The organism is Sinomonas sp. G460-2, from assembly GCF_047759905.1.
GTDB lineage: Bacteria > Actinomycetota > Actinomycetes > Actinomycetales > Micrococcaceae > Sinomonas.
Genome location: NZ_JBKZWT010000003.1, coordinates 1 through 56,526, shown reverse-complemented (window position 1 = coordinate 56,526; position 56,526 = coordinate 1). Strand labels below are relative to the sequence as shown.

Annotated in this window: 51 protein-coding genes (1 of these 51 only partly in view); 22 read left to right on the top strand and 29 right to left on the bottom strand. The window is 67.4% G+C overall.

Annotated features, from left to right (window positions below; all coding sequences use genetic code 11):
* Together ACLN58_RS00940 and ACLN58_RS00935 are read left to right on the top strand one after the other, a co-directional pair.
* Positions 1-1,715, top strand: the 3' portion of a protein-coding gene (locus tag ACLN58_RS00940; RefSeq protein ID WP_415853399.1) for a malate synthase G. It extends 472 nt beyond the left edge of the window; the window shows 1,715 of its 2,187 coding nt (coding positions 473-2,187); the start codon falls outside the window, past its left edge; the stop codon is at positions 1,713-1,715.
* A complete protein-coding gene (locus ACLN58_RS00935; RefSeq protein ID WP_415853398.1) occupies positions 1,712-2,140 on the top strand; it encodes a GlcG/HbpS family heme-binding protein in 429 nt (142 codons plus the stop codon). The genes ACLN58_RS00940 and ACLN58_RS00935 overlap by 4 nt, the downstream gene beginning before the upstream one ends.
* A gap of 73 nt (positions 2,141-2,213) precedes the next feature.
* Here the strand turns inward: ACLN58_RS00935 and ACLN58_RS00930 are convergent, their stop codons facing one another.
* Together ACLN58_RS00930 and ACLN58_RS00925 are read right to left on the bottom strand one after the other, a co-directional pair.
* Complete coding sequence (locus ACLN58_RS00930; RefSeq protein WP_415853397.1) at positions 2,214-2,918, bottom strand: FadR/GntR family transcriptional regulator; 705 nt, start codon at positions 2,916-2,918, stop codon at positions 2,214-2,216.
* Between the two features lie 438 nt (positions 2,919-3,356).
* Positions 3,357-3,560 carry a hypothetical protein gene (locus ACLN58_RS00925; protein WP_415853396.1) on the bottom strand — a complete coding sequence of 68 codons (204 nt, stop codon included), beginning with the start codon at positions 3,558-3,560 and terminating at the stop codon, positions 3,357-3,359.
* On the opposite strand from ACLN58_RS00925, the gene ACLN58_RS00920 reads away from it, so the two are divergent.
* The gene (locus ACLN58_RS00920) at positions 3,544-5,028 is read left to right on the top strand and encodes a hypothetical protein (RefSeq protein ID WP_415853395.1); all 1,485 of its coding nucleotides are present in this window, start codon (positions 3,544-3,546) and stop codon (positions 5,026-5,028) included. The two genes, ACLN58_RS00925 and ACLN58_RS00920, sit on opposite strands and share 17 nt — an antisense overlap.
* Positions 5,029-5,836: 808 nt before the next feature.
* Here ACLN58_RS00920 and ACLN58_RS00915 read toward each other — a convergent pair.
* The 16 genes from ACLN58_RS00915 to ACLN58_RS00840 form a co-directional block, all read right to left on the bottom strand.
* The gene (locus ACLN58_RS00915) at positions 5,837-6,838 is read right to left on the bottom strand and encodes a sugar phosphate isomerase/epimerase family protein (RefSeq protein ID WP_415853394.1); all 1,002 of its coding nucleotides are present in this window, start codon (positions 6,836-6,838) and stop codon (positions 5,837-5,839) included.
* Between the two features lie 27 nt (positions 6,839-6,865).
* Entirely contained in the window at positions 6,866-7,132 is a 267-nt protein-coding gene (locus ACLN58_RS00910) for a putative quinol monooxygenase (protein WP_415853393.1), read from the bottom strand.
* A 104-nt stretch (positions 7,133-7,236) separates the two neighbouring features.
* Positions 7,237-8,412, bottom strand: coding sequence for a Gfo/Idh/MocA family protein (locus tag ACLN58_RS00905; RefSeq protein ID WP_415853392.1), 1,176 nt, complete (start codon positions 8,410-8,412; stop codon positions 7,237-7,239).
* A gap of 34 nt (positions 8,413-8,446) precedes the next feature.
* A complete protein-coding gene (locus tag ACLN58_RS00900; RefSeq protein ID WP_415853391.1) occupies positions 8,447-9,265 on the bottom strand; it encodes a sugar phosphate isomerase/epimerase family protein in 819 nt (272 codons plus the stop codon).
* A 14-nt stretch (positions 9,266-9,279) separates the two neighbouring features.
* Positions 9,280-10,401: a Gfo/Idh/MocA family protein gene (locus ACLN58_RS00895; protein ID WP_415853390.1), complete on the bottom strand. Its 1,122-nt coding sequence runs from the start codon at positions 10,399-10,401 to the stop codon at positions 9,280-9,282.
* A 2-nt stretch (positions 10,402-10,403) separates the two neighbouring features.
* The gene (locus ACLN58_RS00890; RefSeq protein ID WP_415853389.1) at positions 10,404-11,390 is read right to left on the bottom strand and encodes an ABC transporter permease; all 987 of its coding nucleotides are present in this window, start codon (positions 11,388-11,390) and stop codon (positions 10,404-10,406) included.
* Position 11,391: 1 nt separating this feature from the next.
* Positions 11,392-12,897 (bottom strand): sugar ABC transporter ATP-binding protein, encoded by a 1,506-nt coding sequence (locus ACLN58_RS00885; protein WP_415853388.1) that lies wholly within the window; start codon positions 12,895-12,897, stop codon positions 11,392-11,394.
* A gap of 62 nt (positions 12,898-12,959) precedes the next feature.
* Positions 12,960-14,114, bottom strand: coding sequence for a substrate-binding domain-containing protein (locus tag ACLN58_RS00880; protein ID WP_415853387.1), 1,155 nt, complete (start codon positions 14,112-14,114; stop codon positions 12,960-12,962).
* 101 nt (positions 14,115-14,215) lie between these two features.
* Entirely contained in the window at positions 14,216-14,698 is a 483-nt protein-coding gene (locus ACLN58_RS00875; RefSeq protein WP_415853386.1) for a hypothetical protein, read from the bottom strand.
* 128 nt (positions 14,699-14,826) lie between these two features.
* Positions 14,827-15,849, bottom strand: a complete 1,023-nt coding sequence (locus ACLN58_RS00870; RefSeq protein WP_415853385.1) for a LacI family DNA-binding transcriptional regulator — start codon at positions 15,847-15,849, stop codon at positions 14,827-14,829.
* Between the two features lie 229 nt (positions 15,850-16,078).
* Positions 16,079-16,804 (bottom strand): FadR/GntR family transcriptional regulator, encoded by a 726-nt coding sequence (locus tag ACLN58_RS00865; protein ID WP_415853384.1) that lies wholly within the window; start codon positions 16,802-16,804, stop codon positions 16,079-16,081.
* 183 nt (positions 16,805-16,987) lie between these two features.
* The gene (locus ACLN58_RS00860; protein WP_415853383.1) at positions 16,988-18,142 is read right to left on the bottom strand and encodes a sugar ABC transporter substrate-binding protein; all 1,155 of its coding nucleotides are present in this window, start codon (positions 18,140-18,142) and stop codon (positions 16,988-16,990) included.
* A 63-nt stretch (positions 18,143-18,205) separates the two neighbouring features.
* Positions 18,206-19,270, bottom strand: coding sequence for an ABC transporter permease (locus tag ACLN58_RS00855; protein WP_415853382.1), 1,065 nt, complete (start codon positions 19,268-19,270; stop codon positions 18,206-18,208).
* A gap of 1 nt (position 19,271) precedes the next feature.
* A complete protein-coding gene (locus ACLN58_RS00850) occupies positions 19,272-20,285 on the bottom strand; it encodes an ABC transporter permease (protein WP_415853381.1) in 1,014 nt (337 codons plus the stop codon).
* Positions 20,282-21,892 carry a sugar ABC transporter ATP-binding protein gene (locus ACLN58_RS00845; RefSeq protein ID WP_415853380.1) on the bottom strand — a complete coding sequence of 537 codons (1,611 nt, stop codon included), beginning with the start codon at positions 21,890-21,892 and terminating at the stop codon, positions 20,282-20,284. The genes ACLN58_RS00850 and ACLN58_RS00845 overlap by 4 nt, the downstream gene beginning before the upstream one ends.
* A 199-nt stretch (positions 21,893-22,091) precedes the next feature.
* Complete coding sequence (locus ACLN58_RS00840; RefSeq protein WP_415853379.1) at positions 22,092-22,796, bottom strand: cysteine hydrolase family protein; 705 nt, start codon at positions 22,794-22,796, stop codon at positions 22,092-22,094.
* A gap of 372 nt (positions 22,797-23,168) precedes the next feature.
* Between ACLN58_RS00840 and ACLN58_RS00835 the strand changes: the two genes are divergently transcribed.
* From ACLN58_RS00835 to mobF, 8 genes are all read left to right on the top strand, one after another.
* Positions 23,169-24,170, top strand: coding sequence for a dihydroxyacetone kinase subunit DhaK (locus ACLN58_RS00835; protein ID WP_415853378.1), 1,002 nt, complete (start codon positions 23,169-23,171; stop codon positions 24,168-24,170).
* An 8-nt stretch (positions 24,171-24,178) separates the two neighbouring features.
* Positions 24,179-24,829 (top strand): dihydroxyacetone kinase subunit DhaL, encoded by a 651-nt coding sequence (gene dhaL, locus ACLN58_RS00830; protein ID WP_415853377.1) that lies wholly within the window; start codon positions 24,179-24,181, stop codon positions 24,827-24,829.
* Between the two features lie 175 nt (positions 24,830-25,004).
* Positions 25,005-25,622 (top strand): type 1 glutamine amidotransferase domain-containing protein, encoded by a 618-nt coding sequence (locus ACLN58_RS00825; protein ID WP_415853376.1) that lies wholly within the window; start codon positions 25,005-25,007, stop codon positions 25,620-25,622.
* Positions 25,623-25,687: 65 nt separating this feature from the next.
* A complete protein-coding gene (locus ACLN58_RS00820; protein WP_415853375.1) occupies positions 25,688-27,358 on the top strand; it encodes a GMC family oxidoreductase in 1,671 nt (556 codons plus the stop codon).
* Between the two features lie 18 nt (positions 27,359-27,376).
* Positions 27,377-28,090, top strand: coding sequence for a gluconate 2-dehydrogenase subunit 3 family protein (locus ACLN58_RS00815; protein ID WP_415853374.1), 714 nt, complete (start codon positions 27,377-27,379; stop codon positions 28,088-28,090).
* 87 nt (positions 28,091-28,177) lie between these two features.
* Positions 28,178-29,323 (top strand): mandelate racemase/muconate lactonizing enzyme family protein, encoded by a 1,146-nt coding sequence (locus tag ACLN58_RS00810; protein ID WP_415853373.1) that lies wholly within the window; start codon positions 28,178-28,180, stop codon positions 29,321-29,323.
* A complete protein-coding gene (locus tag ACLN58_RS00805) occupies positions 29,320-30,303 on the top strand; it encodes an SMP-30/gluconolactonase/LRE family protein (RefSeq protein WP_415853372.1) in 984 nt (327 codons plus the stop codon). The genes ACLN58_RS00810 and ACLN58_RS00805 overlap by 4 nt, the downstream gene beginning before the upstream one ends.
* Before the next feature lie 510 nt (positions 30,304-30,813).
* Positions 30,814-34,353, top strand: a complete 3,540-nt coding sequence (mobF, locus tag ACLN58_RS00800; protein ID WP_415853405.1) for a MobF family relaxase — start codon at positions 30,814-30,816, stop codon at positions 34,351-34,353.
* Between the two features lie 258 nt (positions 34,354-34,611).
* Here mobF and ACLN58_RS00795 read toward each other — a convergent pair whose 3' ends face one another.
* From ACLN58_RS00795 to ACLN58_RS00780, 4 genes are all read right to left on the bottom strand, one after another.
* Positions 34,612-35,472, bottom strand: coding sequence for a nucleotidyl transferase AbiEii/AbiGii toxin family protein (locus tag ACLN58_RS00795; protein ID WP_415853371.1), 861 nt, complete (start codon positions 35,470-35,472; stop codon positions 34,612-34,614).
* Positions 35,469-36,029, bottom strand: coding sequence for a type IV toxin-antitoxin system AbiEi family antitoxin domain-containing protein (locus ACLN58_RS00790; protein ID WP_415853370.1), 561 nt, complete (start codon positions 36,027-36,029; stop codon positions 35,469-35,471). Before ACLN58_RS00790 ends, ACLN58_RS00795 begins: the two co-directional genes overlap by 4 nt.
* Before the next feature lie 557 nt (positions 36,030-36,586).
* Positions 36,587-37,504 carry an NADP-dependent oxidoreductase gene (locus ACLN58_RS00785; protein ID WP_415853369.1) on the bottom strand — a complete coding sequence of 306 codons (918 nt, stop codon included), beginning with the start codon at positions 37,502-37,504 and terminating at the stop codon, positions 36,587-36,589.
* Positions 37,505-37,612: 108 nt separating this feature from the next.
* On the bottom strand, positions 37,613-38,011 hold the full coding sequence (locus ACLN58_RS00780; RefSeq protein WP_415853368.1) for a hypothetical protein: 399 nt from the start codon (positions 38,009-38,011) through the stop codon (positions 37,613-37,615).
* 314 nt (positions 38,012-38,325) lie between these two features.
* On the opposite strand from ACLN58_RS00780, the gene ACLN58_RS00775 reads away from it, so the two are divergent.
* The 3 genes from ACLN58_RS00775 (at position 38,326) to ACLN58_RS00765 (ending at position 41,314) form a co-directional block, all read left to right on the top strand.
* Entirely contained in the window at positions 38,326-38,979 is a 654-nt protein-coding gene (locus ACLN58_RS00775) for a TetR/AcrR family transcriptional regulator (RefSeq protein WP_415853367.1), read from the top strand.
* Positions 38,980-39,555: 576 nt separating this feature from the next.
* The gene (locus ACLN58_RS00770) at positions 39,556-40,992 is read left to right on the top strand and encodes a short-chain fatty acid transporter (RefSeq protein WP_415853366.1); all 1,437 of its coding nucleotides are present in this window, start codon (positions 39,556-39,558) and stop codon (positions 40,990-40,992) included.
* Between the two features lie 25 nt (positions 40,993-41,017).
* Complete coding sequence (locus tag ACLN58_RS00765) at positions 41,018-41,314, top strand: hypothetical protein (RefSeq protein ID WP_415853365.1); 297 nt, start codon at positions 41,018-41,020, stop codon at positions 41,312-41,314.
* Here ACLN58_RS00765 and ACLN58_RS00760 read toward each other — a convergent pair.
* The 4 genes from ACLN58_RS00760 to ACLN58_RS00745 form a co-directional block, all read right to left on the bottom strand.
* Positions 41,311-42,198, bottom strand: coding sequence for a pyrroline-5-carboxylate reductase family protein (locus tag ACLN58_RS00760; protein WP_415853364.1), 888 nt, complete (start codon positions 42,196-42,198; stop codon positions 41,311-41,313). The two genes, ACLN58_RS00765 and ACLN58_RS00760, sit on opposite strands and share 4 nt — an antisense overlap.
* Before the next feature lie 78 nt (positions 42,199-42,276).
* Positions 42,277-43,782, bottom strand: a complete 1,506-nt coding sequence (locus tag ACLN58_RS00755) for an aldehyde dehydrogenase family protein (protein ID WP_415853363.1) — start codon at positions 43,780-43,782, stop codon at positions 42,277-42,279.
* Positions 43,783-43,819: 37 nt separating this feature from the next.
* The gene (gene dapA / locus ACLN58_RS00750; protein WP_415853362.1) at positions 43,820-44,749 is read right to left on the bottom strand and encodes a 4-hydroxy-tetrahydrodipicolinate synthase; all 930 of its coding nucleotides are present in this window, start codon (positions 44,747-44,749) and stop codon (positions 43,820-43,822) included.
* An 82-nt stretch (positions 44,750-44,831) separates the two neighbouring features.
* The gene (locus tag ACLN58_RS00745; protein ID WP_415853361.1) at positions 44,832-46,220 is read right to left on the bottom strand and encodes a protoporphyrinogen/coproporphyrinogen oxidase; all 1,389 of its coding nucleotides are present in this window, start codon (positions 46,218-46,220) and stop codon (positions 44,832-44,834) included.
* 267 nt (positions 46,221-46,487) lie between these two features.
* Here ACLN58_RS00745 and ACLN58_RS00740 point away from each other — a divergent pair, with 267 nt between their 5' ends.
* The 7 genes from ACLN58_RS00740 to ACLN58_RS00710 all read left to right on the top strand — a co-directional run bounded on the left by ACLN58_RS00740 (position 46,488) and on the right by ACLN58_RS00710 (position 54,256).
* The gene (locus ACLN58_RS00740; protein ID WP_415853360.1) at positions 46,488-47,171 is read left to right on the top strand and encodes a GntR family transcriptional regulator; all 684 of its coding nucleotides are present in this window, start codon (positions 46,488-46,490) and stop codon (positions 47,169-47,171) included.
* Positions 47,172-47,495: 324 nt separating this feature from the next.
* Positions 47,496-48,452 (top strand): amino acid ABC transporter permease, encoded by a 957-nt coding sequence (locus tag ACLN58_RS00735; RefSeq protein WP_415853359.1) that lies wholly within the window; start codon positions 47,496-47,498, stop codon positions 48,450-48,452.
* Positions 48,452-49,258 (top strand): amino acid ABC transporter ATP-binding protein, encoded by an 807-nt coding sequence (locus ACLN58_RS00730; RefSeq protein ID WP_415853358.1) that lies wholly within the window; start codon positions 48,452-48,454, stop codon positions 49,256-49,258. Before ACLN58_RS00735 ends, ACLN58_RS00730 begins: the two co-directional genes overlap by 1 nt.
* Positions 49,259-49,332: 74 nt before the next feature.
* Positions 49,333-50,307: an ABC transporter substrate-binding protein gene (locus ACLN58_RS00725; RefSeq protein WP_415853357.1), complete on the top strand. Its 975-nt coding sequence runs from the start codon at positions 49,333-49,335 to the stop codon at positions 50,305-50,307.
* 185 nt (positions 50,308-50,492) lie between these two features.
* Entirely contained in the window at positions 50,493-51,851 is a 1,359-nt protein-coding gene (locus ACLN58_RS00720) for an MFS transporter (protein ID WP_415853356.1), read from the top strand.
* A 271-nt stretch (positions 51,852-52,122) separates the two neighbouring features.
* Entirely contained in the window at positions 52,123-52,458 is a 336-nt protein-coding gene (locus ACLN58_RS00715) for an STAS domain-containing protein (RefSeq protein WP_415853355.1), read from the top strand.
* A 142-nt stretch (positions 52,459-52,600) separates the two neighbouring features.
* Positions 52,601-54,256 (top strand): sensor histidine kinase, encoded by a 1,656-nt coding sequence (locus ACLN58_RS00710; protein WP_415853354.1) that lies wholly within the window; start codon positions 52,601-52,603, stop codon positions 54,254-54,256.
* Here ACLN58_RS00710 and ACLN58_RS00705 read toward each other — a convergent pair.
* Entirely contained in the window at positions 54,253-54,711 is a 459-nt protein-coding gene (locus ACLN58_RS00705) for a hypothetical protein (protein WP_415853353.1), read from the bottom strand. The genes ACLN58_RS00710 and ACLN58_RS00705 overlap by 4 nt on opposite strands.
* A gap of 139 nt (positions 54,712-54,850) precedes the next feature.
* Between ACLN58_RS00705 and ACLN58_RS00700 the strand changes: the two genes are divergently transcribed.
* Positions 54,851-55,618, top strand: coding sequence for a response regulator transcription factor (locus ACLN58_RS00700; protein ID WP_415853352.1), 768 nt, complete (start codon positions 54,851-54,853; stop codon positions 55,616-55,618).
* A 13-nt stretch (positions 55,619-55,631) separates the two neighbouring features.
* Here the strand turns inward: ACLN58_RS00700 and ACLN58_RS00695 are convergent, their stop codons facing one another.
* The gene (locus ACLN58_RS00695; protein WP_415853351.1) at positions 55,632-55,994 is read right to left on the bottom strand and encodes a hypothetical protein; all 363 of its coding nucleotides are present in this window, start codon (positions 55,992-55,994) and stop codon (positions 55,632-55,634) included.
* Positions 55,984-56,526, bottom strand: a 543-nt coding sequence (locus ACLN58_RS00690) for a signal peptidase I (protein ID WP_415853350.1), incomplete at its 5' end; no start/stop codon positions are given. The genes ACLN58_RS00690 and ACLN58_RS00695, both read right to left, overlap by 11 nt.

Here is a 56,526-nt window from a genome sequence, read left to right as displayed (position 1 = left end):
GCGCCTACAACCCCGTCCGGGGCGCTGCCGTCGTGGCCCGCGGACGGCAGTTCCTCGACGAGCACACGCCTCTCGCCAGCGGCTCCCACACGGACGTCACCGCCTACCACATTGCCGACGGCACACTCGTCGCCGAAACGCCGTCCGGGCCCGTCGGGCTCGCCGAGCCCGACCTCTTCGCGGGCTACCGCGGGTCGCCCGCGGAGCCCGAGGCCGTGTTGCTCGTGCACCACGGCCTCCACGTCGAGATCCAGATCGACCGCAGCCACCCGATCGGGTCCGGCGACGCGGCCGGCGTGAAGGACATCGTGCTCGAATCCGCTGTTACGACGATCATGGACCTCGAGGACTCGGTCGCGGCCGTCGACGCCGAGGACAAGGTGCTGGGCTACCGCAACTGGCTCCAGCTCATGCAGGGCACCTTGACTGCCGAGATCGAGAAGGGCGGACGCACCCACACCCGCCGGCTGAACCCCGACCGCCTCTACACAGCCCCCGACGGCTCCGAGCTGACCCTGCAGGGCCGCTCGCTGCTGCTCGTCCGCCAGGTGGGTCACCTCATGACCAGCGACGCAATCCTCGACGTCGCCGGGAACCCCGTGCCGGAGGAGATCCTCGACGCCCTGCTCACCGGCCTCGGCTCCGTGCACGACCTGCGCGGCCCCCACGCCGGACGCAACTCGCGGACCGGTTCGGTGTACATCGTCAAGCCAAAGATGCACGGCCCCCGCGAGGTCGCCGTGGCCTGCTCGCTGCTCGCCGGCGCCGAGTCCGTGCTCGGCCTGGACCCGCTCACCCTCAAGATCGGGATCATGGACGAGGAACGCCGCACCTCGGCGAACCTCAAGGCGTGCATCTGGGAGGCAGGCGATCGGGTGGTCTTCATCAACACCGGCTTCCTGGACCGGACGGGCGACGAGATCCACACCTCGATGCTCGCAGGCCCCATGGTGCGCAAGGCGGACATGCGCTCCACCAGCTGGATCAAGGCCTACGAGGACGCCAACGTCGACATCGGGCTCGAGTGCGGGTTCCGCGGCCGGGCCCAGATCGGCAAGGGCATGTGGGCCGCCCCGGACAATCTCGCGGAGATGCTCGCCCAGAAGATCGCCCACCCGCTCGCCGGCGCCAACTGCGCCTGGGTCCCCTCGCCCACCGCAGCGACCCTGCACGCCATCCACTACCACCGGGTTGACGTGGACGCCCAGCAGGCAGAGCTCGGCCAAGCACGGCGCTCCACCCTGCGGCAGCTGCTCACCATCCCGGTCGGCGACCCCTCCGCATGGGACGCCGAAGCCCGGCGCAACGAGCTGGACAACAACATCCAGAGCACCCTGGGCTATGTGGTGCGCTGGGTCAACGCCGGGATCGGCTGCTCCAAGGTCCCCGACATCCACGGCACCGCGCTGATGGAGGACCGTGCCACCTGCCGGATCAGCTCCCAGCACGTCTCCAATTGGCTCCTCCACGGCGTCATCACCCAGGATCAGATGGAGGACTCGCTGCGGCGCATGGCCGCCGTCGTCGACGGGCAGAACGCCTCCGACCCGGACTACCTGCCGATGTCTCCGGCGTTCGACACTGAGGCCTTCCTAGCCGCCCGGGAGCTCGTGCTCGAGGGGGCCCGCCAGCCCTCCGGCTACACCGAGCCCATCCTGCACCGGCGCCGTGAAGCCCAGAAGCACAGCGACGACCTTGCAAGGAGCGCATCATGAGCATCGACCTCGCCACGGCCCAGTCCATCATCTCCGAGGCCCTGGCAGCAGGCCAGCAGCACGGCTTCAAGCCCCTGGCCGCCGTCGTGCTCGATGCGGGAGGCCACGTCGTCGCCGCCGCACGGCAGGACGGCGCCTCGAACAACCGCTTCGAGATCGCGCACGGCAAGGCCTACGGGGCACTCGCCCTCGGGATGGGCTCACGAGCCCTGATGGAGCGCGCCGAGCAGCAGGCCTACTTCATCACCGCAGCGGCCGCCGCCCTGGGCGGCCGCCTCATCCCAGTCCCCGGTGGGGTGCTCGTCCGCGGCGAGGACGGCACGGTCCAAGGCGCCGTCGGCATCAGCGGCGACAGCTCGGACAACGACGAGACCGCCGCGTCCAAGGCCATACAGGCCGCAGGTCTCACAGCCCAGATCGCCTAGCCCACTGAAGAAACGCCCCTGCACTGCCCCAGCGCTTGAAGGCCACACCTTCGAGGGCTGGGGGCGGGTGCATTCACATGGCCTGACCGTAGAACCATTCGATGTGCTCGCGGACAAGAAGGGCTGCCTTGGCCCCGTCGCGCGCCTCGACGGCCTCGAAGATGCCATGGTGGTGCGCGCGGAGCACATGCACCATGTCGTCCCAGGTGCCGCGCCGGGTCACCGCGTCGCTGATGTAATCGCGGATTGCCTCGCGCATCGACTCCATCATGGTGCTCACGACGACGTTGCCAGCCAAGGTGCTGAGCGCAACATGGAACTGGGCGTCGAGGAGGGTGAAGATCTGCGAGGGCATGGCGTCGTCGTCCATCGCCTGGAGCAGCCGGCGTGCGTCATCGAGCTGCTCGGCCGTCCACGGCGCGGCCGCAGCATGTTCGAGCGCCCACGTCTCTGTCATGATCCGGGCTTCGACGATGTCCTTGAGGGGGAGCTGGTGGCTTGCGACGTGCATGCGCAGCGCTACGCCAAGGGCCGAGGACGGGTCAGAGACGACGATGGTGCCCGAATGCGGCCCGGACCCCGTCGCTGCACGCACCACGCCCATCACCTCGAGAGATCGGATGGCGTTCCGCACGGACGCCCTGGAGATTCCGAACTGCTCGGCCAGGGCCCGTTCGCCCGGCAGCCTGTCACCCAGCTTGATGGCACCAGAGCGCAGACTGTCCTCGATGTGGCGCAGCACCGCGTCGTGCGCCCGGCCCTCGGTCAGTTCACCCATGCATCCATCTTGCCCCACGCGAACCCGAACACGGCTCCCACGCCCTCGGCCTCAGCGCCCGAATCCTGCCTCGAACTCGGTCCCTGGGGCAGGATCGGCGGCGCCAAGGAGGACCGCAGCAGGCGCAGGGCGGCCAAGGCTGGAAGCCTGTTCCCGGTACCCTGCCTGACGCCCAAAGGCCACAGGGTAGTCTGCCCGCCCCGGGGCCCCTCGATCAGGATGCCCCGCAGTCCGCCCTCGAGCCGGCTGTAGGCAGCCGGTCCGGGTCTTCGTCGCATTCTCCTGGTCCTCGCGGTCCTGCTTGGGCTCCTGTACTTCCTCGTCTTTAACTCCTGGTACCACCGAACGCTTTGACGGGCCGCGCCGGGACCACGCTGGAAGGCCCTGCCCCGGGGCCCGGAGTGACCCGTCACCAAAATGAGCGTTGGCCCTCTTGAGTCACCGCCGGGCCGTCCAATAGACGTCGTGGACGACGGAGACGACGTAGTCGGGGAAGTCGACGTAGAGTCCCAGCCCGTAGTAGCCGTCGATGGCGTCGCTGGCCGCCGCGTCGAAGATCTCGAAATAGTGGATCTCCCCGCTGAAGTGGGTGGCGTCGACGGCGGCGAGCGTTGGGTACCCCCGAATGGGAATCTTCGGCAATTCCGCGTCCCCAGCATCCGACAAGCGCGACCCGGCGGTTCCGCCGACGATCGTCGGCCGCCAGGACGTCACTTGGGAGGTCGACAAGACCCTGAAGATCCTCGGCCCGTACCCGATAGGTCCCGAAGCGCACCGGCAGAGGATCCGGCTGTGGGAGAAGATCTTCGGCTACGGGTCATGGCACGAACCTGTGGACCTCGATGACGTCTACCTGCCCGGGACGCCCAAGCCACCACCCGCCCCAACTCGGGCGGCTGGCCGCGAGCCGGAACAGCGGATGGTCTTCAACCCGCCGCCGGGCTGGCCGAAGATGCCGCCTGGCTGGATGCCGTCGAACGGGTGGACGCCGGATCCGTCGTGGCCGGCCCTGCCGCCTGGCTGGAAGCTCTCCGTCTCGGCGGGCCTGCTCATGGTGCCCCTGGACCTCAGCGAGAACGTCAGCTTCGGTCCACCCGCAAGCGTCACCGCTTCCCGGATCGGGGACGCGGTCAGGGGAGCGGCAGACGCCTTGGCGTGGAACGTGTGCCGGGTCGCGTCCGAGCGAAAGGAAGCCGTCCCGGGCGTGCTCCTAGCGATGTCCGATCATCTCGAGCAGGCCGTCGACATCTCTCTGCTCGAAGTCGGGCGCCGCGAGCCCACGACCGGGATCATCGCCGAGCTTGCCGGGCGCCTCGGGCTCGCACCCCAGACGCTCGAGGCGTGGAACCGGACAGCCACCCCCGAGGTGGCTGCGTACGTCCACGCGGGCCTTGCCGCACGGCAGGCCTGGGACCTGCGCGACGACCCCGAGTCCGCCCGGCAGGCGGCCGCGGCGGCACGGTACGCCCACGCCGCGGGCAAGCCGGCTGTGTGGTGGGAGATGGCCTACCTGCGAGCCGAGAGCCTGCTGAGGCAAGGCGACCTTTCACAGGCCGCCACCATCGCCCAGGACATCCTCGCACACCCCCTCACCGATGCCTCGGACGCCCTCGCGGCGCGTGTCCGCCAGCTGCTCTCCGCGCTCTGCCTCGGGGAGCCCGCCTCGGCCGCCGACCACGCCCGCGCAACCGTCCTGGCCAGCGCACCACTGCCCCCGGGTCCCCCTGACGGTCGCGGCCCCGATCTCCCTCATAGCCGCCCAAGCCGAATCAGGCCAGCTCGACGTGGCGTGCGCTGGCCATCTCGGGCACCTGTGACCTCATCTGCGGTTGATTTGCGGCGTCCGTACACCATCCACTGCGAATGTGAGCGATTGTCGGCAGGGGTTCTTGGGCGTCGGCCTCGCCTCACGATGATCATGCCGACGCTGAAGGCGCCCATCGATGCTGCTTGCTGTGAGCGCCTCGTCGATGAAGGCCGCGGCTGCGGCGTTGGCGAGACCGCCGTCGACCGCGACCCCGCGCGTGATGGAGAGTGTCCCGGCCACGGACGTGTGGACATGGCTGTACAGCCATCCGCGAACGCCTGCGAGCAGGTCCTCGCCGTTTGATCCGGCGACGTCGATGACGACGACGTCGGGCTCGAGGAAGCTGACGAGCGCAGTGAGACCAGACCCCAGGCTGCGTCCGATCTGACGGGAAAGGGCTGTGCCGCGACCGCCGGGTCCAGCCGATTGCAGGTTCGAGGCCAGGCCTTTGAGGCAGGAGGTGCTTCCGCATGAGCACTCGACTCCGGATTCGCCGGCGAGCGGCGCGTGGCCGAGGTCGTCGGTCGACCACAGGACGTGTCTCTCGGCCACGAGCGTGCATGCGGTCGTCCGCCCCACGGCGCAGTACAGCACGCGGCGGTCCGAGCCGAATCGCTGCGCCTGCGCAATGGCCGACGCCTCGGTCCTGCCGTAGGCGCGAACGGTGAGTCCATGGTGCGCACCCGAGGAGAGCTCGCCGCCGCCGTGAGCGATGAGTCCTAGGCCTAGGAGATGGACGGCACCCTGTGAAGCGACACTCCGCGCCGTCTCCACTAGCGTGGATGGGCCCTCATCGCCGCCGACTTCGGCCCAGCCGAGACAGCTGCCGCCGACGTCGTAGACGCCCACCCGCGCGCCGTCGCCTGCGGGTGCGGCCCCTGCCACTGCGAGGGCAGTGGGCGCGAAGGCGAAGAGTGCAGCGCGGCGCCCGCCCGTCGAGGGCGCCTCTTTGACGGGCGCGATGAGTGCCAGGCTGCGGAGCTCGTCGAGGCGTTCAGACGCCGCGGTGCGGGAGAGGCCGGTCGCCGCACAGACTTGGGAGCGGGTCATCTGCGTCCCGTCTCGGAAGAGCTGGAACAGCTGACCGGCGGTGTAGCTGCTGCCCACGGAATCAGCCCTGGTTGCTGAACGCCGCGTCGAACCTCGCAGAGGCGTCGTCGTAGTCGTACTTCGACAGCAGTTCGAGAGCCTCGTGCGCCCCATAGAGGCGGTCCATGCCCGCATCTTCCCACTCGATGCTGATCGGTCCCGAGTAGCCGATCGCATTCAGGGCGCGGAATGCGGACTCCCACGGGACATCGCCGCGGCCCGCCGAGACGAAGTCCCACCCGCGTCGGGGGTCGCCCCACGGCAGGTGCGAGCCGAGCAGCGTGTTCCGGCCGGTCGTGCGGACTTTGATGTCCTTGCAGTCCACGTGGTAGATCCGGTCCCTGAAGTCCCAGAGGAATGAAATCGGGTCGATGCCCTGCCAGATGAAGTGGCTCGGGTCCCAGTTCAGGCCGAAGGCCGGACGGTGGTCGATAGCTTCGAGGGCGCGGACCGTGGTCCAGTAGTCGTAGGCGATTTCGGACGGATGCACCTCGTGCGCGAACCGCACGCCCTCGCTGTCGAAGACGTCGAGGATCGGATTCCAGCGCTCGGCAAAGTCCTGGTAGCCAGCATCGATTGTCGTTTCCGGGACTGGCGGGAACATCGCGACGTATTGCCAGATGCTCGAGCCCGTGAAGCCGACGACCGTCTCGACTCCGAGCGCGCGGGCCAGCCGTGCGGTGTTCTTGAGGTCCGTGGCCGCGCGCTGGCGCACGCCCTCCGGATCGCCGTCGCCCCACACGCGCGGACCGACTATGGCCTGATGGCGGAAGTCGATGGGGCTGTCGCAGACGGCCTGACCTTTGAGATGGTTCGAGATCGCCCAGACCTTGAGGCCGTATCGGTCGAGGAGGTCGAGCTTGGACTGGACGTAGCCGGGTTCGTTCCACCGGGAAGCGTCGAGGTGGTCGCCCGAGACGGCGATCTCGAGCCCGTCGTAGCCCCAGCGGGCCGCCAGCCGCGCGACCTCCTCAAGTGGAAGGTCGGCCCACTGGCCGGTGAACAAGGTGTACGGGCGTCGCATGGTGGCTCCTTGCAGGTCGGAGTGCCCTTAGCCGAGCGGGGTGATTGGGGTGACGGTGAACGGCTCGGCGAGCAGCTCTGCGCATTCGGCCACGAAGTCCCGGACGTGGGCCTGAGTGGTGTGGGCGTCGAGATTGGACTGTCGGTCCCAGCCCTCGATGAGGACGAACCGGGCCCCGTCCGCGAAGACGGTGTACTCGACGCAGCCCTCGTCGTTGCGGCTCAGCCGCTGGAGCGCCTCGAGGGCGGCGCGGAGCGGGGATTCCAGGCCCGGTTTGGGCGTGAAGAGGGGCATGAGCCAGACCTGCGGCCTGGCTCCTCTGCGGTGCGGTCATGGGTGTTCCTGAGGAGACGGTGGTGGGGGCTCCTCGCGGGCGCCCCCACCGAACGGTTGCAGTGCTAGTCCGCGGCGATGGACGGGACGTCGATCCAGGCGCCCTTCTCGGCTGAGACGACGATGGCGTCGTCGATGAGCGCGGTCTGGTAGCCGTCGGCGAAGTTCGGGCTCACGCTGCCGCCCTCGGCGATGGCCTTGAAGAAGTCGTGCGCTTCGATGATCTTCGTCTCCCCATAGCCGATGCCCAGCGCCGGGATCGGCCAGAGGCCCTCGCCGTAGGGGTGGGCCGGGCCGGTGTAGATGGTTCGGAAGCCGCGGCGGTCGTCGCCGTCGTTTGCGAAGCACACCTGGAGCTCGTCGCGGCGCTCGTAGTTGAAGACGATGCTGCCCTCGGTGCCGTGGATCTCGAACGTGATGAAGTTGTTCCGTCCGTAGCCGTTGCGGGTGGCCTCAATGGAGCCGACCGCGCCATTGGCGAAGCGGACCATCGTCATGACCTCGTCGTCGACGTCGACCTCGCCTCGCGGCCCCTCGCCGCCCCGGACGTTGCCGAGGGCGTCGGCCCCGCCGGACTGTAGGGGTCGGTCGGGGATCCAGGTCGAGAGGATTGAGTTGACGGAGGCGAACTCGCCCACGAGGTAGCGGGCCATGTCGATGACGTGGGTCGCGATGTCGCCCAGTGCACCGGAGCCCGCGACGGACTTCTGGAAGCGCCACGAGAGCGGCGAGCTGGGATCGGCGCTCCAGTCCTGGAGGTAGGTGCCGCGGAAGTTGAGGATGCGCCCGATCGCGCCCTCTTCGATGTACTTCTTTGCGAGGGCGACGGCGGGCGTGCGGCGGTAGTTGAACGCAACCATGTGCACGATGCCGGTGCCCTTGACCGCGTCGTACATCGCCTTGGACTCCTCGCCGGTGCGGGCGAGCGGCTTTTCGCAGATGAGGTGCTTGCCGGCTTGGGCGGCTGCGATGGCGATCTCCGCGTGGAGGTGGTTCGGGGTCGCGATGTCGACGACGTCGATGCTCGGGTCGTCGATGATCCGGCGCCAGTCGGAGGTCGAGTTCTCGAAGCCGAAGCGGCGTGCCGCCTCGGCGGCGAGCTGGTCATTGGCCTCGGCAATCGTGTGTCGGATGGGCATGGCCGGGGCGGGCCAGAAGAACATGGGCATCGCGGAGTAGGCGAGCGAGTGGGCCTTGCCCATGAAGCCGCCCCCGATGAGGCCGACGTTGAGGTTCTTCATGATGATGGGTTCCTTTTCCGTGGAAATTCGGTCGTTAGGGGAGGAGTTCGCGGAGGTACTTCCGGCTGATCTCGGCGGCGGTGCGCGGGTCGCCGTCGTACTCGTCGAGCTCGACCATGAGCCAGCTGTCGTAGCCGCTGTCCTTGAGCGCCTCTATGATGTCCGCGAAGTCGAGCTCGCCCTGCCCAAGGGGCAGGAATGCGAACGGATCCTTGCGGAAGTCCTTGAGGTGCACATGGCGGAGGCGCTCGGGATACTTGCGGATCATGGCCGCAGGGTCGGCCCCGCCGGCGGCGAGGTGCGCGGTGTCGGGGCAGAAGCCGATCCTGGTGAGGGGCATGAGGCGCTCGAGCTCGTCCGGGCCTTCGACGATGGTCGTGAGGTGCGGGTGGTAGCTCGCGGACAGGCCGAATCCTTCCGCGATGTCCGTCACGCGGTCGAGCGCCTCTCCGAGACGGCGGTAGTCTTCATCTGTGGTGCCAGCCGCGCGACGTGCCCCGCCGCCGACGACGAGGCGTTCGGCCCCGAAGATCGCCGCCAGCTCGGCCGCGCGCCGGATCCTGTGCAGCTCGTCGGGGAGGATGTCGGCGTAGATGAAGTTCGCCCCGGTGTAGACGCTCACGAGCGAGACGCCCGCCTCCTCGAGGAGGCCGCGGAGCTCCTCGGGCCGGTCGGCGTACTCGGCGAGGTTGCCGTCGAACATCTCCACGCCCTCGTAGCCGGCGGAGGCGATGTCCTTCACGGCCCGGTCCATAGACCCGCGGGTCATGTAGAAGAGGTCCTTGACGCTCGTCACCCCGACCGGGTGCCCGACGACCCCGCCCCAGGTGATGGTGCAGTATCCGAGTTTCATTGGCTGCGGCCCTTTCAGATGATGGTGGAAACCTTGTCGTGCCCGGGAACGCTGACCCATCCGCGGGCCTGCGCTGAGCTGATGAGCGCCTGGGTCAGCTGGGCTGCGCGGAGCCCGTCCGCGAATGTGGGCAGCCCGTCGGGGGCGTTCCCGCGTACGGCGTCGTAGACGTCGGCAATGAAGGCATTGAAGCTGTCCTGGTAGCCCTGCGGGTGTCCGGCGGGGAGCCGGGCGTACCGCCTGCCGCCGTCGGTCGTTAGGGTGTCGGGGCCGACGGCGATCCGCGAGGCTTCGGCGGTTCTGCCGACCCAGAGCGTGTCCGGCTGCTCCTGATCGAAGCTCAGGGAGGCCTGGGTTCCGTCGAAGGAGAACCAGAGCCGGTTCTTCCGGCCCGGGGTGACCTGGCTGACCACGACGGACCCAGCGGCGCCCTGGTCGGTTTCGAACAGCACACTGGCACCGTCCTCGGTGGCGACGGGGAAGGAACCTCCATCGCCGAGCCGCTCCGCGAACGCCTGCGACGTCGATGCGACAAGCCGCGTGATCCGCTGCCCGGTGACGAATTCCATGAGGTCGCACCAGTGGACGCCGATGTCGGCGAAGGCCCGGGACGCCCCTCCCCTGGTGGGGTCGACGCGCCAGTTCGTCGCCCCGGGGCTGGCGAGCCAGTCCTGGAGGTACGAGCCATGCAGGAGCCAGAGGCGGCCGGCGTCCCCGCGGCGGGCGAGGCCCCGCGCCTCGCGGACGGCAGGGTAGAAGCGGTAGACGAACGGTACCGTCGCGACCCTTCCGTGGCGCTGGGCCAGGTCTGCGAGCTCGGCGGCATCCTCCACCGAGGTCGCGAGCGGCTTCTCGCACACGACCGCTTTGCCGGCCGCGAGGGCCAGCTTCGCGTACGGGGCGTGCGTCGCGTTGGGGGTGCAGATGTGGACGACGTCGACGTCGTCGCGATCGATCAGCGACTCGGGTGACGATGCTGCGTGCAGCGCACCGAGAACGGGGGCAGCGCGTTCGGCGCTCGCCGTCGTCCGGCCGGCGACGGCGCTCACCGTCCCGCCCGCGGCCCGCACCGCGTGCGCGTGGACGCCGCCCATGAAGCCCGTGCCGATGATCCCGGAGCGAAGTCCCGCCGTCATGGCTACTTCTTCCGGGCCAGGGCGACGGCCAGGATGATGATCGCGCCGCGGACGACCTGCTGCTGGCTGCTGTCGAGCCCGGCGAGGATGAGGCCGTTGTTGATCAGGCCGATCAGGAGCGAGCCGAACAGCGTGCCGATCACGGTGCCGGAGCCGCCGAACAGGCTGGTCCCACCGAGGATCACGGCGGCGATAGCCGAGAGCTCGTCGCCCGTGCCCCACTGGAAGCGTCCGGACTGGAGGCGCCCCGCGTAGAGCATGCCGGCGATGCTCGCGACGATGCCGGAGATGAGCAGGACCTGGAACTTGAGGCGCTTGGTGTTGATGCCGGTGAAGTCGGCCGCGGTGCGGTTGCCGCCGGTGGCCAGGACCTGCCGGCCGAACTTCGTGCGGGACAGGACGACGGCGCCGATTGCCACGAAGAGCGCGGACCATAGGACCAGGCCGGGGATAGGGCCGATATTGCCGGAGCCGAAGATCGTGTTGAAGGTGTCGTCGAGGATCGGCTGCGGGGCCGACGCCGTGACCCACTGGGCAGCGCCGACTGCGATACCCATCATGCCCAGGGTGACGAGGAACGACGGGATGCCCAGAAGGCTGACGAGGCCGCCGTTGATGGCCCCGACGATCACGCCCATGGCGAGACCGGCCAGGATGCCCGGCACGAGGCCCCACTGGGAGATGCCCATCGCCGTGGCGACGCTCGAGAGGCCGGCGGTGGACCCGACGCTGAGGTCGATCTCGGCGCACGAGATGACGTAGGTCATCCCGACGGCGATCACTGTGATGGTGGCGGTCTGCCGGAAGATGTTCAGCAGGTTGACCGCGGACAGGAAGCCCTGGTCGTGCAGGAGGATCGCGAAGAAGGCGAAGACCACGACGAAGCCGATATAGATGACGTAGCGGCGCCAGTCGAGCCTCTTCAGCATCTCGCCGAAGCTCGGCGACGCCGGCGTCTCGATGGTGGCCGCGGGGGCTGTCTTGCTCATGTCAGACTCCCTGGACTGCGAGTTGGAGGGACTCCTCGTCGGCGATGTCGCCGCGAGGCAGGTCTTGGATGATGGAACCTTCCTTGAGGACGAGGACTCGGTCGCTCACTGCAAGGAGTTCGGGATATTCGGAGGAGATGACGATCACCGCTTTGCCGGTGCTCGCCAGGTCCCGGATCATGTCGAGGATCTCGCTCTTCGTGCCGATGTCGACGCCGGCCGTTGGCTCGTCGAGGATGAGCACCTCGGGGTCGGTGCCCAGCCACTTGGCGATGACGACCTTCTGCTGGTTGCCGCCCGAGAGGAGCCTGACAGGCCGATTCGGGTGGGCGACCTTCACCGCGAGCTTGTCGATGAGCGAGGACGAGAGCTTCTTGCCCGCGCCGACGTCCAGGAGCGGGCCGCGGCTGATGCTTCCGAGGAGTGGGAGCAGGAGGTTGTCGCGCACGGAGTGCTCCAGGACAAGGCCCTGAGCGCGCCGGTCCTCCGGAATCAGGGCGAGCCCGGCCGCGATCGCCTGCTTGGGCGAGCCGATCGTGACCTTCTTGCCCTTGATGAGGATCTCGCCGCTCGTGGCCTTGTCGATGCCGAACAGCGTGCGGGCCAGTTCGGTGCGCCCGCTGCCCATGAGGCCTGCGAGTCCGAGGATCTCTCCGGGCCGCAGCGCGAAGGAGACGTCCCGGACCTTGGGGCCGGAGGTGAGCCCACGCACCTCCAGGAGGGGGACGCCGTCGTGCGCAACGTGGTCCCGTGCGCGGTAGGCGAGCTGCCCCTCGATCTTCTTGCCCACGATGCCCTCGACGATCTGCTCGGGCGTCAGGCCGGACAGCGGCTCCGTGAGCAGCCGGCGCCCGTCGCGCAGGATCGTGATGCGGTCCGCGATCCGGTACACCTCGTCCATGCGGTGGGAGATGTAGATGATCGAGATGCCGCGGGCCTTGAGCCGGTCGATGAGCTCGAAGAGGGCCTCCGTCTCGTGTCTGGCCAGGCTCGCGGTCGGCTCGTCCATGATGAGCACCCCCGCGTTCTGGGACAGTGCCTTGGCGATCTCCGTGAGCTGCCAGTACGCCGTGCCGAGGCGCGAGACCTCGGCCTTGGGGTCGACGCGGACCTCCATCTCGTCGAAGAGCCTCCTGGCTCGGCGCACGGCCTCACGGTCGTCGATGAAGCCGCCGGCCAGCGGCTCGGAGGCGAGGAAGATGTTCTGCGCCACCGTCAGGCTGGGCACGAGGCTGAATTCCTGGAAGACCATTCCGATGCCGGCGGACTTCGCGTCCTGGATGGAAGTGATGGCGGCCGGCTTCCCGTCGATGAGGATCTCGCCGGCGTCTGCCTGGTAGACGCCCTGCAGGATCTTCATGAGGGTTGACTTGCCGGCGCCGTTGCCGCCTGCAAGTGCGTGGACTTCGCCTTTGCGGACTTCGAAGTCGACCTCCTTCAGGACCGGAACCCCGTTGAAGGCCTTGGAGATGGACCGCATCTCGACGGCGTTGTCTGGCGTGTTCATGGGTTGTCCCTCCCGGGCGGGGGCATCAGCCCCCGCCCGACTGGTTCTGCTGCTTCTGGCCCCTACTTCTTGTACGAGTTCTGGAGGTCCGCGGGAGCGTCGGCGTGGTAGACCTGCTTCCACGCATCGAGGACGTTCGAGTGGTCCACGGGCAGGGCGCTCAGCGCCACGTAGGCCGGCTCCTGCTTGCCGAGGAGGGATCCGGCAGCGATCTGAGCCTCGGTCACGCCCTGGTCGAACGGAACCTGGGCGCCGAGGCCGACCACGAGGTCGTTCTTCGCGAGCGCGATGGCCACGTTCTTGCCGAGGTCCTCGGTGGCGATCTTGAGGTCCTGGCGTCCCGCAGCACGGGCCGCCGCCATGACGCCCTCGGCCGGGACGTCCCACACGGCCCAGATGCCCGACAGGTCCGCGTGCTTGCTCAGCATCGCGTTCGCCGCCGCCTGAGCGTCGCCGGCGAAGTCAGGGCCGGCGATGCCCTTCTCCTCGACGATCTGGATGTCCGGGTAGTCCTTCGCGATGGTGTCCTTGAAGCCCTGGTGGCGCTGCTGGGTCACGAAGAAGTCGGCCTGGTGGAAGATGACGCCGATCTTGCCCTTGCCGCCGAGGGCCTTGGCCATCTCGTGGGCGGAGACGACGCCGTTGCCGTAGTTGTCCGCCGAGACGTCAGAAACGTAGTCCTTGCCCGCGGTGAAGCCCTGCGGGACATTGTCCATGAAGACCAGCTTCGCCCCGGCCTGTGCGGCCTTCCGGTAGGCCGTCGCGGTCGCGACGGGGTCGGTGGGGATCGAGACGATGATGTTCGGCTTCTGGGTCATGACGGTCTCGAGGTCGGAGACCTGCTTGTCCGGCTTGAAATCGGCATCCGTCGTGGCGATGACCTTGATGCCGAGCTTCTCGAACTCGCTCTTGAGGCCGGCAATCTGCGCCGTCGCCCAGTCGTTGCCGCCGTAGTGCATGGCGATCGCGGCCGTGGCGCCCATGGCCTTGACCTTCGAGATCTCGTCCGGAGTCAGGGTCGTGGCCGAGGCGGGCGACGGCGTCTCGCCGTTCGGGCCCTTGCTGAGCACCTGCCCGGTGACCTGCTTGAGGGCGGTCTCGGCCTTCTGGGAGACGGCGGAGTCCGTTCCTCCGGTGGCGCTCGTCGATGAGCTGCACCCGGCGGCCGCGAGCGCGATGGCCGCGGCTGCTGCGAAGAGGGCTGTTCTGCGGATCATAGGTGTTCTCCAGTCCTGTCTGGGAGGGGAAAGGGGTGGGGTGGAGCAAGAGCCCGGGCTGGGCGACGGCTCCCGTGAAGTGCCGATGCGGGTGGGGCCGCTCAGGCCAGCGCAAGGGCCAGAGCGGGGGGGACCGGAGACAGGACGAGCCCGCCAGCGGCCGAGGCTGCGCGGATTGCCGCAGCCTTGTCGGATGAGCCCAGGAACGCCTGTGCGTAGGGCTTGTCGAAGAAGAGTCCCAGGGAGCAGCGGCCGTGGCGGGCCTCCACCCACTTCACGACGTCGGCCGAGACCGCTGCCATGTCTCCGCGCAGTTCGACTTCCTTGCCGTCGACCGTCATCGCTGCGATCACCGAGCGATCCGCGTCGAGGGTGACAACCAGGCTCGCCCAGAGGGCGCCCCCTTGGAAGACGCCGACGACCGCCGAGGTGTTGACCGGAACGAAGGCGTTGACTGCTGTCCCGATCGCATCGATGCTGCCGGGGGCGGCGAGGAGGAGCTGCTCGGCGTTGCGCCATTGGGAGGCCGTCCGTGCGTCCGGGAGAAGCGCGGTGAGCGCCTTCGCGTTGTTCGCACTGGCCATCTCCGGCTCCCTCATCCTCGTCGGGCTGTTGCCGTGAACGTTCACGACTCCATCTATCGTGAACGTTCACGGTCTATGTGTCAAGAGTCACAAAAAGACGGCCGCAGAGTCCAGGCTTGCGGGGCGCGTCATATCGTCGGGGGAGGCGCGCCTGCGCTAGTGGCTGGCTGGCGGAGCCTTGCGGCGATCGCGCTCTTGCGCACTACGAGGGTCGGGACACTCGGGGTCCGGTCGACCTCGCGGCCTTCGATTGCGCCGATCAGCCCGTCGATGCTGCCTCTTGCCAAGGCGGGGAAATCCTGCCGGACGGTGGTCAGCGGCGGCAGGAAGAAATCCGAACCTTCGACATCGTCGAAGCCGACGATGCTGACGTCCTCGGGCACCCTGACGCCGTTCTCGGCGAAGGCTCGGACCAGGCCCAGAGCGGTGTGGTCGCTCACCGCGAATATGGCCTGAGGAACGCGGCCCTCCGCGACGAGGCGCAGGCCGGTCTCATACGCCCACCTTGGGCTCCAGTCTCCCTCGAGGCAGAGCCCCGGCCGCAGGCCGGCGTCGCGCAGTGCGCCTTCCCAGCCACGCCTGCGGACGCGGCCGTCGAACCACTCCATCGAGCCGGCGATGTGGGCGATGTCGGTGTGCCCGAGGTCGATCAGGTGCTCGGTGGCCATCCGGGCGCCCAGTTCCTGGTTCTCCGAATAGGTGAAGACGTTCGGAGTCGACGACGCGCCGGCGGCGATCATCTCGACCGGCACCCGGATCGAGGCCTTCCACACGGCCGAGGCCATCGAGAGCCGCGGCGCAATGACGATGATGCCGTCGACGCCGATGTCGTCCAGCGTGTCGAGGGCGTTCGGCACGGATATTTCGTAGGGTTCCTCGACGGTGACAACTGTGGTGCCGTAGCCCTTCAGACGGGCGACATTCTCGAGCGAGATGAGCGTCCCGACGGGGCCGAAGCGGGGGGAGCCGTCGGTGAGGATTCCGACCAGGGTGGAGCGGTTGGTGACGAGGGTGGTCGCCGTCCGATTGCGGCGATAGCCGATCTCCTGGATGACCCGGAGAACCCGTTCGCGGGTCGAGGCGCTGACGTCCGGCGCATTGTTGATGACTCTCGAGACCGTTTGATACGAGACACCGGCCATCCGAGCCACGTCGTTGATGCTGGGCTTGCGTGATGCGCCCGTGACCGAGCCTCTTGGCGCCCCTGGCAACGGCAACTCCCTCCGACGGCGTCCTGCTCGAGGATGACCGAGTCCACGTCTAAGGATATCCGGGCGCCCAGAGGCTCCCGGCGGGGCCTGCCTGGCAGAAGCGACGGGCTGCCCGACGGGCGCCAGAGTCCCGCCGACGGGCTATCCCGAGGCGAGCTGAGGACCGCAGCTACGCCGGGGTCGCGGTGGGCTGGGCGATGTTCTTGGCGATATCCCTTTCCACGTCGCGGATGTGGGCTACAGCGGCATTCTGGGCTTCGCGGACTCGGCCTGCGACGACAGCGTCGACGATCTTCGTGTGGCCCCTGTGCGAGTCTTCACGGCGGCCCGGGAGGTCGATGACGCGGTGCGAATACTTGACCATCATCGGCTCCAGGCTGCCGTATATCGTGGCGAGCAGTCCGTTCTTGGAGGCCTTCGCGATCGTCTGGTGCAGCTTGAAGTCGAGCTTGACGAATTCCTCGTTGGGGAGGTCCGGGTCGGCGCATCTGCTGAGGATGTCCTGGAGCTCTGAGGCGTACCCAGGCGTGATGCGCCGTGCTGCCAGGCCCGCGGCGTCCCTTTCCATCATCCGCCGCACCTCGAACAGTTCGGGGACGGTGAAGCCTTCGAACACCAGGAGGTCGGAGCCCGCCTGGGAGGCGACGGTGTTGCTGACGACGAAGACGCCCACGCCGTGGTTGCTGCTGACCAGGCCGCTGGCTTCGATGCTTCTGATGGCTTCGCGCATGGAGCTGCGGCTCACACCGAATTCCTCTGCGAGCACTCGCTCCGGCGGGAGCTTCTCGCCGACGGCGTAGACGCCCTTGGTGATGAGCTGGGTCAGCTGGGCGGCTACCGAGTCGGAGACCCGGAGCCGCTCCACGCGTTCGATCCTGCTGGCAGTCTCGGCCATCGTTCTTCCTTCCCCTGACGGGTGTTTCGGTCTCCCCCCAGCGGGTGACTCTTGAATGATACTGGTCAGGTGGTCCGATCTCCAGCGCATTGGGGCTAAGGCGGCCACCGTGTTCCGACGTGAGGCGGGGCGGGCACCGGCGGTGCTGCGCCCCGCCTCACGCGGGCAGTTCGGATCCTCGCCTCAGTACTTCTTGGGGGGCGCCATGATGCTGTTGATGTAGGCGGCGTAGGCGTCCGCGTTGTCCTTGGTCACCAGATGCGTCGTGATGTCCGAGATCTTCGGGACGTAGTTGCCCAGGACGACGGACTGGAATGCTATGTCGATCATCTGCATGGCGTTGTCCACAGAGTTCACGTCGACGGAGGCCGTCAGCTTCCCGTTGCGGATGGCGTCCATGCCGGAGAGCAGGCCGTCTGCTCCGACGATGACGATTCCCTGGGACCCGTCCCACTGCTTGAGGCCGGCGGCATCGACGGCCTGGGAGGCCCCGAGCGCCATGTCCTCGTTCTCGCCGTAGATGGCGTTGATGTCGGGGTGGCGGGTGAGGAGGTCCTGGGCCGCGGAGAGGCCTTTGTCGCGGAGGTACCCGCCGTCGGCCGTGGCAACGACCTGAAGGCCGGGGTTCTCCGCCATCGCCTGATTGAAGCCGATGAGGCGCGCGCGGGACCAGTCGGAGCCGGAAGGGCCCATGATCTGCGCGATCTTGCCCTTGCCCTTGAGCGTGTCGGCGATGAACTTTCCGGCTACGTAGCCGGACTGCCAACGGTTGTCGTACCCGATATTGGAGACGGTGTTGATCTGGTCGATGGGGTACAGCTCGACCGGCTGGTTGAACTGGAAGATCTTCGTCCCGGCGTCCATGGACTTCTTGTAGACGCCCTGCATGGTCGCGAAGTTTGCACCCGTGCAGATGAAGACGACATCGAACTTGCGGCTCGTCCAGGTCTGGACGGTGCTGATCTGCTGCTCAACTGCGTTGAAGTTGCCCGTGGGCGAGGACTTCTCCCACTTCCACCTGACGCCGTACTGGTCCTCGAGCTGGGCCATCCTCGTGAACGCGGCGTTCTCCATCTGGGTGTAGTACTCGGAGAGCACGGGCGGGGTGAAGCCGACCTGGACGGTGCGGCCGTTGACGAGCTTCTTGACCGCCGCGGCGTAGTCCGCGTTCCCGGCCAGTGCTGCCCCGGCACCGCCGCCGCCACCGCCCGTGGCCCCGCCGGGCGGGGCCGTGCAGGCGGAGAGCAGGGTCAGCGAGCCCAAGAGGGCGCCGGCGCCCAGCATCTGGCGCCTTGTGGATCCGGGCCTGGCATTCTCGTTCGGGGAGGTGGTTCCCATGTCATTTCTCCTTTGAGGCTGGGGACTGCGGTTCGGGTGCTGCGGACGGGTTCGGTGCAGGGGTCAGCCCACTGCCTGTTCGACCTGCTGGACGGGCGCCGGCTTCCGGGCTTGTGGGGCGTGCTCGATTTCGGCGCTGTTCTGGCGCTGCTTGAAGTACGCCGTGAGTCGGTCGAGCAGCACGGCGAAGAGCAGGATGGCTCCTGTGACGATCTGCTGCCATTCGGAGGTGATGCCGGCGATGTTCATGGCATTGGTGATGAGGGTGATGGTCAGCGCACCGAGAATGGCGCCGATCATTCGGCCCCGCCCGCCCGTCAGCGCTGCGCCGCCGATGATCGCGGCGGTGATGGCGAGGATCTCGTAGCCGGTTCCGAGGGTGGGTGCCACGTTGGTGGCCCGCCCGGCCATGATGACTCCCGCGAGGCCCGCGCAGCCGCCGCTGACGATATAGGCGAACGTCTGGACCGCGGGGACGGAGATGCCAGAGAGGCGGGCCGCGTCCGGGTTGCCGCCCACGGCGTAGAGGTAGCGGCCGATCACGGACTTTCGGAGCATGAGGGCTACCGCGATGCACAGGACGAGGGCGACCAGCACGGGAATGCTGATGAGGCCGGCGAGTTTCACCTGGCCGCCGACCAGGCGGTATTCGGGTGTCATGTAGCGGGTGAACGGCGTTCCCTTGGTCCACAGGAAGAGGGCGCCGCGGGCGACGCCCAGCATGGCCAGCGTCGCAACGAAGTCCGGCAGCCCCAGCTTGGTGATCAGGAGGGCATTCACGAGGCCGCACGCGAGCCCGCATCCGATTCCGGCCAGCAGTGCGAGCGGGAAGATGAGGCCCTGCGTGATGAGGTAGGCGCCGACGCCTGCGGAGAGCCCCATGACTGATCCGACGGAGAGGTCGATGCCTCGCGCGATGAGGACGACCGTCATGCCCAAGGCGAGCAGGAGCACGAAGACCGCCTGGTTCGCGATGTTCTCCCAGTTCCCGAAGCTGAGGAACGACGGCGAGACGAAGGTCATGAGGATGATGAACAGGACCAGGAGGACCACGAGGCCGGAGCCCGGCTTGGCCAGGAGGGCCTGGATCCGGCGGCCGAGGCTGGATGCGCTGGGAGGAGAAGACATGTCATGCCTCGCTGGGGTTCGGGCCCGCGGCCCGCGCCGGGGCCATGGGGCGCAGGGTGGTCTGCAGCCACTTCTGGGCGCCGCGGTCGAATGCCACGGCGGCGACGATGGCCGCGCCGGTGACGATCGAGAACCACAGCGGGTCGACGCCGATCAGCTGCAGGCCGCGGTTGAGGACGGCCAGGAAGAACGCTCCGACGGCGGCGCGCCAGATGCTGCCGCGCCCGCCGGCGAGGGAAACGCCGCCGACGACACACCCGGCGATGGCCGTCAGTTCGTACCCGCCGCCGAGTCCGGGCTGCACGGAGTTGAGGTGGGAGGCCAGGAGCACGCCCCCGATGCCGGCGACGGCCCCGGAGATGACGAAGACCGTGAACTTGGTCTTGCGGACACCGACCGCGGCGAGATAGGCCGCGTCCGGGTTGATTCCGACCGCGTAGACGGATCGTCCGAACGGTGTCTTGACGAGGGCGGCCTCGAGCACGACGAGGATGACGGCGGCGATGAGGACGCCGGTCGGGACGCCGGCGATCTTCCCGCCCGCGAGGGTGAGGAAAGAACTGTCCGTGGTGCCGGTCAGCTGGGTGTGGACGGTGAAGACCTGGAGGGTGCCGGCGCCGATGCTCAGGGTCGCGAGGGTGACGACAAAGTCGCTCAGTCCGAGAGCCGCGACGAAGGTTCCGTTGATGAGGCCGATGACGAATCCCGTGGCCGTGCCGGCAAGGACCGCCACAACGGCCGGCGCCCCGTTCATCGAGGCGAACAGGGTGGCCGCCGCGCTCAGCCCGATGTTCGAGCCGATGGACAGATCGATGCCCCCGCTGATCAGCACGAACGTGAGACCCGCGGCGAGCAGGATGGCCGGGACCGATTCGACGAAGGTGTTGTAGATGTTGTCCGGGCTGAGGAAGTAGGGCGAGGCCAGGGCGAAATAGACGCACATGGCCAGGAAGGCGATCGAGACGGCGACGCCGTCGATCGCCAGAGCCCGTGAAGAACGCTGGAGGACGCTCATGCTGCTGCAGCCCCTCGGGTCGCAAGCGAGATGATCTGTTCGCCGAGCTCGCTCGTCTCCGAGGCGGCTTCATCGCGCCCCGTTCCCTCGAGTTCGCCGACGATGGTTCCTTCGCGCATCACGGCGATGCGGTCGGAGACGCGGATCAGTTCCGGGAGTTCGGAACTGATCACGATGGCTGCTCCGCCGCGATCGACGAAGTCGTAGATCAGGCGGTAGACCTCGGCCTTGGCGCCGACGTCGATTCCCTGGGTCGGCTCGTCGAAGATGATCAGATCCGGATTCGTGAAGAAGCACCGCGCAATAACGACCTTCTGCTGATTGCCTCCGCTGAGGTTGCGGATCCTTTCCTGCACGGAGCTCGTCTTGATGCCCAGATCACCGACAAACCTCTTGGCGGTCGCCGACTCCTGGGAGCCGCGCAGGAAGAGTCCCGCAGCGGCGGTTCTCCTCAGGTCGGAGATGGTGATGTTCCTCTTGATGGAGAAGTCACCGAGGATGGCGTGGGTCTTGCGCTCCTCCGGGACATACATGACGCCCTTCCGCCGGGCCTCCCGCGGCGAGCGGATGACAGTTGGCTTCGAGTGCAGGAAGATCTGGCCGGAGTCGGGCCGGTCGGCACCGAGGATGACCATCGCGGTCTCGGTCCGGCCGGCACCGGCAATGCCGGCGAGCCCCAAGATCTCGCCGCGGCGGACCGAGAGCGACACCTCGTGCAGGCGCGGGTGGCGGGTGACGGCCTCCAGCCGGAGGACTTCGTTCCTGGGGCCGAGATAGCCACTGGTGCTGTTGCCGTCGGCGATGTCCCCCCGCGCGGCGAGGTTCGAGCGTCCGACCATGAGCCGCACGAGCGAGTCTGCCGTGTGCTTGGCAGGATCGACGTTGGCAACGAGTCGACCGTCCCTCAGCACCGTGATGGTGTCCGCCAGCCCGAAGAGCTCATCGAGACGGTGAGTGACCCACAGGAGCGAAATTCCCTTCTCGCGCAATTGGCGCATGTAGCTGAAGAGGGTCAGGCGCTCATGGTCGGCGAGGCCGGAGGTGGGTTCGTCGAGGATGAGAACGCGCGTACGGAAGGCCAGGGCCTTGATGATCTGCACGACGTGCTGCTTGAGCGCGCCGAGGGCTTCGACGGGGACGTTGATGTCGCGGTGCGTGAGGCCGAATTCATGTGCGAGTTCGCGCACCCGGGCCCGCATCCCCCTCTCGTCGAGGATTCCTACGGCACAGTTTCGGCCGGCGACCATCTCTCGGCCGAGGAAGATGTTCTCGACGGCAGTCAGATTAGGGGCGAGTGACTGCTCCTGGTGGACGGTGGAGATTCCGAGGTCCTGGGCATTGCGCGGATTCGAGATGCCCGCCTCTTCGCCATCGATCGCAATGGACCCGGCGCTCGGCGTCACCGTCCCGGAGAGGATGTTGATGAGCGTGGACTTCCCGGCTCCGTTTTCGCCGAGGAGGCCGTGGATCTCGCCAGCACGCAGATCCATGTCGACGTCGGCCAGGGCCACGACGCCCGGGTAGACCTTGCCGATACCGCGGACGGAGACGACTGGCACGTCGCTGGAGCCCGTCAGGGCGCCATGTTGGTTTTCGGTGGTGTTCATTTTCAGCGACCTCATTGTCGAAGCGAAGGCTTTCCAGTTCGCAGGTGATCAGGTGGTCTGACATCCAATGCACCTTCTTTGCCCTTGAAAAGGGAGAGAAGGGCGGGAGTCGCGAGGAGGACGACAGCGGGCGGGCGCGGTGCTGGAAGCCCCGCACCGCGGTGGTGGTCCGCGGGTGCGGGGCAGGCTCGGGGTCGTACTAGACGGCGTCGATGAGCTCGAGGAATTCCCTGCTCGTGCGCACGTCGCCGTGGTTGGCCTGGATGTTGCGCAGGGCCTCCCAGTGCTGGCCGTAGCCGAGGGGGTCGTCCAGGCCCGAGGGGATGGCCGCGGTCGCGTCGGCGAGGACGACGACCTTGTAGTCCTGGTTGGCGCCGTCGATCGCGGTCGTGAGCGCGCAGTTCGCCGTCGAGAGGCCGGCGATGACGAGGGTGTCGGCGCCCGCGCGGCGCATGTACTCGTTCAGGGGCGTGCCGTAGAACGAGGAGAAGCGGTGCTTGCGCATCACCGGTTCGCCGTCGAGCGGCTTGAGCTCGTCGACGAACTCGTCGCCGCCGTTACCCCAAGACCCCGGGAACTTGCCGAGCTGGCCCTCGAGGCCCCACTTGACGTCGGCGTAGCCGGCGTCCTTGCCGTCTCGGCGCAGGCCCCAGAGCGACCAGACCACGGGGATGCCCTTGTCCCGGCAGGCGTCGAGGACGTTCTTGACGGGCTCGATGACATCCTTGCCCTCGGGTGCGCCGCCGATGCTGGGGATGTACATGGCGCCACCCTCTTCAGCACAGGCCTTCTGCATGTCGAGCACGAGCAGCATGGTCTTCTCGGGATCGATGGTGGGAGCGAGGTAGTGCGACCGGTCGATGACCTTGTCGATGTTTTCGTAGGTGTAGTCGAGGGACGACATATTCTTTCCTCCTGTTGTGGCGCCTGCAGCGTTGCAGCGCCGGCCTTTGCTCCTCCGCCTCGGCCGTTCCGATGCCGCGAACGGCCGATGTCAGAAATAGCGGGGATCTGGATGACCAAGGTGGCAGGTGATCCGGTGGTCTGAACACTACGAGAGGGTTGAAGCAGGTGTCAACACCTTTCCGCGATGTCGCTCACCTGATGTGAGACGACCCTGAGAAGCTTCCCGAGGCGATGCCGAGAAGCTTCACCGGGGGGCTTGACGGGGAAGCGGTCGGGAGGAGACACTTCTGGTCCGACCACCTGATGTCTAACCATCGAACTGGACGAGGGCCCGCCCGACGACGAAGTGCGGGGGCCTCGGGGAGACCTGATGAAAAAATTTATGAACGACCCCGCGACGGTCGTGGATGACTATTTGAGTGGGCTGGTCCGCGCCCACGATGACGTCCTCGAATGGGATGACGACCATCGCGTGCTCCAGCGGAAGAACCTTCCGACGACGCCGAAGGTCGGCTTGGTGGGAGGCGGTGGGTCCGGCTGCGAGCCCACGCACACGGGATTCGTGGGGCATGGGATGCTCGACGTGGCGGTCCCGGGCCAAGTCTTCACCTCACCGGTGCCGAACCAGATAGCAGCCGCCACCCGGCGCGCCGACATGGGCAGGGGAGTCTTGCACGTCATCAAGAATTTCACGGGCGAGGTGATGAACTTCGGCATGGCGCAGGAGATCCTGTACTTCGAGGACATCGAGATCGCCCAGGTGATCGTCAACGACGATGTCTCCATTCCCGACGACGGGCAGACTGCCGGGAGACGTGGCTTGGGCGCCACAGTGCTCGTGGAAAAGATCGCGGGTGCGGCGGCTGAGGAGGGCGCTGGTCTTTCCGAGGTCCAAGCCATAGCGCAGCGGGTCGTCGACCGCTCCGGGACCTTCGGCGTCGGCCTTTCGTCCTGCACCCCGCCCCTTCGGGGCAAGCCCGTGTACCGCATGGGCGACGCCGAGATGGACTTGGGCATCGGCATCAGCGGCGAGCCGGGCCGCGAGCGCGTTCGGCTCCAGGACGCTCGCGACATCGCCGAGCTCATGGTCGATGAGGTCCTCACCGACCTCGCTCCCCCGGAGGGGGCGGACCTCCTCATGCTCGTCAACGGCCTGGGCGGCACGCCTCATCAGGAGCTGTACCTCATGGCCGGGGAATTGGCCGCAGCAGCGGAAGCGAGAAACGTACGCATAGCGCGCCAGCTCGTGGGGAATTTCGTGACGTCCCTCGACCAAGCAGGAGTGGCGGTCACCTTCCTCGAGCTGGATCCGGAGCTCGCCCGGCTCTGGGATGCGCCCGTGGAAACCGCAGCACTTCGATGGGGGAGATGAGAGAGAATATGGAGACTTTGAACACGGGGCTTGCGACCGAGAACCTCCGGCGATGGGTCCTCGACTTCGCCCACGGAATCCTCGACGAGCACGAGGCCCTGAGTGACCTCGACTCCGCGAGTGGCGACGCGGATCATGGCTCGAACATGCATCGGGGGATGAGCGGCCTTCTGCGGGTCATCCCCGAATGGGGCGAGGAGGCTCTTCCGGGCGAATTCCTCAAGGGCGTGGGGATGCACATCGTTTCCTCGGTCGGCGGTTCGAGCGGGGCCCTCTACGGCACAATCTTCCTCCGGATGGCGCGCACAGTCGGCGGGGCAAGCGCTCTGGACGCCCAGCTGCTCGTGCGCGCCTTCGAATCCGCAGGCGAGGGGGTGGCGGAACGCGGCAAGGTCAAACAGGGGGACAAGACGATGTACGACGCCTTGGCCCCGGCGATTCACACCCTCAGAGAGCAAGTCGAAGCCGGGGAAGCGTCGCTGTCAGCGGCCTTGGAAGCAGCGGCTGCTGCCGCAGAAGCTGGCCGTGACGCGACCGCGGACATGGTCGCGCGCAAGGGCAAGTCGAGCTACGCTCGCGAGAACTCGCGCGGCGTGATCGATCCCGGGGCGGCCTCCGTGGCCATGCTGATGCGGTCCGCTGCCCGCGCCCTGCCCTAGCGGGCCGACGAACCGAAGACTCTTGACACTCCCTTTTCAATGCGGAAGAGTTCAGACCACCTGACAACCTGATGAATGTCTTTTCGGTGGTCAGCTTCCCGCAGTTCATGCCCATCGCGTCCCCCTCCTCTAGAGGGTGGTTCATTTCAAGACACCAACACGAAAGGTCAAAACCATGAGCCTCAATGGATCGAAGATCGCCCTGCTGATCGAAGACGAGTACCAGATCCTCGAGGGCTGGTACCCGCTGCTTCGCCTCCAGGAGGCAGGCGCGGACGTCCACGTGCTGGGAAGCGGCACGAAGGACAGCTACAAGAGCAAGGAGGGCTACCCGATGGAGGTCGACGGCGCGGCCGCCGACGCCGATCCGTCGGAGTTCGATGCAGTCGTGGTTCCGGGCGGTTTCGCCCCGGACAACATGCGCCTGCATCCCGAGATGATCGCCTTCGTCCGTCAGATGAACGAGTCCGGCAAGCTCGTGAGCGCAATCTGCCACGGCGGCTGGGTGCTCGTTTCGGCCGGCGCACTCAAGGGCAGGAAGGCCACCGGTTACCTGCCGATCAAGGACGACGTCGAGAACGCGGGTGGTACCTGGGTCGACCAGCCGGTCGTCGAGGATGGCAACATCATCACCTCCCGCACCCCCGTCGACCTCCCGGACTTCACGCGAGCGATCATCGCCCACCTCGAGGGCCGTGCGGCCGGTTCGGAGCACTCCACCCACAACCGCGCGACCGATCTTGCCGGCGACCCGGCGGGCAGCCGGTATGAGACCGGCGTTGCCGTGTCCTAGGCGAGCCTTCACAACACTCTCAACCCATATCGGCACGTGCTGCCGGCCCCAACAGGAGTGATTCAATGACTATCAGGAAGAAGCCAGAGTCGGTCGACGCCGTCGTCGTCGGCCTGGGTGCCAATGGCGGCACCGCGGCGAAGGTGCTTAGCGAAGCTGGACTCAAGGTCGTCGGTTTCGATCGCGGCCCGTGGTTGCGAGCGCACGAGCACTACTCGGGCGACGAGCTGAAGTTCGTCAATCGCAATTACATGTGGCCTGACCCCACGCTTTTCCCGCGCACCCTGCGATACAACGACGGAGAGGTGGCCCAGCCCTTCGCGTTCTCACCGACGCCCCAGATGGTCGGCGGCGGGACGAACCACTGGGCCGGGTGGGTTCCGCGTCCCCGCGAATCGGACTTCATGCTTCGTACCCTCCACGGGGACATCGAAGGCATGAACCTGGCCGACTGGCCATTCCGCTACGAGCACCTCGAGCCTTACCTCACCAAAGTCGAATGGGCCTTTGGAGTCTCCGGAATCGCCGGTGCGGACAAGTACGAGCCGTACCGCTCCAAGGGTTACCCCAGCCCACCGTTGCGCCCCACCCGTTACGGCAAGCGGTTCTATGACGCCTGCAACAAGATGGGCATCAACGCGTTCCCGATCCCGCACGCCATGGTCACCAACAACCACAATGGCCGAGACCCGTTCAACAAGACGAGCTTCTGGAACCAGTACGGCGATCCCTCGGGAGCACGGTCGAACGTGCTCACCACGTTCATCCCCGAAGCTCTCGCCACTGGCAACTTCGAAGTCCGCGCCGAGAGCTTCGTCCGGGAGGTCAAGCTCGGCAAGGACGGCAAGGCCACCGGCGTCATTTACGTCGACCCGGAAGGCAACGAGGTGGAACAGGACGCCCGCGTCGTCATCCTCGCCCTCGGGGCGATCGAGTCGGCCCGGCTGCTTCTGCTCTCGCGCTCCGCGCAGTTCCCCGACGGCCTGGCCAACAGCTCGGGCCTCGTGGGCAAGAACGCGACCTTCCACGAGTACCTCTTCGCGGTCGGCCTGTTCGACAACGAGATCGACGAGCCTCTCAACGGTTTCGCGGGGAACTACATCTCCGGTGGGTCCCTCGAGTTCTATGAGACGGACGAGAATCGTGGGCACATCGGCGGTTGCATCATCTCCGCCTCGCAAACGTGCCACCCGGTCAACTGGGTCTTCCCCGGCCGCCCCACCTGGGGCGAGGCGCTCAAGGATGCGGACCGGAACTACTTCAACTACGCGATGAAGATCGGGCTCATTCTCCACGACATGCCCGTGGAGTCCAACCGCGTGGACCTCGACCCCACCTATCAGGACGCCTGGGGCCTGCCCGTTGCGCGGATTACCCACAGCCCGCACAAGAACGACGTCGCGATGGGGAAGTGGCAGGTCGATAAGAATGCCGAGATTCTCGAGGCCGCCGGCGCGCGCAAGACGGTGCCGGTCTACCTCGACAAGATGACGGGCAACACCTGCCATCAGCACGGTACCGCGCGCATGGGCACGGACCCGTCGAAGAGCGTGCTCAACGAGTGGGGACAGGCGCACGACGTAGAGAACCTCTTCATCGTCGACGGCTCAGGCTTCCCGACAGCCACCGGAGTGAACCCCACGCTGACCATGATGGCCAATGCGTGGCGCTGCTCGGACTACATCGTCAACACCTATTCCAAGGGCCGTGTCGAGCGGCTCAAGCAGCCGGCCTAAGGGAAAGGACGCAGTGAAATGACTCTCAAATCAGAGTGGGAAACCGTCGGCGCGCCGGTCGACCCGGACTCGGACGAGCGGCTCTTCTTCACCCAGCACGAATGGGACACGGTCGAGGCAGTGACGGCTCGGATCATGCCGACAGACGAGGATCCGGGGGCGAAGGAGGCGCGCGTCGTGGTCTTCATCGACCGGTACGTCTCTGGCATCGACTACATCTTCGCCTCCGCCGACGGCTCGGGCTTCCTCAAGCTCTCCGGCAAGCACGCCGACGCGTGGCGCGGGCGGCAGTTCAAGATGCAGGAACTGTACCGGCAGGGGGTCAAGACCCTCGACGAGATCTCGCGCAACCTCGATGGCAAGACCTTCGTGGATCTCACGGAAGAACAGCAGGATCAGGTGCTCATCGCGCTCTCGGGCGCACCGAAGCCCCAGAAGGTCACCCTCGGCACCAAGGAACCGGTCACCACGTTCCTGCAGGGATCGTTTGACGAGAACCTCTCGTTCTTCGACACGATCTGCCTCCACACCCGCCAGGGCTTCTACGGCGACCCGGTCTATGGCGGGAACAAGGACCAGATGGGGTGGAACGTGATCGGCTTCCCCGGTCCGAAGTCGCTCAAGGACACGATCGACGGCACCTACGACACCACGCCGTACTTCTATGAGGGCGAATACGACTGGTACGACCTCATCCCACACCTGAGGCAGTCTGCCCCTCGCGAGCAGTAGGGAGGACTGGCGGGGCCAGCTTTCCCCGGCCGGCGTCTGCGGCCCCGCCCGTCTGCGGATGCGAACACTCGCGAAAGGAATCACATCATGAAGATCACAGAGATCAAAGCCTTCCCGGTGGGCGTGCCCCTCGACGAGCCCCTGCGATGGGGGGCCATGGAGGTCAAAGTCAAAGGCGGGATCATCGTCCGGGTCAGAACCGACGAAGGGATCGAGGGAATCGGCGAGGCGGGATTCTCGGCCGAGTACTTCCCCACCGTCGGTCCAATCATCAACCAACAGCTCGGCCCAATGTTGGTCGGCCGCGACCCGCTGGACGTGGCGTCCATCTGGCAGGACATGCTCGACGCAACCCACATGTGGGGCCGACGCGGCATCGAGACCTACGCCGTCAGTGGCATCGACATTGCGCTCTGGGACCTCCTGGGCAAGGCCAGCAACCAGCCCGTCTACCGCCTGCTCGGAGCCGCGAAGTCCAAGGTGAAGGCGTACTACGCGCCCTCGCTCAAGCCGACCGAGCAGATCGTGGACGAATGCGTCGGCGCCGTGGAGCAGGGCTTCCACGCAATGAAGCTGCGCAACGGGCCGAGCATCCGCAACGGCGTGGACATGGTCGCCCGCGTTCGCGATGCCGTGGGGACCGACGTCGACATCATGGTCGACGCCAATATGGCCTTTGACCGGCGGCAGGCGCTCACGCTCGCAAAGGAATTCGAGCACCTCGGCGTGCTCTGGCTCGAGGAGCCCATTCTGGCCCGCAGCCTGACGCAGTACATCGACGACCACTCCTGGCTCGCGGATCGGGTGTCGCTCAAGCTCGCCGGCGGCGAGTCGCTGCTCACGCGGTTCGAATACCTTGATCTGCTGCGACGGCGCACCTTCGATGTCCTGCAGCCGGACTGCACGAGTGTCGGCGGGATCTCGGAGTGCAAGCGAGTTGCCGATATGGCCAGCTCGTGGAACCTCTGGTGTGTTCCGCACATCGCATGCAGCTCCGGCACGGGCATCGCCCTGGCCGCAGGCCTGCACATGATACTGAGCTGCGACAACGCGCCGATGATCGAGTTCGACGCATACGGCGGGCCGGGCTGGGACGGGCTTCTCGAGGAGCCGCTCACTATCACCGACGGCTACGTCGAGGCCCGTGAGGTGCCGGGCCTCGGAATCGAATTCCCCGACGGAGCGCTCGAGAAGTACACGCTCACCGGCGGAAAATTCGACATCGCCGCGTGAATCCCGCTGCGGCCCGGGCTGGCCTTTTCGGCAAGCCCGGACCGTATCGGCGACCGTTTTCTGGGCGACAAGGAGGACAGATGCGTTCGGTGGAGATCGCACTCGACGCCCGCGCCGGTCTGGGCGAAGGCCCCTGGTGGGACGAACAACATTCCCAACTGCTGTGGGTCGATATCTTCGCGGGTGAAATCCACTGCCTGGACACCTCGTCCGGGCGCGACCGGAGCATCCATGTGGGACAGCCCATCGGGATGGTGGCCGGGCGAACCTCGGGAGGTCTAGTCTGCGCCGTGCGGGACGGCGTCGCGTTCGTCGAGCGGGACGGCAGTGGCTTCGAGCTCGTGGCGCCCGTTGAGGCGGAGAACGCCGGCAACAGGATGAACGACGGCGCGTGCGACCAGGCCGGGCGGCTCTGGGCCGGAACGATGGCAGCGGATCTTTCGCCCTCGCAAGGCTCTCTCTACCGCATTGGGCCCGATCTCTGTGCGACGCCGGTGCTCAGGGACGTTTCCATTTCCAACGGCCTCGATTGGAGCCCCGATGGGCGCACCTTCTATTTCACAGACTCGAGCACGCGCCGGATCGACGCGTACGACTTCGACCCCGAAACGGGAAGCATACGCAACGGCCGGATGCTGGTCGGTCTCCCACACCCGGTGGCGACCCCGGACGGAATTGCCGTGGACGCCGAAGGAACCATCTGGGTCGCGATGTGGGACGGCGGATGCGTTCAGCGCTTCGGCCCCGACGGCAGGCTCCTGGAGACGATCAAGATTCCAGTGACCCGTCCGACCAGCGTCGCGTTCGGCGGCCCGGGACTCAACCAGCTGTTCATCACCTCGGCGAGCGTCGGCCTCACCGAACGGCAGCAAGCCGACGAGGTGCATGCCGGGGCGATCTTCGTCCTCGAGCCCGGGGCCACGGGCCGCCCGCCAGGGTCCTTCAGAGACGAGAACAGTTCAGCAATGGAAGCGGAGTAACGCCGGGAGACTCAGAGCCTTGGCCCCCGGCAAGGATCGCAGCCTGACGAGGCACGACCCAGACGCCTAGGACTTCGTGCCGGGCTTTCCGGACAGCAAGTCCGACGGCCTGCCTGAGGGCACGACGCAGGGCTCTGGGCGTTCGAGAATCCAGCGGAAACGGGGACACTGGGTCAGCCGCGTGGGCAGGTACGGCTTCGGTGCACGCATCCTCGCCGAGCTCTCCGATCACGGGGTCGGGGTGGCCGGCGTCGAGACCGACACATCACGCCCCACGAGCCTGTATGTGAAGGTCCCTGCCACCAATACCGGCCCCGGGATCCATACTCTACTACCGGCAGCGTTCCGCGGCCTCGGCCATGAGCCCGCAGCTTCTCGAGGAGCCGGTCGTCGCGGGCCTACTCGAACACGCCTCGCTCGAGTGGCTCGTCACGCGTCTGGCAGATCGGGGGTGCTGCTGTGCACCTGACCTGGTGAACCAGGTCTGGAGGCGGGCGCGTGACGGTGTCGATGCGGTTGATGTCGGCGGGAGACGGCTACAGGTATCTCTTGCGGACGGTCGCTGCGGGTGATGGCAACCGGCCGCTCTCGACTCCGTTGACCCGGTACTACAACGCGGAAGGAACCCCGCCCGGACGCTGGCTCGGCTCGGGCGTCACCGCCCTGGGCGACGGGCGGCTCCGTGAAGGCGATAGGGTTTCCGAGGCGCAGCTTCAGCTCCTGATCGGGATGGGTCGTGACCCGCTGAGCGGGGATCCGCTTGGCCGCGCGTACCCGGTGTATGCCAGCCGTGCCGAGCGGATCGAGAAGCGCACGGAGGCGCTCGGCCCGGACCTCGGCGATGGCGAACGGGAGGCGGCGGTCGCGCAGATCGTGTCCGAGGAAGCCGCTGCCCCGTCGCGGCGTGCGGTGGCGGGGTATGACTTCACGTTCTCGATCCCGAAGTCCGCCTCGGTGTTGTGGGCGGTCGCCGACGCGGGGATGCAGGAGAGGATCGCGGCGGCGCATCATGCGGCGGTTGCGGACGTGGTTGCGTACATGGAGCGCGAGGTTGCAGCCACGCGTGCGGGTGCAACCGGCCGCAACGGCGCCGTCGCACAGGTCGACGTCGCCGGCCTGATCGCGGCCGCGTATGACCACTTCGACTCCCGTGCCGGAGATCCGCACCTGCACACGCACGTCGTCGTCTCCAACAAGGCCAAGACCGTGCTCGACGGCAGGTGGCGCAGCCTCGACTCACGCCCGATGCACGCAGCGACCGTTGCGCTCTCCGAACTCCACGAAGCCGTGTTCGCCGACCACCTCACGGGTGCTCTCGGGGTCGAATGGGAGAGACGCGACCGCGGCCGCGACCGCAACCCGGCCTGGGCCATCACCGCCGTCCCAGAGCAGCTCGTGGCAGAGTTCTCCCTGCGCTCGCGGCATATCGACCAGGAGAAGGACCGGCTGATCGCAGAGTACGTGGCCCGGCACGGCCGGCAGCCCTCGGACACCACGGTCATCAAACTCCGCGCCCAGGCCACCCTCACTACCCGCCCGGAGAAGGACGTCCGCTCCCTCGCGGACCTGACCGCCGAATGGCGGCAGCGCGCCAGCCGCATGCTGGGTTCGGACGCAACCGGGTGGGCGCGCAGCGTCACCGCAGACGGGGAACCGCTGCTGTTGCATGCCGACGACCTGCCGTTGGACGTGATCGCCTCGATCGGCGCGAGCGTCGTGGAAGCGGTGGGGGAGAAGAGGTCGACCTGGCGGCGGTGGAACCTCACGGCCGAGGCGGCACGCCAGACGATGGGCTACCGGTTCGCCACGACCGAAGACCGCGAGGCCATTGTCGGCCTGGTCGTGGACGCCGCCGAATCCGCCTCGCTGCGGCTGACCCCGCCCGAGCTCGCCACCAGCCCCGCGGTTTTCCAGCGCCCGGACGGCACCAGCGTGTTCCGGCCGAAGCACTCGGCAGTGTTCTCCTCCGAGGCCCTGCTGGCAGCCGAAGACCGCCTCCTCGAGCGGTCCCGCGCGATCACCGGCCCGACTGTGTCGCTGGCGACGGTCGAGAAGATCACCGCCAGGCCCGACCGCCAGGGGCGGTTGCTCGGGGCCGACCAGGCCGGGGCGCTGGCCAAGGTCGCCGCTTCCGGGCGCATCGTCGATGTCCTCGTGGGCCCCGCCGGGGCGGGCAAGACCACCGCGATGAGTGCGCTGCGGCAGGCGTGGGAGGCCGAGCGCGGGGACGGCTCGGTCGTCGGGCTCGCCCCGTCCGCGGCCGCAGCGCAGGTCCTCGCCGATGACCTCAGCATCCAGACGGAGAACACCGCGAAGTGGTGGGACACCCACGAGCGCACCGGGCAGTCGTTCAGCCGGGGCCAGCTCGTCATCGTCGACGAAGCCTCCCTCGCCGGAACGCTCAGCCTCGACCGCATCACCGGCCTCGCCGCCGAGGCAGGCGCGAAGGTCCTCCTGGTGGGCGACTACGCCCAGCTCCAGTCCGTCGACGCCGGCGGAGCGTTCTCCCTGCTCGTGCACGACCGCGACGACGCGCCTGAGCTCATCGACGTGCACCGCTTCACGAACGAGTGGGAGAAGGCCGCCTCTCTCAACCTCCGGCACGGGCGCACCGAGGCCATCGACACCTACATCCAGCACGGGCGCGTCCATGACGGCGACACGGAGGCGATGACCGATGCCGCCTACACCGCCTGGCGTGCCGACCTGCTCGCAGGACGGGCGGCCCTGCTGATCGCCGACTCCAACGAGACAGTCACGGCCCTGAACGTCCGGGCGCGCACCGAGCTGATCCTCGACGGCACCGTACACGGGTTGCGAGAGGTCGGACTGCACGACGGCACCCGCGCCGCGGCCGGGGACACGGTCATCACCCGCCGCAACGACCGCCGCCTGCGCGACGGCCGCTCCTGGGTCCGCAACGGCGACAGATGGGCGGTCGTCGACGTCCGTGAGGATGGCTCTCTTGCTCTTCGTCGCGCGGGGCGCAAGTGGGGAGGATCGGTGGTAATCCCGGCCGACTACGTCGCCGAGCACTTGGACCTCGGCTACGCGGTCACCTCATACCGGGCTCAGGGCATCACCACCGACGCCGCCCACGTCCTGGTCGACGAATCGATGACGAGGGAGAACCTGTACGTCGCCATGACCCGCGGCCGCGCATCCAACACCGCCTACGTCGCCATTGATAAGCCCGACACCTCACACGAGGGCCCGCACCCCGGAGACACCGCCGAGGCCACCGCACGGAGCGTCCTGTGCGGGGTGCTCCAGCACGTCGGCGCGGAGCCCTCCGCATACGAGACGATCGCTCAAGAGCAGGAGCAGTGGGGGTCGATCGCCCAGCTCGCCGCCGAGTACGAGACCATCGCCGCAGCCGCCCAGCGCCACCGCTGGGCACTCCTCGTCCGATCCTCGGGACTCACCGATGAGGAAGCGGACGAGGCGATCGCCTCCGATGCGTTCGGCGCACTCACCGCCGAGCTGCGGCGCGCCGAGGCCAACCACCACGACGTCGAGGCGCTGTTGCCGCGCCTGGTCAGGGCGCACGGGTTCGGCGACGCCGACGACATCGCCGCCGTCCTCCAGCACCGCGTCGCCATGGCGACAGCACGCCCCGCGGGCTCCGGACGCACACGCAAGGCACCGCGGCTGATCGCCGGCCTCATCCCCGAAGCCACCGGCAGCATGAGTCCCGAGATGAGGCAGGCACTCCACGAGCGCCGCGCCCTCATCGAAGCCCGCGCAGACGCCCTCCTCGACCAAGCCCTCAACGACCGCGCAAGCTGGACCGCCGCCCTCGGCACCCCACCCCGGGACGAACAAGCAATGACGAGCTGGCGACGCCTCGCGCGAACCGTCGCCGCGTACCGCGACCGCTACGGGATCACCGGACCCACACCCCCGGGAGAACGGGCCGAGAAGGATACGCAGAAGATCGACGCCGCCCGAGCACGTGCCGCCCTTGACCGAGCCCGCGCGCTCACGCGCGACGCCGAACCCACGCCGGAACGCCCCCCTCGCAGGGAGCCGATCGGCCGATCGCTCTGAGCAGATAAACCCGCGGCCTCACCTGGGGCGTCCCGACTAGGCCGCGACCGGCGCAGGCACCAGAGCGCGAGCGCTTCCGAAGTGTGAATGTCGTCGATGGGCTACCTCGCCGGATGCTTCGACGCTCGGCGTTTCTCGAGCGAGAGGTTCTGACGAAGTTCCTCGGCGCACCGACTCAGGGTGAGCGCCATCGGATCGTGAACGAGCCATGTTGGCCCTTGGTATCGATTGGTCGCTGGCTGAACGAGAAGGTGCTCATCATCGCCGCTCGACCTCGTCGAGCGTGAAGACCGGATCTAGCACAGAGGCGACGATGGTCATCTGGTCATCAAGGCTTTCTTCCGAGACAGCCTCAAGCCCTTCCTTGCGACGCCATGCCGCCCATTTCGCCTGCCCGACTTGGCCGTACCCGGCGACGTGCGATGCGATCGGCTCCAGGGTGACGCCGCGGTAACGTGCAACCGCGTGCGCAGACCTAAGCAGTTCGTCTGAGTCGATGCCCTGACGTGCCAGCTGGACGATGTCCACATAGTCGCGCCAGCGAGTGCTCGTGACGCCACGCTCGAGGATGGTTACCCCTTTCTCGGCAATGGTGGTCTCGGGCGCGTAGCCGAGGAGGACGATCGGATCGCCGAGGACTCTGGCGATCGTGACGGCGCGGGGCGCGGGGACTATCGGGTCGCCCGTGGACACATCCCACGCGGCGGTGCCTCTCCACGGTCCGATGGTTGCTCTGACGCGTACCCGCAGGCCCGGATAGTCGGACTGCTCTCGGATCTCCTGCACGTCGATGCTCCCCACATCGAAGACGACACCGTCGGCGACCTGGACTGCGGCGATGTCGCGAACCACATCGGCAACATGCTCTGAGGAGACATCGGCGTTGACGGCGTTCGAGTCGGCGTCCTTCGTGGGCCGGCGAACACCATAGGCTGCGAGGAGGATGCCGCCCTTGAGGACGAAGTCCGCAGCGTGCTCGGTGCGCGTCAGACGATCGAGGAATGACTCCAGCAGGTGCCGGATCAGGTACTCCTGCGTTGGCGCCGCGTTGCCGGTCTTCGCGGCGGTCGATCGCGCCGCCGCTTGGAGCCTGCGGAACGTGTCGTCGCCCGCAGTCATGCCAGTGCCTCCAGCGTCCGCAGGACTGGTCCTTTGGCTCGGGGGAGCCGAGAAGCGATCTCGATGAGGTTTGCGGGTTTGCCGCCGCGTCGCAGCCACTCCTTCAGAGCGTCCCGTGCGAGTTCGTACCCGGTCTCACCACGGAGCCGGAACGCGTCGGCGATCGAGCGTTCTGGGGAGTAGATCCCGATCGTCAGATCCGTGCCCGGGATCGTCATCTCCTCCCGCCCGATCTCGAACGTGGCCTGGTCAAACTGGTGCCACGCAATCGACGGGCTGCCGGCGGGGGTGCGGGATCCGCGAGGTATCGCGATGTCCAATGCCTTGGGAATGCTGTCGGTCAGATCGTGGTGCGCGAGCGCGGATGCGAGGCAGACCGTTGCATCCGGACGCCGGGTCGCGGCCTCGATAAAGTCCCAGTCGGCCGCATCCGCATCCGCGGGCAGGTAGATCCCGCGCGCGATCCGCTCATAGCGACCTTCCCGCGCGGCGCGGTAGAGGGCGCTGCGGGACAGTCCCTCGTCCTTCGCGGTGTTCGGCGTCAGGGTTCTCGCCATGGGCCACCTCCTTCTTGGCACGAATCGTTTACAGATAATTATATGTGATGACGATTGGTTCCAGCATGGTGGGCGCCTCCGGTATGCGGACCGCAACTCGTGCCGGAGCCGGGAGACTCATCAAATACCCATCTCAATCGTCCGGCACGGACCGCTGACGACAGGGTACACTCGGAGCAAGCGAACCGCCCGGTTCCCTGTCAACACAAGGGAATCCGCGAGTTCCCGAGACAACCGGTCAGTCCCCGAAATGGCCCGGACCCTCCAGAGGGTCGCCGGTTCGAATCCGGCAGGGGGCTCCACGACCCCTCTCTGACCTGCGGAAACGCAGATTTGAGAGGGGTTTTTCATGCTCCGGCGCCGCCAGTCTCCCATTTACTCCTCCGGCGACCGGGTCGAGTCGGCTGACCTTGACCCGGGGGCAGGTGCCGTTCGCCTCTACGGGGCGGGGTCCGGCTGCCTTGATCGGATCGGGTCGAGCAGCTCGGCAGTCCAGTCCGCCCCGGGAGAGCCCGTCGACGCGTACACGACGGTCACCGGTCCGGGATGCTCGACGGTTACGAGCGAATGCTGATGATCGTCTTCCCCTTGCGGCGCTCGGTCGGGTTCAGGGCGGCGACTGCGTCCTCAAGCGGCGCGATGTTGTCGATGTTGGTCCGCAGTCGCCCGTCCCGCACCCGCTGTACGATCTCGACAAGCTCGCCGCGATCGGCCTCGACGACGAAGTCCACGGCTAGACCATCGGCCGGACGGGTCTCCACGGGTCCGACGACGGACACCAGCGTTCCTCCGGACTTGGTCAGGGCCGCGGAGCGCTTCTGGATGTCCCCGCCGATGACATCGAAGACCAGATCGACGCTGCCGACAGCTTCAAGCTCGTCGTTCTCGAGGTCGACGAACTCGTGGGCGCCGAAGTCGAGCGCCTTCTCGCGGTCGGCGGTGCGTCCCGTGCCGATGACATAGGCGCCGGCCTCACGGGCGAGCTGGGTCACCATTGTCCCGACCGCGCCGGCTGCGCCATGCGCCAGGACGGTCTGGCCTGCCTGGAGGCGGCCGTGCTGGAACAGTCCCTGCCACGCGGTCAGCGCTGAGATCGGCAGGGAGGCGGCGACCGTGAAGTCGACGTCGCCCGGCAGTGGCGCGAGGTTGCGTGCTTCGATCGCCACATACTCCGCCAGCGTGCCGTCTCGATGCCAGTCGGCGAGGCCGAACACCCGCTGTCCGACCGACAGTCCGGTCGTGCCGTAGCCGAGGGAGGTGACCACTCCGGCCAGCTCGTGGCCCGGGATCGACGGTGTCCTGTCATGGCCTGCGCGGTCGGTCCAGGTCGATGGCCAGTCCATCTCGGTCGGGACGAATCCCGAGGCATGGACTTGGACGATGACGTCGTTGATCGCTGCCGTCGGCTCGGGCCTCTCGGTCAGCGTCATTCCGGCTAGTCCTTCAGCCTGATCGGTCACCACTATGGCTTTCATGGGGTTGTCTCCTCTGTCGTGTGTCTATTGGTGTATTGGTATGGTTCGCGGCTGCGGCGGTTCCGTCGTGCGTCGCGACCTGGCCGAGCTCGTCGGTGGTTCAGGTCGTCATCGGCTGGGGTTCTCCCCTCCGGTGCCCAAGTCGTTCTGCTGGATGTCATTGATCGTGCTGGTGCGCGGGTTGCGTGCGGAGACAGCGATGAACACGGTGGCCGCGACGGCGAGTCCGAGGTATCCGAGTGTGATCTGTGGCAGTGAGAAGACGTTGGTGAGCTGGGCGGAGATGAGGCTTGGGATGGTCGCGCCGCTGTAGGAGAGGAGGTAGATGACGGCGAAGATCGGTGCCCGGTCGGCCAAGGTGCTGCCGTGCAGGAGTCCGCGCGTAGCGGCGCTGATCGCGATGCCTTGACCGGCGCCAGCGATGATGGTCGCCGTGATGAACAGCGGCAGTGCTCCCGTGATGATCGGCGCGATCAGGCCGATCCATCCCGTCGGGAAGGCGACCATGCCGATGCGCTGGGCTTCCGCTGATGCGAAGCGGCCGCCGAGAGCGCCCAGAGCGCTGGGGGCCGGAGATCACCGCGGAGACGATCGCCAAGCGGAGTGGGCCTCCCCGCTTGGCCCGGTTCGGTGTCAAAAGGTCCAGCCGTGACATTGCGGTTCAGCCTCCTGCGGTTGCATGCATCGGTGGTTGTTGTCGAGCCACCACCGGCTCTGAGCGCCTCAGGCGCCTCTGTTTTTGGGCTTGCTAGCCCATTTGTTCCAGTTCACCATCATCGAAAGTGGGCTGTCAAGCCCAATAGAGGCGTATGCTGGGAAGCATGACAGCCACGACAGGAACTCGGGAGCCCCACAGGCTCACCGAGAAGGGACAGGCAACCCGGGCCCGAATCCTGGAGCACGCCGCCGACCTCATCTACACCAATGGGGTCCACGCGACGAACAACGAGCAGCTTCGCCGCGCCGCCGGCGTCAGCGGATCGCAGCTCAACCACTACTTCCCGACCAAGGAGAGCCTCGTCCTAGCCGTGATCGCCTGGCAGGCCGATCGCGTCCTTGGGTTCCATCGCAGCGAGCGGTTCGCCCGCTTCGATGATCTCGAAGCCTTTCGAGGGTGGGCGGATCACTACGTGGCCTATGAGCGCGCCTACCAGGAAGGCTGCAGCCTAGGCTCCCTCGCAAGCGAGATCATCAAGACAGACCTCGACGTCCACGACGAACTCGCGAGTGCATTCGACCAATGGAGGGACATCTTCCGCGATGGACTCCAGGCCATGCAACGACTCGGGCGCCTCAGCGCCGACGCGGATCCGACACGGCAGGCGAATCTGCTTCTCTCCGCGTTCCAAGGCGGCATGCTCCTCGCCCAGGTAGCCCGAGACATCACCCCGCTGAAAGACGCGCTGTACGCCGCCATCGACTATGTGCAGACCTTCGCGACGCCTCTCGAACGCGACCCGCTCCCGGCCCGGTGACAGGCGCTGCCTGCCAGAGCTGCGGGGTCGCGACCGGCCCACGATCAGATCGGGTCGAGGAGCTCGTTGGCCCTCCGCGCCGGTCGAGCCCGTGGACGCGTACACGACGCTCACCGGCTCGGAGTACTCGAAGCGGTCGTAGTCCAAGAAGGCCGCCTCGAGCCTGCAGAGCTCAAGGGATGTCATGACCGCGTCGAGGATGCGTTTCGCGCCTGTCCATGTCCCGCAGCACCGTGCCCTCAGGATGTGCGTCGTGCTCGTTCACGGCCAGCAGGGTCGCGCCTGAGACCAGCAGTGATCGTGAAGACCGAAGTCTAACTGTGGGCCGGCACCCGAACCGGCCGCCGGATGCGGCTACGAGCTGCCGTGGATGAACCCTCGCCGATCCTGCCTGAAATCGGACGGCCGGCGATCGCCGTTCGTGCTGGGGTACCACCGCTGTGCCTTTCCTCCACAATGTGGACGCAGTCCGCGTTGTGTCCACAGTGTGCCGGGTCGGGCCGCGAGGCGTTGACCGTCGTTCCGGGCGCAGCCTAGGCTCCACGTCGCACGCTCAACGGAGAGGCACACGGCAGAATGACTTCGACTCAGCTCAAGCAGGACAGCACACAGAAGGGCCTGGCCCGCATCGCGCAGGGGCTCGCGGGATGGACGCAGAAATGGTTTCCCGATGCCTTTGTCTTCGCCCTCGGCGGCCTGGTCCTCGTCGCTCTCGCCGGGTTGGCCATCGGGGCCTCGCCCAAGGCAGTGGCCGATTCCTTCGGCAATGGCTTCTGGGACCTGACGGCCTTCACGCTGCAGATGGCTATGGTCGTGCTGACCGGATACGTCGTGGCCACCTCGCCTCCCGTCGCGAGGATCATCGATCGTCTGGCTCAGATTCCGGGCACGGCCCGCACGGCGGTCAGCTTCGTAGCGGTGCTGGCCATGGCCGTGTCGTTCCTCAACTGGGGGCTCAGCCTGGTCTTCGGCGGCCTCCTCGCCAGGGCCATCGCCCGCCGCAAGGACCTCACCGCCGACTATCGTGCCCTCGGCGCCGCCGCCTTCATGGGGCTCGGCGCCGTGTGGGCGCTGGGGCTCTCCTCCTCCGCGGCCCAGCTCCAGGCGACCAAAGCCTCCCTTCCGCCGGCGCTGCTGAAGATCACAGGCGTCCTGGACTTCGGCGCCACGATCTTCACGTGGCAATCCCTGCTGACCCTGGCCGTCCTCATGGTCCTCACGGCTTTCATCGCCCACTTCTCGGCCCCGCAGGGCGGTGCCGTCAGGACGGCCGCCGATCTGGGCGTCGACCTCGACGACCAGCCGGAGGAATCCGAGTCCCGGCAGCGACCGGGCGAATGGCTCGAATACAGCCGAATCCTTCCCGCACTTGCCGGTGTCCTCACACTGGGCTGGCTCGTCTCGCAGTTCCTGACCCTGCCGGCGCTGAGCGTGGTCAGCTCACTCAACGCCTACCTGCTGGTCTTCCTCGTGCTCGGCCTCGTGCTGCACGGCACTCCCCGGAAATTCCTGCAGGCCGTGGCCAAAGCAGTGCCTGCGACCGCCGGGATCCTCGTGCAGTACCCGCTCTACGCCGCAATGGCCGCCATTCTGACCAAAGCGCCCGGCGCCGGTGGCCTGACCATTTCGGAACACCTCGCGCACTTCTTCACGAGCGTCGGCGGTGGCGGCGCGTTCGCCGTCGTCATCGCCGTCTACACCGCGCTCTTGGGCATCTTCGTGCCCTCCGGCGGCGGGAAGTGGCTCGTCGAGGCCCCCTACGTGATGCAGTCCGCGACAGACGTCCACATGAACCTTGGCTGGACGGTGCAGGTCTACAACATCGCGGAAGCGCTGCCCAACCTCGTCAATCCGTTCTTCATGCTCCCGCTACTGGCCGTGCTCAAGCTTCGGGCACGAGACCTGGTGGGCTTCACCTTCCTTCAGTTCATGTTCCACCTGCCGGTGGTCCTCGTGCTCGTCTGGCTGCTTGGCATGACCTTCGAGTTCGTGCCTCCCGTCGTTCCGCACTGAAAGCCGACGGGGGTAGATTCGAAGGATGGACTACGTGTGGAAGGCAATCGACGCTCTCCTAACGCCTGGTCTGCTGGCCCCGGAGATGCGTGAGAGGCTGATCCACGCAAACGGCTACGAGGCGCAGTGCGTCGCACTCAATGGGCTGATGATCGACCTCACTACTGCGACGGCGTTCAACATGTATCCGGACAGGGTGAGAGAACTCCCGCCGGAGAAGCTCAGGGTGATCGTCCATGGCGGCAACGAAGCGGCGGCCTACGTCGAAAAGCTTCGCACCCAGTGGTTCGAAGAACTTCTCCACTCGCTTAAGGACCATTAGGCGAAACTGGCGTCAGCAAGGCTCACGGCTGACGTGCGCAGCTCTGCGGCCCGCTCGAGCGCGGCCTCCATGGCGCGTTGGGCGAGGTTCGCGAGATCGGCCTCTCTCAGGACCGCGATCGCGCGTTCCGTTGCGCTGCCGGGGCTCGCGATCTCGGCCAGGAGTGCCGACGGCGCCCGTCCTGAAGGCTCGATCAGCGCGAGGGAGCCACGGAAGGTCCTGAGCATGATCGACGACGCCGCGCGCTCGTCGAAGCCCAGGGCGCGCGCCGCCGTCGTGAATGCTTCGAGGAGGAAATAGGCGTACGCGGGGCCGGCGCCGGAAACCACGCTGAGCACGTCCACGCGGTCTTCCGGCACGACGACGACCGTGCCCAGGAGTTCGAATAGGTCCCTCGCGAGTGCGGCCCCGCCCGTGCTCGCGTTGGGTCCCGCGCTGAGCCCGGTCACCCCTAGCCTCAGCTCGACAGAAAGGTTTGGCATCGCGCGCACGACGTCGGCCGACGGCGGCAGGGCGCCTTCGAGGTCGGCGGCACTGATGCCGATCGCGAGTGGGATGACGACGGCGCCCGGCTCGAGGTGGGGCGCGATCTCGGCCGCGAGCGCCATGGTCTGCGTCGGCCTGACCGCGAGAATGACGACGTCGGCACGCGCCGCGAGCCGGCGGTTCGCTTCCGGGTCTTCCTCGAGGCTGACCGCGCGGACGTCGGGGCCGAGATCGCAGGATCGGCGCGTGGACGCGGCCAGCTCGATCGCGTCACGGGCCTGGGACCGCGCGAGCCCGGCGAGGATCGAGCGGCCGAGCTGTCCTGCCCCGAGGATGGCGACCCGGAGCGGTTCCCGCGGCTCGGCGTTGAGGCTGTCTTCGATGGCGCGAGAGGCCATTCGGATCTCCTTGGCGCAACGCCCGGATACGGCTCTGGCCCGCGGTTGGTGGGTCGCGGGGCAGGGTCGTGGGTGGGGTTAGCGTGTGTGGTTGTGCATGACGTGTTTGGTGCGGGAGTAGTCGTCGAGGGCGTAGATGGAGAGGTCGCGGCCGTAGCCGGAGCCTTTGAATCCGCCCCACGGGGCTTCGTTGGCGATGATGAGGTGGGAGTTGACCCAGACGGTGCCGGCGTCGATTCGGGCCGCGGCCCAGTGGCTGCGGCGGGCGTTCTCGGTCCAGACGGAGGCGGCGAGGCCCACGGGGACGTCGTTCGCGCGCCGGATGGCCTCGTCGTCGCCTGCGAAGGTCTCCACGGTCACGACGGGACCGAAGATCTCCTCGCGGGCGCATTCGGCGCCCTCGGGGACGTCGGTCAGGACCGTGGGGGCCACGAAGTAGCCCGGGCCGGGGAGGGCTGAGCCGCCCACGGCGACCCGGGCGCCGTCGTCCGCGGCCCGGGCGAGGTAGCCCAGTACGCGGTCGTAGTGCTCGCGGGAGAACAGCGGGCCGATCTCGATGTCGTCCCCGGCGAGGGGCTCGCCGACGGCGAGGCCCCGGACCTGGGCCACGAGCCGGTCGGTGAAGGCCTGGGCGACGGATTCGTGGACGAGGACCCGGCACGCGGCCCCGCATTCCTGGCCGGAGTTCCAGAACGAGGCGGTGCGGAGGGATTCGGCGGCGGCGTCGAGGTCGGCGTCGTCGAAGATCACCACGGGGGCCTTGCCGCCGAGCTCGAGGTGGACGCGCTTGAGCGTCTCCGCGGCGGCGCGGGCCACGATCCGGCCGCTGCCCACCGAGCCGGTGAGGGCGATCATGTCCACGTCCGGGTGCTCGGCGAGGCGGGCGCCGACGACCGAGCCCTTGCCCGTGACGACGTTCAGGACCCCGGCCGGGAGGAGGTCTGCGGTCAGTTCGGCGAACTTGAGGGTGGTGAGGGAGGTCTGCTCGGCGGGCTTGATCACGAGGGTGTTCCCGGCGGCCAGGATCGGGGCGATCTTCCACGCGGCCATGAGCAGCGGGTAGTTCCACGGGGTGACGACGCCGACGACGCCGAGCGGCTCGCGCAGGATGACCGAGAGGTGGTCCTGGGCGTAGTCCCCGGCCGCCATCGTCGTCGTCGCCCGCAGCGCGCCGGCCATGAAGCGGAAGCAGTCGATCGTGCTGTCCACGTCGTCGCGGGAGACCGCGAACGGCTTGCCCGTGTCCGCCGACTCGAGCCGGACGAGGAGGTCGTAGTGCTCGGCGACCCGGTCCGCGATCCGGTGCAGGATCGCCGAGCGCTCCTTGGGCAGCACGTCGCGCCAGGCGGCCTTGGCCGCGACCGCGGCCGCGACGGCCGCGTCCACGTCCTCGGCCGAGCCGACCGCGACCTTGGCGAAGGCCTGCTCCGAGCAGGGGTCGACGACGTCGGCCACCCCGCCAGCGGGGTCCTCCCCGAACGCGCCGTCGATGAAATGCGCCGCGGGAGGCAGATCACCGGGCCCAAGGAGCGCGGCGCCCGAGGCGCGCCGGAGGGAGAAGGCGGTCTGGTCTGAGACGGTCATGCTGACTCCTTACCTGGATTAGCTGCTTCGACGCTGGTCAGCCGATGGTTTGCTTGAGGGCGGCGGCGTCCTTGAGGGCGGCCGCGTTCTTCAGACAGGAGAGCGCACGCTCGAGCCGCGCGAAGTCCTCGGCGTTGAGGTCAGCCGTGGGGCGCCGCGGCGAGCCGGCCGGAATTCCCTGCAGGCCAAGGCCCGCCTTCACGGAAGGGATGAATGGCACGGAGAGGAGCGCGTCGATGACTGGGTACACGTGGTTCCACTGTTCGCGGGCTCCGGTGAGGTCGCCCTCGGCGATCCGGCGGGCGACGGTCACGATCTCTTCCGGGACGACGTTGGCCGTGCCGGCCATGACGCCGGCCGCGCCCTCGACGAGGGCGCTGAAGATGTAGGCGTCCCAGCCGATGAAGGTGCCGATGACGTCGCGGTGATGGTGGATGAGCTGGAGCGCCTGCTCCCAGTTCGCGCTCGAGTCCTTGATGTAGCGGATGGTCGGAACGTCCTCGGCGAGCGAGCGGACCGTTGCCGGGTCCAGATTGACGCCCGTGACGGCCGGGATGTTGTAGAGCATGACCGGCAGGTCCACGGCGCCGGCCACGTCCTTGATGTACGCGACGGTCTCGGCGACCGAGAGCGGCTCGTAGAAGGGCGTGATGAGCATGAGCACGTCGGCGCCAGACCGCTCGGCTGCCTTCGAGAGGCGGATGGCCTCGGCGGTCGAGGTGGCCCCGGTCTGGGCGATGACCGGGACGCGGCCGTTGGTGTGCTCGATGACCGTGTCGATGAGGAGCAGGCGCTCATCGGAGGAGAGCGCGCCGACCTCCCCGGTCGAGCCCGCGGCCACGACTCCGTCGACGCCGGCGTCGACGGAGCGGTCGACGACCCGCCGCAGCGTTGCGACGTCGATGGCCTCGTCCTGGCCGAACGGGGTGGACAGAGCGGTGAGGACACCGCGGAGGTCTTGCGACATGAGTGATTCCTTCCGGCGGGAGGGTGGGTTAAGGGCGGTGGGTCGGTTAAGGGCGGGAGGGTGGGCTAAGGGCGCGCGGGAGTTAGGCAGCGTCGGTCGAGATCCCGGAAAGGCGCGGCGCCTGCCGGTCCGTGGCCAGCACGCTTGCGGCTTCCTGGGCTGCGGAGAACCCCGAGGTGATCGAGCTTTCGGTGTAGAGGGTCCCGAGGAAGTCGCCCGCGAGGAAGACGCGCCGGGCCCCCTGCACGAGCGTGGACTGGATCTTCGCGCGGCCGGGGAAGCAGTACGGGGAAGCGACCTTCCACCGGGCCGCCTTGGCCTCCACGACGCTGTCGGCGAATCCGTGGCCGAGTATCTTGTCGAGATCGGCGAGGTGCGTCGTGACGACCTCCTCGTCGCTCTTGTCCAGCAGCGCGCGCCCGAGGCTCGCGGGCGAGAACGTCATGAAGCTCCCGCCCGGCTTCCGAACGGACTCGGAGCCCCGGACGATGCTCGCCTGATTCAGCGCGATCGCGAACGAGCGCTTGGGCGCCGCGATCGCGTAGATGTCGTCCCACGGGCGCGCGGACGTCTCGTTGGTCAGGAAGGCCGCGCTGACGTGCGGGCCGTACTTGATCTGGGCCAGGGCGTCGCGCAGTTCGCCGGGGAGGTCGACTCCGATCCGGTGCGAGACGTCGGCGGTCGTCGCAAGGACGACGGCGCGAGCCTCGACTTCGCGGTCCAGGCCGCCCTGACGGTAGCGCACAACGACGGAGTCCTTCTTGTGCACGACCTCCTGCACGGTGGCCCGGAGCTGCACGCGGTCGCCGAGGGACGCGGCGATTGTCTCGGTCAGGGTCGATGGGCCACCCACGATGCCGCGGTTGAGGCCCTGGCCGATGCCGAGGACCAGGCTGAAGTAGCCGATCCCGGCCCCGGCCGAGATCTGGTCCATGTCGCCGGCCGAGCGGGTGACGGTGGTCTTGAAGAGGGCGGCCGCGTCTTCAGGGAGGTTGCCGACGAAGTCGAGGAACGAGGTGTCGTTCTCGAAGTCGTAGATGCGCTGCTGGCGCATGGCGCCGGACTCGCCCGCGCGCTTCCGCACGACGCCCGTGTACTTCGCGACGCCGGCCACGACCTTCATGCCCGCGCTCAGCGTGGCGATGCGGGAGGAGAGCGACATCGGGATGCGGAAGGGATAGGTGGCAATGTGCCCCTCGCGGATGAACTTGCCGTTCATCGCGAGCGCCTGGAGCGAGCCCGGGATTTCGACGGCGGTCACCCCGACCTCGTTCAGCAGGGCGTCCGTCGAGGAGCCAGGCCCCGCGAAGACGTGCCCTCCCCAGTTGAGCCAGTACGCGCCTCTGCGTTCCGAGCGGATGCGACCCCCGACCCGCTCCTCCGACTCGAGCAGCAACGTGTCCCAGTGTCGAAGGCGCCAGCCGGCCGAGAGGCCCGCGAGGCCGCCACCGACGATGACAACGTCTTTCATTGGAAGTCCCCTTCTACGAAACCGATTCGATCTCCCTCGCCGGGACCCGAGCAGAGGGGTGCCAGCGCTGCGCAACGGCTGAGGAAGCCGTCACCGCCCTCGTCGGCGATGCCGGGGCTGCGGGGCTGTGTGACGTCCACCATAGTAGTATTCGATCAAAGATCAAACAAGACCACGATGTGGAGGGGCTCAGCGCCGGCCCAGTCGGCGCGCTCGAATCGGGCGGGGCGGCGCGGTCGAAGGCTGACCGCTCCTTATATTTGATCTATGGCGATTTCCAAGAGGGCCGAGCCGGCGCTGCTGACGGATCAGGTCTACGCGACCATCCACGAGGCGATCCTCAGCGGCGATCTGCCCGCGGGCTCCCGACTGACGGTTCGGGAGCTCGCAGAGCAAGTGGGGACGAGTGCAATGCCCGTGCGCGAGGCCATCCGCCGCCTCGAGGAGGCCGGCATGGTTGAGCGCCAACCCCACAGGGGCGCGGTGGTCAAAGCGCTCACTCTCGAGGAGCTCGTTCACGTCTACGACATCCGGCGCCTGCTCGAGGTGGAGGCGGCCCGCTTGGGCGCCGAGCGAATCACGGCCGAGGACTGCGACAGGATGCAGGCCGAATACGACCTCATGCGCGAGGCCATCGATGACCATCGCGTGATCCCACTTCTCGACCACGACGAGGCCATGCTGGCCATCCTGTACAACGCCGCGGGGAATCCGTTCCTCGTCCAGATGATCCGCAACCTCTGGCTGCAGTGCCGCGCCTACAAGATCGTGGGGGCGCAGGGCACTCTGGAAGCGGAGGGCGACGACTCCCTGTGGCGCTACCAGGTTGACCTGATCGCCGCAGCTCGCCACAAGGACCCGGCCGGCGCCGCGGCCGTCAATGACGCCTCCCTCGCGAATGCAACCGACCGCATCAAGGCCCTTCTCGCCGCCCAAGGAGCGAGCCACTAGCCAGCCCCTTTTCATATCGGGGCCCCTCCTGCTCGCGCCGTGAAATTTTAAGATCTTTGATCTAAACCCTTGCGCGATCTTTGATCGAATCTTACCTTGTGTGTGAGACGAAGATCACGGCGGCCCACGACCTCGAGCGAACGTCTCCCGAGCCAATCCGCGGGCGCAAAGAGGCGCTCGCGAGCAGACGGTATTGCAACCGGCCCCGCCGGTTTCCCCTTCACCGCGACGACTTCGCGTCCCCCAGAGGGCGACGAGGCCATGCCGCCGCACCCACATCACCAAGGAGTCCTCGATGAGAACCAATGCGTTGGGAGCCACCCCATGAGCGCAGCCAGCGACATCCGCTCGGCGACCGAGACCGACGACGGCGTCAGGGTCGCCCACCGCGCGCACTGGGGGTGGTGGGTGCTCACGGCGTTCGTCGTCCTGTTCGCGGCCGGAATCGTCCAGATGCTCTTCACCAACCCCAATCTCGAGTGGGGCGTCGTCGTGAGCTGGTTCTTCAGCCAGAGCATCGTGTTCGGCCTCCTGAGGACCCTCGAGTTGACGGTCCTCTCGATGTTCTTCGGGATTCTGCTGGGCATGCTGACCGCGGTCATGCGCCTCTCGCCCATCAAGATCCTCTCGACAGTCGCGTGGTTCTACACGTGGTTCTTCCGGGGCACACCGCTGCTGGTCCAGCTGATCTTCTGGTACAACCTTGCGGCGCTCTTCCCGACGATCAACGTCGGCATTCCTTTCATCGGGCCGACAGTCTGGGCCGGCAACGCGAACCAGATCGTGACCCCCTTCATGGCGGCCCTGCTCGGGCTCGCACTGAACGAGGGCGCCTACATGTCGGAGATCGTCCGCGGCGGGATCCTCTCCGTGGACCAAGGGCAGCACGAGGCCGCCGTCGCCCTCGGGATGCGGACGTCGCGCGCGCTCCGACGAGTCATCCTTCCGCAGGCCATGCGCGTCATCGTCCCGCCGACGGGCAACCAGGTCATAGGCATGCTCAAGTCCACCTCGCTCGTGAGCGTGACTTCCATGCCGGAACTGCTGTACTCGGCCCAGCTGGTCTACAACCGCACGTTCCAGACCATCCCGCTGCTCATCGTCGCGAGCATCTGGTACCTCATCGTCACGAGCGTCCTGAGCGTCATTCAGTACTACATCGAGCGCCACTACGCCAAGGGCGGCCGCCGAGCCCTGCCACTCACGCCGTGGGAGAAGCTCAAGCGCACGCTCGCCAGGTTCGCACCGCCCCAGCCCACGACCGCCGCCAGGAGAGCCTGATGACCACAACACCCACTACCCCCGCGGGCTCCGCGCCCGGGACGCGCGAGGTCGTCCTGCGGGTCACCGGGCTCAAGAAGCGCTTCGGGCCGCTCGAGGTCCTCAAGGGCGTCGACCTCACCGTCGAACGCGGCGAGGTCATGTGCATCATCGGACCCTCGGGCTCGGGCAAGAGCACCCTCCTGCGCAGCATGAACCACCTCGAGGAGATCGACGGCGGCCGGGTTGAGCTGGACGGCGAACTCGTCGGCTACCGGCAGCACGGCAACAGGTACGTCACATTGCCGGAGAAGGTCTTGGCCAGGCAGCGGACCAAGATGGGCATGGTCTTCCAGGCCTTCAACCTGTTCCCGCATATGACCGTGATGCAGAACATCATCGAGTCCCCGGTCGGCGTGCTCAAGCAGGATCCGAAGGAGGCCAAGGCGACCGCCGCGGCCCTGCTGGCCAAGGTCGGCCTCGCCGAGAAGGCCAACTACTACCCCCGCCAGCTCTCCGGGGGCCAGCAGCAGCGTGTCGCGATCGCCCGCGCCCTCGCGATGAAGCCCCGCCTCATGCTCTTCGACGAGCCCACCTCCGCCCTCGACCCCGAGCTCGTGGGCGAGGTCCTCGACGTCATGAAGGACCTTGCCCGCGAGGGTCTCACGATGGTCGTCGTCACCCACGAAATGGGCTTTGCCCGCGAGGTCGCCGACTCGGTGCTCTTCATGGACGGCGGGGTCGTCGTCGAACGCGGGCACCCCCACGACGTCCTGCTCAACCCCCAGATGCCCAGGACCAGAGAGTTCCTGTCCAAGGTGCTCTGATTCACCCGCCCACCCTCCCGACCCACCCCAATCACACCCCCAACCGTTCCACCCCCAAGCCGAGAGGTTCCCCCATGTACCCACGCCCTGCCCTGCGCGCCTCCCTCGCCGTCGCCGCGGTCGCGACTCTGGCCTCCGTTGGACTGTCCGCCTGTTCCGATCCGGGATCGACGTCGAACGCCGGAAACGCCGAAACGGCGAAGGCGTCCGCCTCAAGCGGATCGAACGTGACCACGACGTGGGACCTCAAGCCGGTGGATTCCGTCGCGGCGCTCGTGCCGGCCGATTTCAAGAACAAGACGATCCAGAACGGCATCTACAACGACTTCGCGCCCCAGGACTATGAGGAGAACGGCCAGCTGGTGGGCATCCAGCCGGACATCGTTGTGGCACTGAGCGAGGTCATGGGAATCAAGGTCAACAACGTGTCGGTTGGCACCTTCGACTCGCTCATTCCCGGCCTCAGCAGCGGACGCTACGACATCTCCTCGGCCGACTTCGGCGTCACCAAGCCGCGCCTCGGCACGGTCGACTTCGTCTCCGAGTTCGCCGTCGGCACCTCGTTCGCATCCAAGAATGGCAGCAACATCACCGTGAACAGCGAGACGGACCTGTGCGGCCACACCATCGGCGTCCTGTCCGGCTCGTACTTCATCGACCAGGTCAACCAGGCGAGTGCCGACTGCACCAAGGCGGGCAAGTCGGCGATCACGCTTCAGACCTACCCGGACGACGGCGCGCGGATCCTCGCCGTGTCCAACGGCCGCAGTGAGCTCACGGCTACGACGACGGATGCCATGGCCTTCGTCATCAAGTCGCAGAACGTCCCACTCACGCTGCAGAAGTTCGTCTACGAGCCCCTCGAGCTCGGCATCGCACTGAAGAAGGGCAGCTCGCTCGGCCCGGCGATGCAGGCGGCCATGAAGGAGATCGTCAGCAACGGGACCTACGCCAAGATCCTCAAGAAGTGGGGCGTCGACGGCATCGGCTACATCTCGCCGGAGAAGGTCACGCTCTACACGAGCCCCTCGCAGCTGCCGAACAGCTGAGAACCCGCCGCAGGCGGTGGCGCAATCGATGCGCCACCGCCTGCAGCGCACTGTCACGGCTCTTTAGATCTTTGATCTAAAACCTTGCGTGATCTTTGATCGAATCCTATTCTATTGATGAGACGCACCTCACAGTCACAGCAAAGAAGCCCCTGAACGTGCGCCACAAGCAATAGGAGTCCTGGATGACAACCAACCCATTGGACGACGCAACACTGTCCCCATTCCACAAGAAACTCGCCCTGTTCTCCTCGGGCGGCCCCTTCCTCGACGGCTACATCCTGTCCATCATCGGGGTCGCACTGGCGCAGATCACCGGACAATGGCACCTCAACGATTCCGAGCAGGGCCTCGTAGGCGCCTCGACGCTGATCGGCATCTTCCTCGGCGCCTTCGCGGGTGGCTGGCTCACCGACAAGTTCGGTCGCAAGACGCTCTTCACGCTCGACCTCATCGCCATCATCGTCTTCTCCGCAGCCCAGTACTTCGTGGGAGACGTCGTCTGGCTGATCATTCTCCGGCTCCTGATCGGCATCGCAGTCGGCGCCGATTACCCCATTGCGACCTCACTGCTTGCGGAGTTCTCCCCTCGTAAGTACCGCGGACCGCTGCTCGGCCTCTACGTGACGATGTGGTTCGTCGGCGCGGCAGCCGCCTACATCTTCGGAGAATTGCTCGCGGGCCTTGGCGAGAGCGGCTGGCGCTGGATGCTCGCGAGTGCAGCACTGCCGGCGCTGGCCATCGTCCTCGCTCGGATCGGAACGCCGGAGTCTCCCCGCTGGCTCGCCAAAGTGGGCAAGATCGACGAGGCCAACGCCGTCCTCGAGAAGGTCTACGGGCCGGGCGTCAGCATCGCCGACCTGCCCGAAGAGGTCAAGGAGGGCTTCAACGTCCGTGCCCTCGTCAGCGCGGGCTACGGCGGGCGCATGGTATTCGTGACGGTCTTCTGGACCGCATCGATCGTCCCACTGTTCGCCGTCTACGCGTTCGCCCCCGCCATCCTCGGCGCGCTTCACCTCGACGGCAGCATGGCGCAGATCGGCTCGGCGGTCATCACCGTGATGTTCATGGTCGGCTGCCTGCTCGCGTGCCTCGCGGTCAACAAGATGGGCCGGCGCCCGCTCATGATCCACAGCTTCCTCTGGTCCGGCCTCGCGCTCCTGCTCTTGGGTCTCTTCCCGAGCGCACCGACGGCCATCATCATGGCGCTGTTCATCGGCTACGCGGTCCTCATCGGCGGAACCCAGATCATGCAGTGGGTCTACCCGAACGAACTCTTCCCCACGGAGATCCGCGGATCCGCCGTCGGCCTGGCTTCCTCGCTCAGCCGAATCGGTGCCGCGGTCGGAACCTACCTCGTCCCTCTCGCCCTCAGCGAGCTCGGCATCGGCGTCACGATGCTCATCGCCGGAGTCATCACGCTCCTCGGTGCGGTGATCTCCCTCGTGTGGGCCCCCGAAACCCGCGGCCTCTCGCTGGCCGAAAGCGCCGCCCTTGGCGGCAGGAGCGCGGGGATTCGGGCCGCGAAGCTGTCGCCCTCCTGAGAATCCCAATCCATAGGACCGCTCAGTGCCTCCCGCGGCGTGCGCAAGCGACCGCGGGGGGCGCTTCCTCGCCCCGGGTCTGCGTAGGTCGAGATCCACAAGGCGATCAACGCGGCCCGCATCGCTAGGCCCGCGCCGCTCCACCGGTGAGTCGTTCCCAGCGTTAGGTCTTAGGCCCATGGCCATCGGCGGCGATCCGGCGTAGCGTCCGCTGAATACCGGACGGTCGGGCGCGGGGACGACCCTGAGGCAGGGGAACATGGGGTGCGGCATGACAATGGACTTCGCCGAGCGGGACGGGCTCAGTGTGCTCGCGCTCCAGGGGCGGCTCAACGTGAACACGGTCGATGAATTTCGGGGCGCAGTCACAGACGCCCTTCGGGCGGGGAACACCAGACTGCTGATCGACCTCCGAGGAACTGACTGGGTGGATTCCACCGGGCTCGGAGCCCTCGTGTGGGCAGCGACCGCAGCCCGCAGGGAGGGCGGTGATCTCCGGCTCGTCAACGTGGGCGAGAACGTGAGAATGCTGCTCAAGCTGACGAGCGTGGAGAAGGCCCTTCCCGTCGTCGACGACCACCACGAGAAGCCCGAGACCGAGCGCTAAGCTTCCTTGGGCGGTGGCTCCCGTTTGATGTGGGTCAACACCGGGAAAGAGCACAGCGATTGTGCCCGAAGGCCACGACACTTGACTCGTTCCCCGACGGCTAGGTCAGACATGCTGGGGCAGGTCATAGCGAGGGGGCTCGGTGGGGAAGCTGCTGGAAGTGTTGCTGCTCGGAAAAGTTCGTTTCCACGAGCTGAGCCTGACGGGCAGGGTCGTCTTGAGCCAGCTTCCGTTGAACCTCACGATGCTCCTGGTGTGCGCCGTCGTCGCGTTTGCGGAACCGCGGAGGTTGGCGGATCCGGGGTTCATGGCCGGGCAGGCCTTGTCGGTGGGGCTGTTCGTGCTGTGCGCTCTCGTCCCGTGGCAGGCGCTTCCGTACGGAATGTTCCTCGTGGTTCCGTTTCTCGACTTCATCGCCGTGGGGCTCGTGCGGTCCTCGGCCTCGGGCACCCTCGCCGGGCTGGCTCTGCTTGCCGTCTTCCCGGTGATGTGGCTCGCGGGCTCGGGGTACCGGCCGCGGCTCATGGTCCCGCTGGGCGGAGCCGCGACGTTGGTCATGGTGTGGGTGCCACTGGCGGCCGCTGGCACCCTGGATGCCCGGTTGCTCGCGGCGCAGCTCGTGACGCCGTTCATCTTGCTCGCGGTCGGCGTCGGAACTTCGGTTATGACCGTGAGCGGCGTGGTCCAGCAGGCGCGAGTCGAAGAGCTCCTCGAGCAGAGCGAGACCCGCGAACGCCTCCTCGACACGGTGCTTGAGACGGTCGATGTCGGGGTCATCGTGCTGGACGCCCGGGGGCGAGGCATGTTTGTGAACTCCAAGCAGGTCGAGGTCTACGCCGCGGGTGTTCCGGCCGAAGTCGCCGAGTCCGGGTTGCCCGAAACCCAGATGCTGATCTACCGAGACGGGTCCGACGATCCCCTTCCGCCCGAGCAGTGGGCACTCGAGCGCGCCCTCGCGGGCGAGCAGATCGAGCACGAGCTGTTTCGGCTCGGCCGGGGCGTCGAGGCGCGCACCGTGTCGGTCACGGTTCGCGGGTTCGCTGACGCCGACGGCGCGCGCGCTGGCACCGTCATGGCGTCGTCAGACGTCACCGACGTCGTGGGCGCGGTCCGAGCGAGGGACCGGTTCATCGCCGTCATGTCGCACGAATTCCGGACGCCGATCGGGAATATCGTCGGCTATGCCGAACTGATCCAGGACGATCCGCAGCTGAGCCCCGCCTCCCGGTCCGACCTGCGGGTGATCGCCCGCAACGCCGAACACGTGAACCAGATGGTCGACGACATCTTGGCGGCCGCGGTGACAGGCTCCGATGCCGCCGCGATCCGCTTGCCGCTTGACTTCGCGCAGGTGGTTCGCGAGGCCGGAGACTCGTCGGCACCCGCGGCTCAGCGCCGGGGCATCGACGTGAGCGTGCGGGAGGACGGCCCCCTCAAGATTCTCGGCGACCGTACGGGCCTCGTGCGCGTGCTCGACAACCTGATCTCCAACGCGGTCAAGTACTCGGGTCCTGGGACGGAGGTGGTCCTGAGTGCTGCGCGCGACGGCGCGTGGGCCGTGTGCACGGTCGAAGACCACGGCATAGGCATTCCGCCGGAGGATCTCGAGAAGGTCTTCACACGCTTCGGTCGAAGCGCCACCGTGCTCGGCGCGGGGATCCCGGGAACGGGACTCGGGCTCTCCCTCGCGAAGGAGGTTGTGGAGAAGCACGGAGGCACGATCTCGTGCGAGAGCGAGGTCGGTGCGGGCAGCACCTTCACGGTGCGCCTTCCGCTCAGAGCAGGAGCGTCGGCTTAGCAGGTGTGGGTCTGCGTGAGCGGTGAACCCACCCAAGAGCCGATGGTCGCCTGGATCGTGACGGTGTAAATGCGGTTGCCGGCAGACTTCGAAGCCTGGGCGAGAACCGCGGTGGGCAGGATCGTGGTCGTCGCGCTGCTGGACCCGTCCGGGGCTGTGAGGCTGATCTGGTAGGCGGTGGCCCGGGCAACTGGGCTGTACCCGGCCACCGTCACCGTGGCCTGCTTGCCGTTGGGGAGACAGACGAAGGTCGCGCTCATGCTCGCGGGTGCGGGGATGGCATAGGTCGATGCGGCGAGCGACCCGGTGCCTGTGCCCGTGAACGCGGCTTGGGCGACGGCGGGAGCAGAGACAAGGACGACGGCGGCCACAACCGGTGCGAGGGCCCGGAGGACGAAGCGGGCGGAACCGGTGGCGACTGCGTGCGCGAAGGCGATGGGGTGTGGATGGCCCACGGGCCTCCTTCCGCCGAGTCGTGATCGATGTTCCGAATCCATGCTCGCAGCGGCGTCTCAAGCCCGACCGCAACGGATCTTCAAGGTTTACTCAAGTCCTACGTGTAAAACGCCGTCGACTCTGAAAGACTTGCCGACCATGGGGGACAGCGCCACAGACCGCCGCGCCGTGGTCGTCGAGGACGACGACGACATGCGGATCCTGCTCGCGCGAACGCTCCAGCGCCACGGATTCGACGTGGTCGAGGCCGACACCGGCGCTGACGGCCTGCGCCTGGTTCGCGAGCACGGCCCCGACCTCGTGACCCTCGACCTCAATCTGCCGGACCTCGATGGGACAGAGGTGTGCCGCCGACTCCGGGAGTTCTCCGACGCCTACGTGATCATGATCACGGGACGCGGGGACGAGATCGACGAGCTCACGGGTCTCCAGATCGGCGCCGACGACTACATCAGCAAGCCCTTCAGCCCCCGGACCGTTCAGGCGCGGATCGAGGCGATGTTCCGCCGCCCACGGACCGTCGCCACTCGCGCGACGGAACCGCCCGCCGTCGTCCTTTCGGCGACGCTCCCCGAGGCAGCCGCCGCGCCCGACGCCCACCGCATGGTTCACGGCTCGCTCATTGTCGACGTCGATGCGCGCCAAGTGAGCGTCGAAGGCGAGGAGATCGTGCTGACCCGCACCGAATTCGACCTCCTGGCGCTCATGGCCGGGTCCCCGCGGAGGGTGTGGACACGGGAGATGCTGCTCCGCTCGGTGTGGGGCGACGAGTGGGCCTCGGATGAGCATCTGGTCGAGGTCCATGTGGGGAATCTTCGCCGGAAGATCGGCGATCGGGGTCGGAATCCGCGGTTCATCCGCACGGTGCGCGGCGTCGGGTACGGGATGGTCGCACCGTCGGTCTGATTCGTCGACGGCGTCAGCGTGCCCGGAGCAGGTCGGTGAGCGCTCGCGCGACGGCGTCGGCGTCGTGATTCAGCTCGGGGATCGCCCCGCGTGCGCCGCCCAGGCGCCCGGCGCGGAGCTCCCGGTCAGCGTGACGCGTGTTCCGCTCGAGTCGCAGCGCGCCGACCATCTCGGCCGACACCGCGAGGCTCAGGAGTGCGACGTGCGCGGCCTCCACGTCCCCGGCCTGGACGGTCGCGGCGATCTTCTGAAGCCGCCGCGGCAGGAGGTCGAGGAACTTCGCGGCGAAGGCACAGGCGTCGTCACGGGAATCGAGCTCGACCGCGAGGGTGTCGAGCCGGGCAGGCTCGAGGTCGGGCGGTGGGTCAGCGTTCACCGGCGTTTCCTCCTTCCGCCTCCGCGTGTTCGGGACCTGCGACCGCGGCTGCCGCGGGCCGCCGCCAGATCGATACGAGGAGAAGCGTAACCAGGATCGTCGGCGCCCCGAAGAGGAGGATCGAGCGGACGATCGGGGAGCGCAGCGTCCTGATGACGTCGCCGAGGCAGGGGATGACCGCTGCCTCCGTGTAGACCGTGCTGTCGGTGATCACGGCGGTCCAGGGGTCCGAGCCGTTGTTCGCGTCGCCCTTGGTCGTGATGATAGTGGCGCCGGCCGAGTTCCGGGTGACGCTCACGATCCGGTGCGTCTCGACGCGCTGGTCCTGCACGGGGATCTGGTAGGTGATGATGTCGCCGGCCTTCAAGGCCGACGTCGGGGTCTTGACGCTGACCACGACGTCGCCCGGGTTGATGAGCGGAGCCATGGAGCCGGTCAGCATCGTCGAGGTCTGGTAGCTCAGGAACCGGGGTCCCACGCCGAGGAAGAGGAAGGCGGCCGCGGCGACGGCGAGGACCAGCCCGAGGGCCAC

What these genes read in the sequence shown, in the direction of transcription:
- ACLN58_RS00935 (WP_415853398.1), top strand. Translation starts at nt 1,712, where the DNA reads ATGAGCATCGACCTCGCCACGGCCCAGTCCATCATCTCCGAGGCCCTG.
- ACLN58_RS00930 (WP_415853397.1), bottom strand. Translation starts at nt 2,918, where the DNA reads ATGGGTGAACTGACCGAGGGCCGGGCGCACGACGCGGTGCTGCGCCAC.
- ACLN58_RS00920 (WP_415853395.1), top strand. Translation starts at nt 3,544, where the DNA reads ATGGGAATCTTCGGCAATTCCGCGTCCCCAGCATCCGACAAGCGCGAC.
- ACLN58_RS00915 (WP_415853394.1), bottom strand. Translation starts at nt 6,838, where the DNA reads ATGCGACGCCCGTACACCTTGTTCACCGGCCAGTGGGCCGACCTTCCA.
- ACLN58_RS00910 (WP_415853393.1), bottom strand. Translation starts at nt 7,132, where the DNA reads ATGCCCCTCTTCACGCCCAAACCGGGCCTGGAATCCCCGCTCCGCGCC.
- ACLN58_RS00905 (WP_415853392.1), bottom strand. Translation starts at nt 8,412, where the DNA reads ATGAAGAACCTCAACGTCGGCCTCATCGGGGGCGGCTTCATGGGCAAG.
- ACLN58_RS00900 (WP_415853391.1), bottom strand. Translation starts at nt 9,265, where the DNA reads ATGAAACTCGGATACTGCACCATCACCTGGGGCGGGGTCGTCGGGCAC.
- ACLN58_RS00895 (WP_415853390.1), bottom strand. Translation starts at nt 10,401, where the DNA reads ATGACGGCGGGACTTCGCTCCGGGATCATCGGCACGGGCTTCATGGGC.
- ACLN58_RS00890 (WP_415853389.1), bottom strand. Translation starts at nt 11,390, where the DNA reads ATGAGCAAGACAGCCCCCGCGGCCACCATCGAGACGCCGGCGTCGCCG.
- ACLN58_RS00885 (WP_415853388.1), bottom strand. Translation starts at nt 12,897, where the DNA reads ATGAACACGCCAGACAACGCCGTCGAGATGCGGTCCATCTCCAAGGCC.
- ACLN58_RS00880 (WP_415853387.1), bottom strand. Translation starts at nt 14,114, where the DNA reads ATGATCCGCAGAACAGCCCTCTTCGCAGCAGCCGCGGCCATCGCGCTC.
- ACLN58_RS00875 (WP_415853386.1), bottom strand. Translation starts at nt 14,698, where the DNA reads ATGGCCAGTGCGAACAACGCGAAGGCGCTCACCGCGCTTCTCCCGGAC.
- ACLN58_RS00865 (WP_415853384.1), bottom strand. Translation starts at nt 16,804, where the DNA reads ATGGCCGAGACTGCCAGCAGGATCGAACGCGTGGAGCGGCTCCGGGTC.
- ACLN58_RS00860 (WP_415853383.1), bottom strand. Translation starts at nt 18,142, where the DNA reads ATGGGAACCACCTCCCCGAACGAGAATGCCAGGCCCGGATCCACAAGG.
- ACLN58_RS00855 (WP_415853382.1), bottom strand. Translation starts at nt 19,270, where the DNA reads ATGTCTTCTCCTCCCAGCGCATCCAGCCTCGGCCGCCGGATCCAGGCC.
- ACLN58_RS00850 (WP_415853381.1), bottom strand. Translation starts at nt 20,285, where the DNA reads ATGAGCGTCCTCCAGCGTTCTTCACGGGCTCTGGCGATCGACGGCGTC.
- ACLN58_RS00845 (WP_415853380.1), bottom strand. Translation starts at nt 21,892, where the DNA reads ATGAACACCACCGAAAACCAACATGGCGCCCTGACGGGCTCCAGCGAC.
- ACLN58_RS00840 (WP_415853379.1), bottom strand. Translation starts at nt 22,796, where the DNA reads ATGTCGTCCCTCGACTACACCTACGAAAACATCGACAAGGTCATCGAC.
- ACLN58_RS00835 (WP_415853378.1), top strand. Translation starts at nt 23,169, where the DNA reads ATGAAAAAATTTATGAACGACCCCGCGACGGTCGTGGATGACTATTTG.
- dhaL (WP_415853377.1), top strand. Translation starts at nt 24,179, where the DNA reads ATGGAGACTTTGAACACGGGGCTTGCGACCGAGAACCTCCGGCGATGG.
- ACLN58_RS00825 (WP_415853376.1), top strand. Translation starts at nt 25,005, where the DNA reads ATGAGCCTCAATGGATCGAAGATCGCCCTGCTGATCGAAGACGAGTAC.
- ACLN58_RS00820 (WP_415853375.1), top strand. Translation starts at nt 25,688, where the DNA reads ATGACTATCAGGAAGAAGCCAGAGTCGGTCGACGCCGTCGTCGTCGGC.
- ACLN58_RS00815 (WP_415853374.1), top strand. Translation starts at nt 27,377, where the DNA reads ATGACTCTCAAATCAGAGTGGGAAACCGTCGGCGCGCCGGTCGACCCG.
- ACLN58_RS00810 (WP_415853373.1), top strand. Translation starts at nt 28,178, where the DNA reads ATGAAGATCACAGAGATCAAAGCCTTCCCGGTGGGCGTGCCCCTCGAC.
- mobF (WP_415853405.1), top strand. Translation starts at nt 30,814, where the DNA reads ATGCGGTTGATGTCGGCGGGAGACGGCTACAGGTATCTCTTGCGGACG.
- ACLN58_RS00795 (WP_415853371.1), bottom strand. Translation starts at nt 35,472, where the DNA reads ATGACTGCGGGCGACGACACGTTCCGCAGGCTCCAAGCGGCGGCGCGA.
- ACLN58_RS00790 (WP_415853370.1), bottom strand. Translation starts at nt 36,029, where the DNA reads ATGGCGAGAACCCTGACGCCGAACACCGCGAAGGACGAGGGACTGTCC.
- ACLN58_RS00785 (WP_415853369.1), bottom strand. Translation starts at nt 37,504, where the DNA reads ATGAAAGCCATAGTGGTGACCGATCAGGCTGAAGGACTAGCCGGAATG.
- ACLN58_RS00780 (WP_415853368.1), bottom strand. Translation starts at nt 38,011, where the DNA reads ATGGTCGCCTTCCCGACGGGATGGATCGGCCTGATCGCGCCGATCATC.
- ACLN58_RS00775 (WP_415853367.1), top strand. Translation starts at nt 38,326, where the DNA reads ATGACAGCCACGACAGGAACTCGGGAGCCCCACAGGCTCACCGAGAAG.
- ACLN58_RS00770 (WP_415853366.1), top strand. Translation starts at nt 39,556, where the DNA reads ATGACTTCGACTCAGCTCAAGCAGGACAGCACACAGAAGGGCCTGGCC.
- ACLN58_RS00765 (WP_415853365.1), top strand. Translation starts at nt 41,018, where the DNA reads ATGGACTACGTGTGGAAGGCAATCGACGCTCTCCTAACGCCTGGTCTG.
- ACLN58_RS00760 (WP_415853364.1), bottom strand. Translation starts at nt 42,198, where the DNA reads ATGGCCTCTCGCGCCATCGAAGACAGCCTCAACGCCGAGCCGCGGGAA.
- ACLN58_RS00755 (WP_415853363.1), bottom strand. Translation starts at nt 43,782, where the DNA reads ATGACCGTCTCAGACCAGACCGCCTTCTCCCTCCGGCGCGCCTCGGGC.
- dapA (WP_415853362.1), bottom strand. Translation starts at nt 44,749, where the DNA reads ATGTCGCAAGACCTCCGCGGTGTCCTCACCGCTCTGTCCACCCCGTTC.
- ACLN58_RS00745 (WP_415853361.1), bottom strand. Translation starts at nt 46,220, where the DNA reads ATGAAAGACGTTGTCATCGTCGGTGGCGGCCTCGCGGGCCTCTCGGCC.
- ACLN58_RS00740 (WP_415853360.1), top strand. Translation starts at nt 46,488, where the DNA reads ATGGCGATTTCCAAGAGGGCCGAGCCGGCGCTGCTGACGGATCAGGTC.
- ACLN58_RS00735 (WP_415853359.1), top strand. Translation starts at nt 47,496, where the DNA reads ATGAGCGCAGCCAGCGACATCCGCTCGGCGACCGAGACCGACGACGGC.
- ACLN58_RS00730 (WP_415853358.1), top strand. Translation starts at nt 48,452, where the DNA reads ATGACCACAACACCCACTACCCCCGCGGGCTCCGCGCCCGGGACGCGC.
- ACLN58_RS00725 (WP_415853357.1), top strand. Translation starts at nt 49,333, where the DNA reads ATGTACCCACGCCCTGCCCTGCGCGCCTCCCTCGCCGTCGCCGCGGTC.
- ACLN58_RS00720 (WP_415853356.1), top strand. Translation starts at nt 50,493, where the DNA reads ATGACAACCAACCCATTGGACGACGCAACACTGTCCCCATTCCACAAG.
- ACLN58_RS00715 (WP_415853355.1), top strand. Translation starts at nt 52,123, where the DNA reads ATGACAATGGACTTCGCCGAGCGGGACGGGCTCAGTGTGCTCGCGCTC.
- ACLN58_RS00700 (WP_415853352.1), top strand. Translation starts at nt 54,851, where the DNA reads ATGGGGGACAGCGCCACAGACCGCCGCGCCGTGGTCGTCGAGGACGAC.